General features: G+C 70.8%; 40 protein-coding genes and 1 pseudogene. 22 read left to right on the top strand and 19 right to left on the bottom strand.

Features of this window, described 5'->3' with window-relative positions; translation table 11 throughout:
- Positions 1-151: 151 nt before the first annotated feature.
- The gene (locus ACIBAF_RS42645; RefSeq protein WP_384317389.1) at positions 152-376 is read right to left on the bottom strand and encodes a DUF397 domain-containing protein; all 225 of its coding nucleotides are present in this window, start codon (positions 374-376) and stop codon (positions 152-154) included.
- An 801-nt stretch (positions 377-1,177) separates the two neighbouring features.
- On the opposite strand from ACIBAF_RS42645, the gene ACIBAF_RS42650 reads away from it, so the two are divergent.
- From ACIBAF_RS42650 to ACIBAF_RS42660, 3 genes are read left to right on the top strand one after another with little or no spacing between them, the layout of a single operon-like run.
- Complete coding sequence (locus ACIBAF_RS42650) at positions 1,178-1,432, top strand: hypothetical protein (RefSeq protein WP_399471044.1); 255 nt, start codon at positions 1,178-1,180, stop codon at positions 1,430-1,432.
- On the top strand, positions 1,404-1,919 hold the full coding sequence (locus ACIBAF_RS42655) for a DUF6879 family protein (protein ID WP_399471046.1): 516 nt from the start codon (positions 1,404-1,406) through the stop codon (positions 1,917-1,919). Before ACIBAF_RS42650 ends, ACIBAF_RS42655 begins: the two co-directional genes overlap by 29 nt.
- 14 nt (positions 1,920-1,933) lie before the next feature.
- Positions 1,934-2,782 carry a helix-turn-helix domain-containing protein gene (locus ACIBAF_RS42660; protein ID WP_399471048.1) on the top strand — a complete coding sequence of 283 codons (849 nt, stop codon included), beginning with the start codon at positions 1,934-1,936 and terminating at the stop codon, positions 2,780-2,782.
- Positions 2,783-3,051: 269 nt separating this feature from the next.
- On the opposite strand, the gene ACIBAF_RS42665 is transcribed toward ACIBAF_RS42660, so the two are convergent.
- Complete coding sequence (locus ACIBAF_RS42665) at positions 3,052-3,474, bottom strand: ATP-binding protein (RefSeq protein WP_399471049.1); 423 nt, start codon at positions 3,472-3,474, stop codon at positions 3,052-3,054.
- Positions 3,475-3,733: 259 nt separating this feature from the next.
- Between ACIBAF_RS42665 and ACIBAF_RS42670 the strand changes: the two genes are divergently transcribed.
- Together ACIBAF_RS42670 and ACIBAF_RS42675 are read left to right on the top strand one after the other, a co-directional pair.
- The gene (locus ACIBAF_RS42670) at positions 3,734-4,594 is read left to right on the top strand and encodes a helix-turn-helix domain-containing protein (RefSeq protein ID WP_399471051.1); all 861 of its coding nucleotides are present in this window, start codon (positions 3,734-3,736) and stop codon (positions 4,592-4,594) included.
- 2 nt (positions 4,595-4,596) lie between these two features.
- On the top strand, positions 4,597-4,803 hold the full coding sequence (locus ACIBAF_RS42675; protein WP_399471053.1) for a DUF397 domain-containing protein: 207 nt from the start codon (positions 4,597-4,599) through the stop codon (positions 4,801-4,803).
- Here the strand turns inward: ACIBAF_RS42675 and ACIBAF_RS42680 are convergent.
- The 4 genes and pseudogenes from ACIBAF_RS42680 to ACIBAF_RS42695 form a co-directional block, all read right to left on the bottom strand.
- A complete protein-coding gene (locus ACIBAF_RS42680) occupies positions 4,796-5,143 on the bottom strand; it encodes a hypothetical protein (RefSeq protein ID WP_399471109.1) in 348 nt (115 codons plus the stop codon). The two genes, ACIBAF_RS42675 and ACIBAF_RS42680, sit on opposite strands and share 8 nt — an antisense overlap.
- Before the next feature lie 60 nt (positions 5,144-5,203).
- Positions 5,204-5,425 (bottom strand): annotated as a pseudogene (locus tag ACIBAF_RS42685) (Scr1 family TA system antitoxin-like transcriptional regulator); the annotation flags it as partial.
- Positions 5,426-5,655: 230 nt separating this feature from the next.
- Positions 5,656-6,900 carry a M48 family metallopeptidase gene (locus ACIBAF_RS42690; protein WP_399471054.1) on the bottom strand — a complete coding sequence of 415 codons (1,245 nt, stop codon included), beginning with the start codon at positions 6,898-6,900 and terminating at the stop codon, positions 5,656-5,658.
- A 165-nt stretch (positions 6,901-7,065) separates the two neighbouring features.
- Complete coding sequence (locus tag ACIBAF_RS42695) at positions 7,066-7,626, bottom strand: acyl-CoA thioesterase (protein ID WP_099936727.1); 561 nt, start codon at positions 7,624-7,626, stop codon at positions 7,066-7,068.
- Between the two features lie 120 nt (positions 7,627-7,746).
- Between ACIBAF_RS42695 and ACIBAF_RS42700 the strand changes: the two genes are divergently transcribed.
- Complete coding sequence (locus ACIBAF_RS42700) at positions 7,747-9,033, top strand: LCP family protein (RefSeq protein WP_399471056.1); 1,287 nt, start codon at positions 7,747-7,749, stop codon at positions 9,031-9,033.
- Positions 9,034-9,109: 76 nt separating this feature from the next.
- On the opposite strand, the gene ACIBAF_RS42705 is transcribed toward ACIBAF_RS42700, so the two are convergent.
- Together ACIBAF_RS42705 and ACIBAF_RS42710 are read right to left on the bottom strand one after the other, a co-directional pair.
- Entirely contained in the window at positions 9,110-9,472 is a 363-nt protein-coding gene (locus ACIBAF_RS42705) for a four-helix bundle copper-binding protein (protein WP_399471058.1), read from the bottom strand.
- 239 nt (positions 9,473-9,711) lie between these two features.
- Entirely contained in the window at positions 9,712-11,181 is a 1,470-nt protein-coding gene (locus ACIBAF_RS42710) for an LCP family protein (RefSeq protein WP_399471060.1), read from the bottom strand.
- A gap of 133 nt (positions 11,182-11,314) precedes the next feature.
- On the opposite strand from ACIBAF_RS42710, the gene ACIBAF_RS42715 reads away from it, so the two are divergent.
- Positions 11,315-12,358, top strand: coding sequence for a glycosyltransferase family 2 protein (locus tag ACIBAF_RS42715; RefSeq protein WP_399471063.1), 1,044 nt, complete (start codon positions 11,315-11,317; stop codon positions 12,356-12,358).
- 46 nt (positions 12,359-12,404) lie between these two features.
- Here ACIBAF_RS42715 and ACIBAF_RS42720 read toward each other — a convergent pair whose 3' ends face one another.
- The 4 genes from ACIBAF_RS42720 to ACIBAF_RS42735 all read right to left on the bottom strand — a co-directional run bounded on the left by ACIBAF_RS42720 (position 12,405) and on the right by ACIBAF_RS42735 (position 18,688).
- Entirely contained in the window at positions 12,405-14,000 is a 1,596-nt protein-coding gene (locus ACIBAF_RS42720; protein ID WP_399471065.1) for an LCP family protein, read from the bottom strand.
- Between the two features lie 132 nt (positions 14,001-14,132).
- Positions 14,133-15,965 carry an LCP family protein gene (locus ACIBAF_RS42725; RefSeq protein ID WP_399471067.1) on the bottom strand — a complete coding sequence of 611 codons (1,833 nt, stop codon included), beginning with the start codon at positions 15,963-15,965 and terminating at the stop codon, positions 14,133-14,135.
- Positions 15,966-16,210: 245 nt separating this feature from the next.
- Positions 16,211-17,371 carry an LCP family protein gene (locus ACIBAF_RS42730; protein WP_399471111.1) on the bottom strand — a complete coding sequence of 387 codons (1,161 nt, stop codon included), beginning with the start codon at positions 17,369-17,371 and terminating at the stop codon, positions 16,211-16,213.
- A gap of 558 nt (positions 17,372-17,929) precedes the next feature.
- Positions 17,930-18,688, bottom strand: coding sequence for a TIGR03089 family protein (locus ACIBAF_RS42735; RefSeq protein WP_399471069.1), 759 nt, complete (start codon positions 18,686-18,688; stop codon positions 17,930-17,932).
- A 149-nt stretch (positions 18,689-18,837) separates the two neighbouring features.
- Between ACIBAF_RS42735 and ACIBAF_RS42740 the strand changes: the two genes are divergently transcribed.
- Together ACIBAF_RS42740 and ACIBAF_RS42745 are read left to right on the top strand one after the other, a co-directional pair.
- Complete coding sequence (locus ACIBAF_RS42740) at positions 18,838-20,574, top strand: N-acetylmuramoyl-L-alanine amidase (protein ID WP_399471071.1); 1,737 nt, start codon at positions 18,838-18,840, stop codon at positions 20,572-20,574.
- A 353-nt stretch (positions 20,575-20,927) separates the two neighbouring features.
- Positions 20,928-22,010 (top strand): sugar phosphate nucleotidyltransferase, encoded by a 1,083-nt coding sequence (locus ACIBAF_RS42745; protein WP_399471073.1) that lies wholly within the window; start codon positions 20,928-20,930, stop codon positions 22,008-22,010.
- Between the two features lie 125 nt (positions 22,011-22,135).
- Here ACIBAF_RS42745 and ACIBAF_RS42750 read toward each other — a convergent pair whose 3' ends face one another.
- The 4 genes from ACIBAF_RS42750 to ACIBAF_RS42765 form a co-directional block, all read right to left on the bottom strand.
- Positions 22,136-23,173, bottom strand: a complete 1,038-nt coding sequence (locus ACIBAF_RS42750) for a DNA-3-methyladenine glycosylase family protein (RefSeq protein ID WP_399471075.1) — start codon at positions 23,171-23,173, stop codon at positions 22,136-22,138.
- Between the two features lie 314 nt (positions 23,174-23,487).
- Positions 23,488-24,843 (bottom strand): coenzyme F420-0:L-glutamate ligase, encoded by a 1,356-nt coding sequence (locus ACIBAF_RS42755; protein WP_399471077.1) that lies wholly within the window; start codon positions 24,841-24,843, stop codon positions 23,488-23,490.
- Positions 24,840-25,799, bottom strand: coding sequence for a 2-phospho-L-lactate transferase (gene cofD, locus ACIBAF_RS42760; protein WP_399471079.1), 960 nt, complete (start codon positions 25,797-25,799; stop codon positions 24,840-24,842). The genes ACIBAF_RS42755 and cofD overlap by 4 nt, the downstream gene beginning before the upstream one ends.
- A gap of 174 nt (positions 25,800-25,973) precedes the next feature.
- Complete coding sequence (locus ACIBAF_RS42765; RefSeq protein ID WP_399471081.1) at positions 25,974-26,525, bottom strand: cysteine dioxygenase; 552 nt, start codon at positions 26,523-26,525, stop codon at positions 25,974-25,976.
- A gap of 733 nt (positions 26,526-27,258) precedes the next feature.
- Between ACIBAF_RS42765 and ACIBAF_RS42770 the strand changes: the two genes are divergently transcribed.
- The 3 genes from ACIBAF_RS42770 to ACIBAF_RS42780 all read left to right on the top strand — a co-directional run bounded on the left by ACIBAF_RS42770 (position 27,259) and on the right by ACIBAF_RS42780 (position 32,918).
- The gene (locus ACIBAF_RS42770) at positions 27,259-27,528 is read left to right on the top strand and encodes a WhiB family transcriptional regulator (protein WP_020128551.1); all 270 of its coding nucleotides are present in this window, start codon (positions 27,259-27,261) and stop codon (positions 27,526-27,528) included.
- A gap of 183 nt (positions 27,529-27,711) precedes the next feature.
- A complete protein-coding gene (locus ACIBAF_RS42775; RefSeq protein ID WP_399471084.1) occupies positions 27,712-31,398 on the top strand; it encodes a glycosyltransferase in 3,687 nt (1,228 codons plus the stop codon).
- On the top strand, positions 31,395-32,918 hold the full coding sequence (locus ACIBAF_RS42780; protein WP_399471086.1) for a DUF5719 family protein: 1,524 nt from the start codon (positions 31,395-31,397) through the stop codon (positions 32,916-32,918). Before ACIBAF_RS42775 ends, ACIBAF_RS42780 begins: the two co-directional genes overlap by 4 nt.
- Before the next feature lie 53 nt (positions 32,919-32,971).
- On the opposite strand, the gene ACIBAF_RS42785 is transcribed toward ACIBAF_RS42780, so the two are convergent.
- Entirely contained in the window at positions 32,972-33,421 is a 450-nt protein-coding gene (locus tag ACIBAF_RS42785) for a metallopeptidase family protein (RefSeq protein ID WP_399471088.1), read from the bottom strand.
- Between the two features lie 293 nt (positions 33,422-33,714).
- On the opposite strand from ACIBAF_RS42785, the gene ACIBAF_RS42790 reads away from it, so the two are divergent.
- The 9 genes from ACIBAF_RS42790 (at position 33,715) to ACIBAF_RS42830 (ending at position 42,697) form a co-directional block, all read left to right on the top strand.
- Positions 33,715-34,137, top strand: a complete 423-nt coding sequence (locus ACIBAF_RS42790) for a DUF3499 domain-containing protein (protein ID WP_079661865.1) — start codon at positions 33,715-33,717, stop codon at positions 34,135-34,137.
- 295 nt (positions 34,138-34,432) lie between these two features.
- Complete coding sequence (locus tag ACIBAF_RS42795; RefSeq protein ID WP_399471090.1) at positions 34,433-34,573, top strand: hypothetical protein; 141 nt, start codon at positions 34,433-34,435, stop codon at positions 34,571-34,573.
- A gap of 278 nt (positions 34,574-34,851) precedes the next feature.
- Positions 34,852-36,216, top strand: coding sequence for a phosphomannomutase/phosphoglucomutase (locus tag ACIBAF_RS42800; protein WP_399471092.1), 1,365 nt, complete (start codon positions 34,852-34,854; stop codon positions 36,214-36,216).
- A 160-nt stretch (positions 36,217-36,376) separates the two neighbouring features.
- On the top strand, positions 36,377-36,547 hold the full coding sequence (locus ACIBAF_RS42805; RefSeq protein WP_190149712.1) for a Trm112 family protein: 171 nt from the start codon (positions 36,377-36,379) through the stop codon (positions 36,545-36,547).
- A gap of 141 nt (positions 36,548-36,688) precedes the next feature.
- A complete protein-coding gene (locus ACIBAF_RS42810; RefSeq protein ID WP_399471094.1) occupies positions 36,689-37,822 on the top strand; it encodes an SIS domain-containing protein in 1,134 nt (377 codons plus the stop codon).
- Between the two features lie 85 nt (positions 37,823-37,907).
- Entirely contained in the window at positions 37,908-39,059 is a 1,152-nt protein-coding gene (manA, locus tag ACIBAF_RS42815; RefSeq protein WP_399471096.1) for a mannose-6-phosphate isomerase, class I, read from the top strand.
- Positions 39,060-39,222: 163 nt separating this feature from the next.
- Entirely contained in the window at positions 39,223-40,203 is a 981-nt protein-coding gene (locus tag ACIBAF_RS42820; protein ID WP_399471098.1) for a cation diffusion facilitator family transporter, read from the top strand.
- A 276-nt stretch (positions 40,204-40,479) separates the two neighbouring features.
- Entirely contained in the window at positions 40,480-41,937 is a 1,458-nt protein-coding gene (ahcY, locus tag ACIBAF_RS42825; protein WP_399471100.1) for an adenosylhomocysteinase, read from the top strand.
- Between the two features lie 145 nt (positions 41,938-42,082).
- Positions 42,083-42,697: a hypothetical protein gene (locus tag ACIBAF_RS42830; protein ID WP_399471102.1), complete on the top strand. Its 615-nt coding sequence runs from the start codon at positions 42,083-42,085 to the stop codon at positions 42,695-42,697.
- An 18-nt stretch (positions 42,698-42,715) separates the two neighbouring features.
- On the opposite strand, the gene ACIBAF_RS42835 is transcribed toward ACIBAF_RS42830, so the two are convergent.
- The gene (locus ACIBAF_RS42835; RefSeq protein ID WP_399471104.1) at positions 42,716-43,660 is read right to left on the bottom strand and encodes an RDD family protein; all 945 of its coding nucleotides are present in this window, start codon (positions 43,658-43,660) and stop codon (positions 42,716-42,718) included.
- Between the two features lie 130 nt (positions 43,661-43,790).
- Between ACIBAF_RS42835 and ACIBAF_RS42840 the strand changes: the two genes are divergently transcribed.
- Positions 43,791-44,798, top strand: a complete 1,008-nt coding sequence (locus ACIBAF_RS42840; RefSeq protein ID WP_399471106.1) for a stage II sporulation protein M — start codon at positions 43,791-43,793, stop codon at positions 44,796-44,798.
- A gap of 196 nt (positions 44,799-44,994) precedes the next feature.
- On the opposite strand, the gene ACIBAF_RS42845 is transcribed toward ACIBAF_RS42840, so the two are convergent.
- Positions 44,995-45,177 (bottom strand): hypothetical protein (locus ACIBAF_RS42845; protein ID WP_399471108.1); only part of this gene is annotated, 183 nt, incomplete at its 5' end.

Raw genomic sequence — 45,177 nt, forward strand, 5'->3', positions numbered from 1 at the left:
AGTACTTTCTGGGGGCGGCCATGGTCGATGTTCCTCTCATGAGAACCATCTGACCCTCTGTCAACACACTCCGCATCTCGGGGGAACCTCAGACCGACCGGCCCCGGTCCTGTGGAGGGGTGGGCCGGGGCCGGTCGGAGAGGGCGGAGGATCAGACGTTCAGGCCGAACCGCGCCGGGTCGATCCCGGCCGCGTCCAGCTCCTCCGTGGTGAACCGCAGCGGCTGCGCGTCCGGCCGCTTGCTGTCACCGAGGGCCCAGGCGTCGTCTCCGATGCGGGCCAGGGTCACGCACCCCTCGGTGCAGGGGCCGCCGCACGCCTGGACGAACGAGGCCCCGTTGATGTCGAGCGCGTACAGATCGGTTCCGTTCTGCATCACTGCACCTTCCTGCTCAACTGATCGCGGCCATGACTGACCGCCGCCGCCCGATTCGGGGCGGGAGTTCAGGGATTCCACTGTTGGAGTGGGGCTCTACTCGGCTCGAACGACCATGGCGAACGATGTCCGAATGCGGCGGAAACTGGCGTGCCCGGACCGGCCGGTGTGGCTCATGCACTCCACGTCGACGGACGACGACTCGGTGGAAGGTGTCGCCTTCCACTTGCAGTGCAAGCACTCAGCTTCGAATGTCACATCCGTATCCGGGTGCTCGGTGATCCGGTGCATCACGTACCGCATGGCCGCTCTGATGCTCACAGCCCACCCCTACGGCTCCGCGCGTTGGCCTCAGCGACTCTGCTGTTCAGTCCCTCGGATGGGCCATTCGGCGGGAGCCTGTAGTCCGGGCACTTCGGGCTCCCGCACTCGCACCGAGGCCAGTGCAGGGCAGAACTGGGGGCCATATCTGCACCCTCGGGGCCAGGGGCGCTCTTCTGCACCATGAGCAGGCCGCTGACGTCGAATGCTCCGGACAGACGGGAGAGGAACTGTCGGGCCTCACTGCTGCCCAGATGATCAGCCGCTCCGGTGTCCTGCGCCCTCTCGCCCATCGCACCGCACCCTCCCGATCGATTCCGCGTCGATGTACCGACGGTAGGAAGCGGCGAGTGTCGGGCTCTACAAACTTGCATGGGCTTGCACAGCAATTCGGGTGGCCAGTAGGGCTATTGACGCTATTTCCACAGTTCAAGGAAGCTGATGCAAGCCCGAGCAAGCGCCTAGACCTGGGAGCCAGCCATGGCCGTAGAGTTCATTGGAATCGACCCTGACACCGACCGGGATCACTGCCCCACCGTGTGGGCGGACGCGGAGGCTCAGGAGATCTTGTTGCAGGGGTGGAAGCCGAGCGCCGAGACTCAGGCGGAGTGCGAGGCGAGCAGCCCCGCGAACGGCTCGGTACCCGACAGCGAGGCCATCGTGAGGATTCCGGCCCGGATGATCCCGATGATCAGGGAGGCGTGTGATGCCGTCGAGCGTGCCCAGCTTCGCTGAGCTGCTTGGCCAGTGCGAGCGGTCCGCCGTTCACCTGGAACTGCGTGACTACTACGCCCCGACGGACCGGTTTGAGGCGTGGAGGAGGGGCGAGCGGATCGATTGGGAGGACCGCGCGTCCTGGTGGCACTCCTACGATCAGTTGATCACGGACACCGTGGCCCGGGGCGTGGCGATCCGCCGGGCCCGGGTGGTTTCCGAGCCTGTATCGGACTACATCCGCTGGGAGCACTACGTCACCCGCGCCAACGTCACGGCGGGCGAGGAAGTGCGGTGGTTGCCACGGCGACGGGCTACGACTATCGCCATGCCGGGCAACGACTTCTGGCTCTTCGATGGCACCCTGCTCCGGGTGCATCACTTCTCAGGTGATGGAGTGGTGGTGGAAGACGAGATCACGGCGGACCCCGAAGCCGTGAAGCTGTGCTCCGCCGCCTTCGAAGCGGTCTGGGAGCGAGCGATCCCGCACGACCTGTACGAGATCTGACGAAAGCCAGCTCCATGCCCCCACACCCCTCCTCACGCGTTCAGAAGGCCCGCGAAGAGCTGGCTGGCCGTCTGCGTGAGATCCGGAAGGATGCGGGGATCAGCGGGCGGGAGCTGGCCGTCAGGTGCGGTTGGTCAGAGTCGAAGTCATCCCGGATCGAGAACGCCAAGACACCGCCCTCTGACGCGGATATCAAAGCGTGGTGCCGAGCCTGCGCGGCTGAGGACCACGCTCTTGATCTGATCGCTGCCAACAGACAGTCCGCAGATGCTCATGTGCAGTGGAGGCGACTCCAGCGGAGCGGTCTTCGTCGCCTGCAAGAGTCCACAGGTGATCTGTACCAACAAACAAAGATGTTCAGGGTCTACGTTTCCGACGTGATCCCCGGATTCCTCCAGACACCCGGGTACGCCGCTGCCCTGCTGTCGTCCATCGCCGACTTCCGGGGAACACCGGACGACGTGAGTGATGCTGTGGCAGCCCGCATGAGGCGCAACGCGGTGCTGAATAACGGCGCACGCCGGTTCTCCTTCGTACTGGAGGAGTCGGTCTTGCGGTACAGGCTGTGCACTGCGGAGACCATGGCTGCACAGCTTGGCCACCTGCTCGGGGTTATGGATCTCCAGAACGTTGCCGTGGGGCTCATCCCGTTCTCAGTGCAACGGACCGTGTGGCCCATGCCAACGTTCACGATCTTCGACGACAGCAGGGTGCACGCGGACTCCCTGGACGCTGCTGCCACCCTTACGCAGCCCAGCCAGGTCGAGTTGTACGCCCGAGCCTTTGACCGGCTCTCGCAGGTGGCCGCAAGGGGTGCAGCGGCACGTTCCCTGATAGCGGATGCGGTGGCCTCCCTCGCATGACAAGCGATGTCGGCGCACCACTCGGGAGTGATCATGGGGAAATGCTGGGGGAGTACCCCTTGAAGGGTGTGTTCGTACAGGTCAACGCCATATCACCTGTGAAGCGCCCAGATTTTATGAGGGCACGAACCAAGTCCAGCGCATAGTGATGGCGCGGAACCTGCCGTAGGGACCCCTGGGCCCCTTGGGACCTTTGGGACCCGTGGGCTGCTTTGACGCCGCTGTCGCCCCCGCCCGCACTGTCGTCGGGCGGGGGCGACGTGCGTCAGTCACAGCCGCAACTCAAACCAGGTGACCTTGCCCGCCCCTGACTCGACAGCACGACTGCCCCAGGCCCGCGCACACCGGCTGACGATCAACAGCCCCCGCCCGCCGTCCAGCTCGACACCGCCACCGTCACCGCCCGGACAGGGCAGCACGTCACTGCCGTCCCGCACGCTGACGTGGAGGCTGCCGTCCGCCCACCGCACACCGACGGTCGCGGGACCGCCGGCATGCCGGTACGCGTTCCCGCACAGTTCACTGGTCAGCAACTCGGCGGTGTCGACGAGGCCGGGCAGCGAGTGGCGCGTGAGGATCGAGCGGACCGTACTGCGCGCGACGCCGGAGCCGAGGGCGTGGTGGGGGAGGGTGAGGCGGTACTCCCAGGGGGCGTCGGGGCCGTCCGAGGGTGGGGCCGGAGGTTTGCTCATCGTCGAACTTCCTTCCATGGAGCGGAGATTGGGGTCCGCACCCGTTCGCGCGGTGGCGTCGTCGCCACCCGCATGGGGTGCGGTGGCGGTGATCTTCCGGGGTTCGTGAGGGGTGGGAGGAGTACGAGGGGGAGCGCTCTGTCTCCGACGGTAGTGACGGGCAGTCCGAAAGGTGCAGCGTTCCTCCTTGGAATGACTCCTTCTAGTGAAGCGCCCCGTTTCGGTGACAGGTTGCGTCGTGCACTGCTAGGACGTTCGTATGCCGCCACGCAAGAACCCGACCATCCGTCAGAAACGGCTCGGCGCCGAGCTGCGCAGGCTGCGCGAGGGCGCGGGCCTGTCGATCGACACAGCCGCCCAGGTTCTCGAGTGTGGCAAAGCGAAGATCAGCCGCATCGAAACGGGGCTGAACGGGATCCGCGCCGCCGAACTCAAGGCGCTCCTGCACGCCTACGACGTGGACGACGACGCCCTTGCCCAGGCGCTGGCCGACATGGCACGCGAGGGCCGGCGACGCAACTGGTGGAACCGCTACGGCGACGTGCTCAGCAGCGGGTTCGCCGATCTGATCGAGCTGGAGTCGAAGGCGCTCAGCCTGCACTCATGGGAGACGATCCTCATCCCCGGTCTGCTTCAGACGCCCGACTACATGAGGGTCCTCTTCCAGCGGGGCCGCCTTGAGATGCCCGAGCATGAGTTGGAGGAGCACGTGCGGGGCCGGATGCACCGCCAACAGATCCTGGGCCACCACGCCGACCAGCCGCCGGAGCTGTGGGTCGTTCTCTACGAGGCCGTGCTGAACGCCAAGTTCGGCGGCGCGGAGGTCATGCGGGACCAGCTCACCCACCTCGCGCACATGGCGCAGCAGGAGCACGTGACGGTTCAGGTGCTGCCCTACACCACCGAATCCCACCGAGGCGTGAACGGCCCCTTCGGGATCGTCGGACTGCCGGATCCCGAGACGGACGTGGTGCGAACGGAGACCGCAGTGTCCACCCTCTACGTGGAGGACGACGTTCAAGTCGCGGCATATAAGCTTATGTTCGACCAGCTGAGGGCTGCAGCCCTCAGCCCGGGACCGTCGCTGAACCTCATCCGGAGTCTGGCTCAGCGGCTGTGAGCGTGAGCGAGGTGCCCGTGCGGGAAATCCAGTGGCAGAAGTCCAGCTTCTCCGGCGACGACGCGAACCGCGACTGCCTGGAACTCGCCGCAGCCTCCGGCGGGAAGTCGCTCCTGCTGCGCGAGTCCGACGAACCGAGCACCGTACTCCAGGTCGCCCCCGCATCCCTGAACTCCCTGCTGGACACCTGCAAGGCGTCGGCTACCTGAGCGGACATGCCGCCCGTTCGGGCGAGCAGGTCACGACGGCCAGGGACAGATACGAGGGGTGTTCCAGATAGAACCCGAGTGACACATCCCCGCCCCATGCCAGCCGCTCCGCCGCAGACTCGACAAGCCCCGCCAGTCGGCCGACGTCCCGCTCCGCCTCCATCGGTTCGTCCCAAGTTCCCCGCACCAGCGTGCGAGGCTTGATCAGCCAGTACGCCGTCTCGATCGGCGGCAGATCTACGACCCGGAATTCCGCACCCACCTCCCGGTATCGCTGGACCCGTTCAGGCCTGCCGCCGGCCGGCGGCGGCTCGGGATGCGGCGGACGCCGCAACGCCATGAACCGAAGCTGCCGCCCCGGCTCGTACCGAATGTGCTGCCTTGCCAGCCTCGCCCCGATGGCCCGTGACAGTTGTTCCTCGCTGAGTTGCTTCCGACCGAAGACCGCCTGCACGTATTCGGGCGTCTGCAAGAGGCCGGGGACGAGGGAGGACTGAAAGAGCCGCAGCAGTCTGGTCCGGGCCTCGATCGCCTGAATCTGCTGCTGTTTCCGGTGGTATCGGAGCCGTCGGTACAGTCGCCACGCCGTCGTCTCGGTTGCCGCCGCCCGGGCGACCGACATGTACTCGGTCTTCACCGCGTCGGAGACGCCTATGGCGGTGAGGATCTGCTCCACGTCGACGACACCTGGCAGCCTCCTCTAAATCAACTTCCGTCGGGTCTACGGCTCATCGTCCCGGCCCCTCCCGAACTCCCGGCAAGAGCCTGCGGTTTCCGCTTCCGGAAATCGTCAAGTTGCCTGTAGGCGCTCGGTGAACGGCACGGCTTGGATCAGTGCGACGTGTCTTCACTTCAGGCGCGGTGGGACGGTCCGTCCCGGATGATCCGTTGGCCCGTCAGGCGGCGTGCTCCGGCGAGTTCCACAGCGATGTGCCGTTCCCGTTCGTCGCCCGTCACCACGGCCGCGGGCTCGGGGGCGTGGGCGAGCAGGCCTGCCCGCCTGAGATGGGTCGGCGGGTGGGTGGCGTCCACGCTGTGCCCGCGCAGGGCACCGACCCGCCGCTGACGTTCGTACTCGGACTCGGGGATGGATGCCATGTGCGCGGCGAGCCGCTCCCAGAGTTCGTCCGCGTGGCCCTCGGTCGTCCGGGAGCCGCGCAGCCCGGTCAGCGCGGCCCGGTTCGCCTCGCGGAGCAGGACGCCGTAGGCCGAGTCCGCGACCAGGAGGCGGTCGAGGAGCCCAGCGGCCGCTTCGGTGGAGCCTGCCCGGGCGGCCACCCGGTCGGCGAGGTACTCGGCACGTTGGGCGCTGCGCAGCGTCAGCAGGTCGAGCGGGAGCAGGACGCACGTGACGAGCGAGCGGGGGAAGAAGAGGAGCAGGTTGATGAGGAATTCCATGGGCGAGGAAGGGTCCGCGTCGGGCGCGAAGTAGTGCCACCAGGTGGTCAGCGAGGCGTAGGCGCTCTCCAGGACCAGATGGTGGCGCACGTCGCCGTTGCCGTAGTGGCCGAGTTCGTGACCCAGCAGGGCGACCCGCTGCTGCGGGGTGAGGATCTCCCAGAGCGGTAGCCCCAGTACCAGCATGCGACGCCCGCGCAGACCGTACGTCAGGACGCCCGCGTTGACGGTGTCGTCGGCCACGACGGCGTCCACGCCCCGGGTGCCGACCACCTCGGCGACCTCGTCGACCAACGCGAACAGGGCAGGAGCGTCGGCGCGGTACAACACCGGCACGTTGTCGGGGAGCCGGGGCAGCCGGGGCCTGAGAGGCCAGGTCAGCAGCACCAGCAACAAGCCGGGCAGCATCAGCCAGCCGCCCCAACCGCGGACGATGCACCAGATCCCGCCGGCCGCCAGCGCCACCGTCACGCCGTGCACGGCCAGCGCGATCAGCGCGGCGACGAGGGCCGAAGCGTCCCGGCGCGCGCGCAGCACCCCGCCGGACGCGACCTCGGCGAGCAGCCTCTCGCCGTGCCTGCGGGCCAGCGCGCGGCGCATCCGTTCGAGCCGCCGCGGCCTCTCCTGCGGCCCTGCCGGGTCGACGTTCCAGTCGCAGTCGGCGCACCAGACGGTGAACCGGTCGTCCCCACGGATCACGGCCCCGCATTGAGGGCACGTCTGGCTCGTTTCCTGCATGTCGACGCTCATCGACGCGTGCTCCCCTCCCACGGCCCCTCCCCAGAGACCGCCTGTTCATGACAGGAGGAAGGTGATCATATGGCCGCGCGCGGGTAAAGCCTGAGTCCCCGATGCGGGATGGACTCAGTCCTCCAAGCCCTCCGCCACCCGCCGCTCCCGCAGTTCCCTGATCGCCCGGCGGCGGGCCAGGCGGTGGGTGCGGCGGATCTGGGCCTCCTGGTAGCGGCGTTCGTCGCGTTCCGTCTCCGGGAGGACCGGGGGGACCGCGCGGGGCTTGCCGTCGGCGTCGACGGCGGCGAAGACCAGGTAGGCGGAGCCGACCTGGGTGGCCGGGGCGGACTCGTTCCAGCGTTCGGCCAGGACGCGGACGCCGACCTCCATCGACGTCCGGCCGGTCCAGTTGACCTGGGCCTTCACATGGACGAGGTCGCCGACGCGGACCGGCTCCAGGAACGCCATCTCGTCCATGGACGCGGTGACGGCGGGCCCGCCGGAGTGCCGTCCGGCCACGGCGCCCGCCGCGTCGTCGACGAGCTTCATGATCACACCGCCGTGCACCGTGCCCAGCAGGTTGGTGTCGGCGTGGGTCATGATGTGGCTGAGGGTGGTGCGGGACGCTGACGTGGGCTTGCCCGGGATGTCCGGGGTGCTGCCCGAGTCCGCCGCGGTGACCTGGTCTGTCATGTCCTCCACCTTATGCCGAGGGGGACAACCCGGGATTTTGTGTCAGCTTGGCAACAGCGGGGCCCTGATTCTCCGACGGCCCTTGTACGGCACACAGCCCTGCCCTGCACACTGGTCCGCATGAACGATTGGCCCGAGGGATGGTCCGACAACGACCGCGGCAACCGGTACGGAAGCGGCAGCGCGAGCGCACAGCCCGAGAGCGCGCGCGTCATGCGGCAGGTCCGCCGCGGCCCGGCCGCCCCGCCGCAAGGCCCCGGCGTCCCGCCGCAGCCGTCGTACGTCAACGGTCAGGGATACGGCGACTACACCGACGCGCGGGGGTCCGGGTACGACAGCGGCTACAACACGGGCCAGGTCTACGGCGGCGGCGACCCCGGCGGCCCGGACGGGCCCGGCGGCACGGCCACCCGGGGTCCGCGGCCCGCGCCGAACTGGCGACGCCGTATCAAGTGGACCGCGATCACCGTCGTGACCGTGCTGGTCGTGACGTCGGCCGCCACCTATTTCTGGGCCGACTCCAAGCTGCGCCGCGAGGTCGACCTGTCCAAGGTCATCGACCGGCCGGAAGGGGGCGACGGCACCAACTACCTCATCGTCGGCTCCGACAGCCGTGAGGGCATGTCCGCCGAGGAGAAGAAGGAGCTGCACACCGGCTCCGCCGAGGGCAAGCGCACCGACTCGATGATGATCCTGCACGTCGGCTCCAACGGCGACACCCTGGTCTCGCTGCCCCGTGACTCGGACGTGGAGATCCCGACGTTCGTCGGCTCCGAGTCCGGCAAGACGTACAAGGGCACCGGCCGGCACGTGAAGCTGAACGCCGCGTACGCGATGGACGGCCCGGAGCTGCTGGTGCGCACCGTCGAGTTCAACACCGGCTTGCGCATCGACCACTACGTCGAGATCGGCTTCGCCGGCTTCGCGAAGATCGTGGACGCGGTCGGCGGCGTCGAGATCACCATCGACAAGGCGTTCAAGGACAAGTACTCGGGCGCCGACTTCCAGGCCGGCAAGCAGAAGCTGAACGGTGAGGAGGCGCTCGCCTTCGTCCGTACCCGGCACGCGTTCGCCGCGTCCGACCTGGAGCGTACGAAGAACCAGCAGAAGTTCCTCGCGGCCCTGGCCCACGAGGTGGCGACCCCGTCGACGGTCATGAACCCCTTCAAGCTGTACCCGACGCTGGGCGCGGGCCTGGACTCCCTGATCGTCGACAAGGACATGGGCCTGTACGACCTGGGATCGATGTTCTTCGCGATGAAGGGCGTCAACGGCGGCGACGGCACCTCGATGAACATGCCGATCTCCGGCTCCACCGGCGGCAACCTCGTCTGGGACAAGGCGAAGGTGAAGCAGCTGGTGAACGAGCTGAACAACGACGAGAAGGTCACCGTCTCGGGCAACTGAGCCGACGACGGACCGGCCTGGGAACGGGCCTGCTCAGGGGCGCCCACGAAGGGCGCCCCTGAGTTCGTTCAGACGCTCACATCCGGGCGCCCGACATCGCGCGGCACATCTCGGCGCAGCGGCGACAGGACTCGGCGCAGCGCATCATCTGCGGATCGTCCGGCATGGCCATACACGCTTCGACGCACATGTCGCACGCCTTGGCGCACAGCGCGCACATCTCGGCCGCCATGGGCGAGCGCCGCATCGTCATGTCGGCGCACATGCGGGTCATCTCGGAGCAGTCCATGAGCGCACGCATGATCTGCATCTGGGCCTGGCCGCCCATCTGCATGCAGGAGCTCATGGTCTCCTCGCACACGGTGTGGCAGGACATGCACGCCTCGACGCAGTCCTGCATCGGCTTGCTCATGGCGGTCATGGTTCCGGGCTGGGTCATGGCTCCTCCTGGGGGGTGAGGGGGCCCGGGCGGGCCCGCGCGTGCGTTTCCGTCCTACGCCCTTCAGGTCCCCCACGCCATTGGGCGGACGACGCCGATCCGCACCGGTTCGCACCAGAAACGCACATTCCCCCTGGCGTCTCACCGGCGTTCCGCCGGCGCCTCATCGACAGATCACGGGCAGCGCCGCAGGTCCATCAGGGTTACGGCCCGCCCCTTCGCCCCCTACGGCACACCCCTCAGGAACACCCCACCTCGTCGCCCCGAACCACCCCGAACGCCGCCTTCTCCACGTCTTCGTCCCCCCGTACCTTCCGTACGCCCCGGAAGTCCGCGCCCGCGATCACCTTCAGGGTCGGGCCGAGGCCGGGGACGGCGCGCAGTTCGCTGCCCGGCAGGGCCGACGCGAGGGACTTCGCGGAGCGGTCCCAGCGGGGGTCGTAGGCGACGACCGTGCGGCGGGCGGCGGGCGCGGTCGCGCTGACCGGGCGCCGGGTCGTGCGGAAGCCCGTCGCCGCCAGGGCCGTGTCCACGCGCTTGCCGAGCCCCGCCGTGCGGGTGCCGTTCTCGACCTGGACCCGGATCTGCTGCGGGGCCACGTCCACGCGCGTGACCCGGCGGTCGAGATGCCGGACGGCGAGGGGCTCGTCGTCGCGCAGGGACGCGAAGAGGCGCCGCGACTTCACCGGGTCCCACTTCAGCGTCGAGCCGATGCCCTTCACGACGTATCCCATCCGGCCGATGGGGACGGTGGTGAACTCGGAGGAGGAAGGGGAGAAGGTGCGCATCGCCCGGCCGAGGTCCAGGAGTTCGTCCGCGCCGAAGCCGCGGTCGGCGCGGACCGAGCCGAGGACGGCCCGGGTGACGTCGCGGAACTTCAGCGGGTTCAGCAGGATCCCGGAGGAGGTCGCCCGGTCCACCAGGGCCGCCAGGAAGCGCTGCTGGCGTTTCATCCTGCCCAGGTCGGAGGTGGCGTCCGCGTGCCGGGAGCGGACGTACTGCAGGGCTTCGCCGCCCAGCAGCGTGTGCGTGCCCGGCGCGAGGTCGAGGCCCGTGTACGAGTCCTTCAGGGGTGTGGCCGTGCAGATCTCCACACCGCCGAGCACGTCGACCGTCTTCATGAAGCTGACGAAGTCGACCTCCAGGTAGTGGTCGATCTTCACGTGGGTCATGTGCTCGACGGTGCGCACGGTGAGCTGCGGGCCGCCCTCCGCGTACGCCGCGTTGAGCTTGATCGGGTGGCCGTGGTGCTCCTTGCCGGTGACCTGGTCGGTGTGCGGGGGCGTCTCGGCGTAGGAGTCGCGCGGGAGGCTGACGACGCTGGCCCGCTCCCGGTCCGCCGAGATGTGCACGATCATGATCGTGTCGGTGCAGCGGCAGGGCGCCCCGCCCAGGCGGTAGCGGCGCCGCTCGGCCGGGGTGATCCGGTCGCGGCCGTCGGTGCCGACCAGCAGGACGTTCATGCCGTGACCGGCCCGAGGACGGTTCTTCATGTCCTTGAACGGGTCTACCCGGGCGATGTCCGCGTCGATGCTGCTGATCACCGAGTGGCCGATCCCGGCGGCGGCGAGCAGCACCACCGAGAGCGTCGTCGCCGCCCGCATGGCCCAGCGCGGACGACGACTGCGCCGGGCGGGCCGGACGGGCGAACGCGGCGCGTGGCGCTGCGGGTGGGGGCGGCGCGGGGACCGGGGCGAAGGGGTGGGCATACGGGGGCACCTCCGGGCGGCGGCGGTGGGCGGGGGAAGCCGTGAGAACCGTAGGCCCATACGATCTGCCGACCGGTGCAGCGCACCCGGCGGGGCGGGCCGTGTCCCCCGTTCGCGGTAACGTGAGCCCCCTATGAACGCCAATCCCGACGTGCAGCTCCCCGCCGTTTCCGTCATCATGCCCGTCCTCGACGAGGAGCGGCATCTGCGCGGAGCCGTCCAAGCGATCCTCGCGCAGGAGTACGCCGGCGAGATGGAGGTCGTGATCGCCATCGGTCCGTCCAAGGACCGCACGGACGAGATCGCGGCCCAGCTCGTGGCAGAAGACCCGCGCGTGCACACCGTCCCGAACCCGACCGGTCGGACGCCGGCCGCCCTCAACGCCGCGATCAAGGCCTCCCGCCATCCGATCGTCGTCCGCGTCGACGGGCACGGCATGCTCTCGCCGAACTACATCGCCACCGCCGTACGGCTCCTTGAGGAGACCGGCGCGCAGAACGTCGGCGGCCTCATGCACGCCGAGGGCGAGAACGACTGGGAGCACGCGGTCGCCGCCGCCATGACCTCGAAGATCGGGGTCGGCAACGCCGCCTTCCACACGGGAGGGCAGGCCGGGCCCGCCGAGACGGTGTACCTCGGGGTGTTCCGGCGCGAGGCGCTGGAGCAACAGGGCGGCTACAACGAGGAGTTCATCCGCGCCCAGGACTGGGAGCTGAACTTCCGCATCCGCGAGGCGGGCGGCCTGATCTGGTTCTCGCCCGAGCTGAAGGTGTCCTACCGGCCGCGGCCCAGCGCGCGGGCGCTCGCCAAGCAGTACAAGGACTACGGCCGGTGGCGGCACGTCGTCGCCCGCTACCACGAGGGCTCCATCAACCTGCGCTACCTCGCCCCGCCGACCGCGGTGTGCGCGATAGCGGCCGGGATCCTGGTCGGCGCCGTGCTCACCCCGCTGGGCTTCCTGATCCCCGGCGGCTACCTCGCGGCGATCGTCGCCGGGTCGCTGCCGGCCGGCAAGAGGCTGCCGGCGAAGGCGCGGCTGCAGATCCCCGTCGCCCTCGCCACCATGCACATGTCGTGGGGTTTCGGCTTCCTGACCAGCCCGAAGGCGCTGGCCAGGAAGGTCATCGCGTCACGACGCCCCGCGGTCCTCAGCGACACGCACAGCGACACCCACTGACTGGAGACGGCGCCGTGAGGCGCCGTCACAGTCCGCCGGACCCGGGCTACCAGGTGTAGTTCGGGTCCACGTGCATGCACTGGCTGGTGTCGGAGGCGTTCATCGCCCCGGCCGAGACGGGCGTCTTGTCGTTCTTCACCGGCGCCTTGAACGTCGTCCCCGACCGCCAGTCCGCGCCCACGATGAGCGTGACCCCGGAGACCTCGGTGGACTTCTTCACCTGGCTCACCGGGATGCCGAGGGCCTTCGCGACCGCCTGGGCGTCGCCCTGCAGGTCGGCGCTCGGGTACCGGACGACCGTCTTCACGAACGCCGTGGCCGCCGAGGTGTCCGCGACGGCCTCGGTGAAGCCCTTGCCCGTCAGCACCTGCGTCACCTCGGAGGCGCGTCCGCGGACCGCGCCCAGCTCGTCGGTGCGCGTGCCGTTGTGGACCTGCACCGCGATCTTGTCGTTCGGGGCGGCCGGGTCCGCGGGCGCCGTCGGCGACGGGCTCGCCGTGACCTTCTTGGCGTCCTTGCCGTCCAGGGCGATGTCCTCGCGCACCAGGCGGAACAGCTGCTTGGCGTCCTCCGTGGGCACCACCCGCTCGCCCTGGTAGCGGTTCGGCATCGTCGTCATCGTGATGCGGTCGGTGGGCACCTTCTGCAGCTCGCCCGCCAGGTCGTACATCTTCGTGATGGTGTCCAGGCCGTCGTCGACGGTGATCGCCTTCGTCGCCGCCTCGGCGAGCTTGCGCAGCTTGTTGGGGTTGGTCAGCTTGGCGTTGGCGCGCAGCTCGCGGACCATCGAGTTCATGTACATGTGCTGCGCCTTGGCGCGCGCGAGGTCGGTGTCGTCCTCGAAGCCGTAGCGGGTGCGCAGCCACTGCAGGGCCTGCTCGCCCTTGATGGGGCGCGTGCCCTCCTTCAGCTTCAGACCGGAGCCCTTGCCGGTGCTGGTGTGCGAGTAGACGTTGGCGTCCACGCAGACCGGGACGCCGCCTATCGCGTCCGCCATGGAGACGACGCCCGAGAAGTCGATCATCATGAAGTGGTCGATGTGGATGTCGGTGAGCTTCTCCCACGTGGCCACCGTGCAGCCCGGCCCGCCACGGCTGAGCGACGCGTTCGTCATCTCGTTGGTCAGCGCCTTGTACGTGGTCCCGTCGTCGGGGTTCGTGCACTTGGGGATGGACAGCAGGGTGTCGCGCGGCATGCTCACCACCGACATGTTGCTGCGGTCCGCCGACACGTGCAGCAGCATCTGGACGTCCGCGAGCGGCGGGCCGCCGAAGTCGTACTTGGCGCCGCCGAGCTTCTGGTTCGCCGCGGTGTCACGGGCGTCCGAGCCGATCAGCAGGATGTTCAACGCCGTCTGGCCGGCCGAGTTGGCCTTGGTGTCGGCCGCCCGGTCCTTGGCGTCGCCGATGTTCAGGTCGTCGTGCTTGATGTTCGCGTTGAGGTGCTCGTAGTAGAGGTATCCGGCCCCCGCGCCGCCGAGTATCACCACCGCGAGCACCGTCGCCGACCAGCGCAACGCGCGTCGACCCCGGCCCTTGCGCGCCGGCCCATGGCCGTTGCCCCCGCCCCTGCGCCCGCCGCCGTGTCTGCCGCTCTTCTCGGATGCGTCCTGGTCCTGCTGCTCCTGGGCGGTCAAGGACATCGTGTCCTCGACCGCGGGAACCTCACCTCGCACCCCACTGCTCCCCGCCAATTCCCCTGCCCCTCCCCGCCGTGCGCCTGACACGGGCCCGCCCCGCGTCAAGTCAGACGCTCGACGGGCCCGAAGGGTTACCTACTTGGCGCACTGGACCTTGTCCGCCGTGGACTTCTGGACCGAGTCCGGGACTTTCGCCGGCGCCGTGAGCGAGACGCCCGCGCCCTTGAAGTCCTTGCCCAGCGTCAGCGTCATCGTCGGCAGACCCTGGGAGTTCAGAACGCTCTTGCCCGGCTTCAGAGCGGTGCCGGGCAGCCCCATGACGGCGGCGAGCTTACGTGCCTGGTCCGCCTGGTCGGGCCCGTACTCGAGCGTCGTCCTGGCCAGTGCGGCCGGTGCGTTGCCCGCGTTCTCGGACTTCGTCACACCCTCATCATTCTGCAGCCAGTTAAGAGTCTCCTGTGCGCTGCCGGCGGGCGCACCGCCGTTCATGACCCGCACCCGCACCGCGGAGGCGGCGGACTGCGTGCCCTTCAGACGGGCCGCGGCCGCCGCGGCCGCCGCGTTCTTCGACGCCGCCGCCTTCTCCTTCACCTCGGTGAACGAGACATCGTCCTTGATCATCTGGAAGACGGTGGTTGCCGACGCCGGGTCGGGGATAACGGTCGCCTTGACCTTCTCCGCCGGGTTGTCGACGACCGGCACGGTGGTGAAGGTCAGGTTCTTGACGTTGAGCTTGCCCAGCTCCAGACCCAGGTCCTTCAGCTTGTTGATGCTGTCGAGCTGGGAGTCGACGGTCAGCGCCTTGGTGCCCGCCTCCGCCAGCTTGATCATCTTGGTGGGGCTGCTGAGCGTGTCGTTCGACTTCAGCTTCCGCATCAGCGCGCTGAGGAACTGCTGCTGGAGCTGGATCCGGCTCAGGTCGCCGCCGAAGCCCACCGAGTGCCGGGTGCGCACGAAGGCCAGCGCCTCCTCCCCCTGGATGAGGTGCGTGCCCTTGGCCAGCTTCAGCTTCGAGTCCTTGTCGTCGATGTCCTTGGCCAGACACACCTCGACGCCGCCGACCGCCGTGGTCAGCGTCTTCACCGCGTTGAAGTCGGCGACCATGAAATTGTCCGCCTGGATCCCCGTCAGCTCGGTGACCGTGCGCACGGTGCAGCTCGGCGTACGGCCGTCCTGCCCGAGGCTGGTGTTGAAGCGGACGCCGCTCGTGCCCGGGATGACCTTGGTGGTGCCGTCCGCCTGCGCGGTCTGGCAGTCCGGGACGTCCACAATCAGGTCGCGGGGGATGCTCAGCGCGGTCGCGTTCGTCCGGTCCTTGGAGACGTGCAGCAGGATCGTGGTGTCCGCGTGACCGACGCTGCCGGAGTCGCCGTAGCCCTCGTTGCCCGAACCGGTGCGCTTGTCGGTGCCGATCACCAGCAGGTTGATCGCCTTGTCCTTGCTGAAGCCACCGGTGCTCGCGCCGTCGTCGGAGACGGACGTGATGTTGTCGTTGAGGTGCTGGAGATAGAGGTAGGCCGCGCCGGCCGTACCCACCAGGACGAAGGCCATGATCCCGCCGGTCCACAGCAGTATCTTCTTCGCCTTCGACTTCTTCTTCACCGGCCGGCGCCCACGCCGGTTCGGCACCGGTTCCTCCGGCGCCCCGCGGCGCCGACGCTGGCCCGGCACCTCCGGGCTGAGCGCCGTCCCGGCCGACAAGGCCGACGACGCAGGTGACGACGAGGGCGACATCGCACCCTGTCCCACCCCCGCCCCCGTCGCACCCGCCGTACGACCGCGCGCGGAACCGCCGCCGCCGCGCCCGCCACCGCCGGGTCGGCCGGAGTCGGCTCTACGCGGCCCGGGCACCGCCGACTGCGGTCCGGAAGGACTCAGTCGCAGTTCGTATTCACCGGTGTTCGGATTGAGCACCCACTGGTCTGCGGGATCGATGTTGTCCGCCCGCCCACGGCCTTGCGCGTCCACGGTTGTCTCGAATCCTCCGTCGGGGCCACGCGGCGCCTTTCCCCCTTCAAAGGCGCTCGGGTCTCGGTCACACGGTGCGCGACCCCAGGAAGGACCTCGTGGCCGGGTGCACCGGATCGCTCACACTATCCGCCCAGTTCAGCGTCGGGCGACGGCCGTGACAAATTCCACGCCCCTACAAGCGGGCAATCCGCCCCATTTCCTTGAACTCCAGTTCTCCGGAAGGGCTGGGCTTGGTGAGCGCTTTACCCGCAGGCGTCCTCGGCGGCGGTGTTTCCGCGGAACGTCGGAGTGGGCGGAGTGGGCGAAACCGCCCCGTAAGCCGCACGGTTCGCACCCGAGGATCCGTACGGCCCGTAGCCGGGCGACTTCGAAGAGCTTGATTTCGTGGGAACTTCCTTAGAAACCACGATCGGCGCGTCGATGCGCAGCCGCTCGAAGAGTTTTTCCGCCTCGGGCTCCACGAGTTGGTCGCGATTGGCGTTGTAGACGTACGACTCCCGTGGAACGGTCAGGAATTGCACATGTTCGGTGGGAATGTCTCGCAAACCGCGCACGAGTTCGTACAGTCCGCGCAGACTCGCCAGATCCGGGTCGGTGGTGAGAGAGGACGTGGCCGCGTCCAGCACCGGATACAGCTTCACCGGGTTCAGCAGGACGTCATTGCTCTGCACCTTGTTGACGAGCGCCCCGAGGAACCGTTGCTGCCGTTCCATCCGGTCGGTGTCGCTCCCGTCCCCGAGCGACTTGCGGGCCCGCACGTACCCGAGCGCCTGCTCCCCGTCGAGCGTGACCTTCCCGGCGGGCAGCCGCAGCTTGGCGGCCTTGTCGTCGATGGGCTCGCTCAGACAGACCTCCACCCCGTCCACCGCGTCGACCACATCCTTGAACCCGCTGAAGTCGACGACCACGTGATGATCGATCCGCACCCCCGTCAACTTCTCCACCGTCCGGATCGTGCAGGCCGAACCCCCCGTCTGGAACGCGTAGTTGAACATCGCGAACGTCGGTTCGGTCCGCTTCCCGTCCGCCCGCAGACACGCCGGCACGTCCACCATCAGATCCCTGGGCAGCGACACGGCGGTGGCGCTGCGCCGCCCGGCGGCCAGATGCAGCAGGATCGTCGTGTCCGACCGCTCGGTCCCCGAGTCCCGCCCGTACTCCTCGTTCCCGTCCCCGGCCCGCGAGTCGGACCCGATGAGCAGGATGTTCTGCGCGTCCTTCACCAACGAGGTCGGCCGCTCCTTCGCATACCGCTCCAGCTCCGCCGCGGCCGCGTCATCGGGCGTGATGTTCCCGTCGAGCTTCGCGTAGACGACCCACCCGGCCACCCCGACCCCCAGGACGACCACGCCCACGGCCCCCACCCCGTACCGCACCCACCGCCGCCGACGCCGACGCCGCACCGGAGGCGACCGCCATCGCTCCCACTGCCGCGTCCGCAAGGAGTACCTCACGTCCGATCACCCCTCCCGCCACAAGAGCGCACAGGGCCCCACCGCAGCACCACACCACGGCCACCCTTACGACGATGGCGCGAAGCAGCAGCCGGGGGCGGGTGGGGGTGCGCCGAATGGGTGAGGGGGCGGGGCTTTGGGAGAGGGGGCGGGGATTTGGGGGAGGGGCCGGGCTTTGGGGGAGGCGGCGGGGCTTTGAGGGGGGCGGCGAGGCTTTGGGGGAGGCGGCGGGGCTTTGAGGGGGGCGGCGAGGCTTTGGGGGAGGTGGCGGGGCTTTGTGCGGGCGGGCGCATTGACCCGGCGGTGCCGTGTGGGGTGGGGGTGCGTCGCCCTGCCCTGCGGCGCCCAGAAGGCGGGGGCGCACATTTCAGCCCGTCCGGCGTTTGAGGACGAGGCCCCTTCAGGGCCGAAGCGGGGGCCTGGGGGCGGCAGCCCCCAGCGAGGCCGACACCAACGCACGGCGCCTCACCAACACCGGGCACCTCACCCCCCCGCCCCACAACGACTTCACCGAGCCGTAGCTGAAACCCTCTCGCTCTCGATCCGCTTGGCCAAAGCCTCTTCCCCCGCCTGCTCCAGATTCCGGCACAGCACCACGGACCCCCCACTCGCCAACGGCGCGTACAACCCCGCGCTCAGCCCCTCCCATGTGTCGTACGCCAGCCCGGACAGCAGCCGCGACCCGGGCCCCGTCAGCCCCAGCCCCGACGCCTCCGCCCGCGCCCGCTCCACCACCTCCGCGCCGGTGTACTCGCCCCCGGCCACGATCAACGCGGGCTCCTCGGGATCGACGGGGACGTACGGCGCGAAGCGGTCCCCGAAGCTCGGGACGCTCACGGCGTAGTCGTCGTACCCCTCCGGAGGACCCGGCACGAACCGCCGGCCGAGCGGCGCCAGCGACAGCGCGTACCGCTCGCCCCGGCACGCCAGCCCCGCCTCGAACTGCCCCGGCCCGGCGACGACGAAGTCCGCCCGTGCCGGATCCCCGGCCATGTCCGCGACGACGCCCACCGACGAACACGCCAGCAGCCACACCGCCGTCTGCCAGTGCGCGGGCAGCAGCAGCGCGACCCGGTCGCCGGGCTCGGCTGACAGCCCGTCCTGGAGGAGATTCGCGGTCTTGGCCACCCAGTTGGCGAAGGTGGCCACGGACAATTCGACCCGTTCGCCGGTGGCGTCGTCGTAGAAGGTCACCAGGGGCCGCGCGGGGTCCGCGGCCAGCGCGGAACGCAGCAGGTCGGCAGGGGTGCGATCGGTGGCAGTCACCCGCGCAAGCGTACGCGCCGCCCCGCCCCCGCACCCGTCACGGGCCCCTCCCGGAGCCCTTCTGGGGCCACCGGTTCGGCGGAACGCGCCCGATGGCCCGTCAACTCCCCGATGGACAGAAATGTATGACTATGTCCAGGATCGGAGGCATGCGTGGATTGCTTGCTTCCTCGATCGGTGTCACCTGCGTGGCGGCTCTCGCCCTCCCGCTGACGCCGCCCGCCACCGCGGCGACGGTGCGACCGGCGCCGGCCGCAGAGGCGGCGCCCACCGGGACGACCAGGGCCACAAACCCCGACACCCTCCCGACCCGTTCCCGCCCCGACCTACCTGCCCGCCCCGACCTACCTGACCTACCTGACCTACCTGCCCGCCTCGACCTACCTGACCTACCTGACCGAGCTGCCCGCCCGGACCTACCTGACCGATCCAACCGGCCTGATCTACCCGACCGGCCTGATCTACCCGACCTGCCCGAACTACCCGACCTCCCGGGCAGCACCCAGTCGCTGCCCCTCACACCCCTCACCGGCGACCGAGCCCTCGGCGGCGCCGTCGCCGACCGGGGCCTGCCCCGTCGGGACGTACGCCACTTCTCCCTCCTCGGCGTCGTCTGGGACGACCCGGCCACCGAACTCCACGGCCGCGTCCAGGTCCGTACCCGCCCGGCCGGCGCCGGCGCCTGGTCGAGCTGGCAGGACGTGGAGACGCACAACGCCGACCACGGCGCCGACCCCGGCACACCCGAGAGCGCCTCGGGACGGGTCCGCGGCGCGACGGCCCCGCTCTGGGTCGGTGACTCCGACGGCGTCGAGATCCGTGTCCACCCGGACACGGAACGCCGTACGGAGGAGACGGCCCGCGGCACCCGCATCCTCTCGACCGCCGCCCCCCTCCCCTCGGGTCTGCGCCTGGAACTGGTCGACCCCGGAACGACCGCCCCCGCCGCCCCGGCAGGCCCACCGTCCAGCCAGACGCCGCCCACCGGAACCGACCCGAAGGCCGACGGCCCCTCAAGCACCACAAGCCAGGCTGACACCACCTCGACCACCTCGACCACCTCGACCACCTCGACCGCCTCGACCGCCTCGACCGCCTCGACCACCACACCGGCCGACGCCCCCGAGATGACGCCCGAGGCGATCGAGGCCTCGGCCGTCAACACCCCCCTCGCCCCCCTCGGCGCCACGGAGATCCCCGCCCTGGACCGACTGGGCACCGAACGCGAGCTCTTCAGCCTGCGCGCGGCCGAGTTGACGTCGGCCCAGCGGGCGAAGCCGTACATCGGCCCGCGCCCCACCATCGTCACGCGCCGCGGCTGGGGCGCCGACGAGAGCCTGCGGGAGAGCGGCTTCCGCTACACCACGAAGGTCAAGGCGGCGTTCGTGCACCACACGGCGTCGGGCAACAGCTACAAGTGTTCACAGGCGCCGTCCGTCATCCGCGGTATCTACCGCTACCACGTCAAGAGCATGGGCTGGCGCGACATCGGCTACAACTTCCTCGTCGACAAGTGCGGGAAGATCTACGAGGGCCGCGCCGGGGGAGTGGCGAAGCCGGTCCTGGGCGCCCACACCCTCGGGTTCAACACCAACAGCATGGGGATCGCCGTCCTCGGCACGTTCTCCAGCGCCAAGCCGAACTCCGCGACGGTCACGGCCGTCGCCCGACTGACGGCGTGGAAGCTCGGTCTCTTCGGGGCGAATCCGAAAGGCAAGACATACCTGAAGTCCGGGGGTGGCAATCTCTACGCAAAGGGAAAGAACGTACGGCTGAATGTGATCTCCGGTCACCGGGACGGCTTCTCCACGGAATGCCCGGGCAAGCAGCTCTACGGCAAGCTCGGCTCGGCCCGTTCGACCGCGGCGCGCTTCCAGGGGCGCTGAGGCGGGCGGTCCGGTCCGGACGCTCCGGGGTCTGGGGAGGCCCCGGAGGCCGCATGCCCGGGAACGGCCGGAGCGCGCATCCAGAGGGAGACGGGGGCACATTCAGCAGCCGTCGGGGGGACAGCCTCCTGGGACAGGGACGGAACCGTTCCTGAGACCGGGACGGAACCGCTCCTGGGACCGGGACGGAACCGCTCCTGGGACCGGGACGGAACCGCTCCTGGGACAGGGACGGAACCGTTCCTGAGACCGGGACGGAACGCCAACGGCCTGGAAGTCGCCACACAACGGTCTGCATACACTGGCCGGTCGAAAAACAGTTCGGCCGGTCCCGGCAGGAAGCAGAGACGACGGTGACAGAAGCGATCCTCCTGGTCGGCGGCAAGGGCACCCGGCTGCGCCCGCTCACGGTGCACACACCCAAACCCATGGTCAGGGCGGCGGGGGTGCCGTTCCTCACGCACCAACTGGCGCGGGCGAGAGCGGCGGGCGTGGACCACATCGTCCTCGCGACGAGCTATCTCGCGGAGGTCTTCGAACCGTACTTCGGCGACGGCTCGGCACTGGGCCTGCACATCGAGTACGTGACGGAGGACGAACCCCTCGGCACCGGCGGCGCGATACGCAACGTGGCGTCCCGGCTGCACTCGGGCCCCGACGACCCGGTGCTGGTCTTCAACGGCGACATCCTCACCGGCCTGGACATCAGGCGACTGGTGGCCACGCACGAGACGACGGGAGCGGACGTCTCCCTCCACCTCACGAAGGTGACGGACCCCCGGGCCTACGGCCTGGTCCCCACGGACGAGTCGGGCAAGGTCCTGGCGTTCCTGGAGAAGCCGCAGACCCCCGAGGAGATAGTCACCGACCAGATCAACGCGGGCGCGTACGTGTTCCGCCGCTCGGTCATCGACACGATCCCGCCGGGCCGCCCGGTGTCGGTGGAGCGCGAGACGTTCCCCGACCTCCTCTCCGCCGGCGCCCACCTCCAGGGCATGGTCGACTCGACGTACTGGCTGGACCTGGGCACCCCGGCGGCCTTCGTCCGGGGCTCGGCGGACCTGGTCCTCGGCCGCGCCCCGTCGCCTGCAGTCCCCGGCCGCTGCGGAGACCGCCTGGTCCTGCCGACGGCCCGGGTCGCCCCCGACGCCAAGCTGACCGGCGGCACGGTGGTGGGCGAGGGCGCGTTCGTGGCGGAGGGCGCGCGGGTCTTCGGCTCCACGATCCTCCCCGGCGCCGTCATCGAACCCGGCGCTGTCATCACCGACTCCCTCATCGGCACCCGGGCCCGCGTGGGCGAACGCTCCGTCCTCACCGGCACGGTCATCGGCGACGGCGCGATCGTCGGCCCCGACAACGAGCTGAGGGACGGCATGCGGGTGTGGTGCGATGCGCGGATTCCGGCGGGGGCGGTGCGGTTCTCTTCGGACCAGTAGACGCGACATCTCGACGCCGGCCGGGAAGTCCAGCCCGTCCGGCGTTTGAGGACGAGGCGCCTTCAGGCCCGATCGGGGGTCTGGCACCGCAACCCCCAGGCACCGCAACCCCAACGGCGGCCCCCTTACAACCGGCCGATGTCCGTCTTCGGCATCTTCGGAGCCCGCCGCGCCGGCGTCCGTCCGCTCAGCAGAATCAACCGAGCCGCCCGATGCCGCTGCCCCGCATACGGCTCCAGCAACTCCAACATCGCGGCATCATCGGCGTCCCGGTCCCCGGCCAGCGCCCACCCCACGATCCTCGGCAGATGCAGATCCCCCACGGTCACCGCATCGGCGGCGCCATGACTCCGCTGCACCACCTCCGCAGACGTCCACGGCCCAATCCCCGGCACGACCTCCAACCGAGCCTGAGCAGCGGCAGGTTCCATACCCACCGCCTGCTCCAGCCGTGCAGCGACCCGCACCGCCCGCAGAATCGTCGACGCCCGCTTGTTGTCGACCCCCGCCCGATGCCACTCCCACGACGGAATCAACGCCCACGTCCGAGGCGCCGGCATCACCCACAGCCGCCCGCCCGCCGCAGGCCCCGGCGCCGGCTCCCCGAACTTGCGCACCAGCAACCGCCACGCCCGGTACGCCTCGTCGGTCGTGACCTTCTGCTCCAGCACGGACGGGATCAACGACTCCAGCACCAGCCCGGTGCGCGTCAGCCGCAACCCCGGCCGCCGATGCCGGGCCGTCGCCACCACCCGGTGCCGAGGCACGAAGACCTCCGGCGCATCCGCGGCCCCCAGCAGCTCCGGCAACTGCTCCAGCAGCCACTCGGCCCCCGGGCCCCAGGCCTCCCCGCGCACCACCCCGCCGCCGGCCACGGCCACCCGCAGGGTCCCCGGCCCGGCAGGCGTGAGGCTGGCCCGCCACACTGACCCGTCCGGCATCGCCCGGAACGTCGGATCCCCGGGCCCGCGCCGAAGCGGCCCGAGCACCAGCCCAAGATCGAGCACCCCCTCAGGAACGTACTCCCGCACCCGAGCCCGAACTCGCTCCGGCCCCGCCCCCGACGCCTGCCGCGGCACTTCGCCGGCCCCGGCACCAGGCACCCCGACATGCCCGCCGCGCACGGTCGTACGCGTGGGCCGAGGATCGAACCGTCCTGCCACGAATGAAGTCCCAGGTCGACGAAAGGGTTGCTTAGAGACTAGGCGCACACACGCCGATCACCGCACCGCACACATGACCGCGCATCTCACAGCCCCGTAGATGCCACACCTCCGCACATGCACGGCGCCTCGCGCATGTCACGGCGCCTCGCGCATGCACGGAGCCTCGCGCATGCACGGCGCCCCGCACATGCACGGCGCCCCGCACATGCACGGCGCCTCGCGCATGTCACCGCACCCCGTACGGCTCCGCGCACCTCACCGCACCCGTACGGCTCCGCACATGTCACCGCACCCGTCCAGCCCCGCGCATCTCACCGCACCTCGATGAACCCGTCCACCTCCCGCTCCCCCCGGGCCCGAGGCTCCTCGGCCGCGTGCCCGACCGCCACCGCGCCCATCGGATCCCAATCCTCCGGCAGCGCCAGCACCTCCCGCACCACGTCCCGGCAGAACATCGTCGACGACACCCACGCGGACCCCAGCCGCTCCCCGGCCAGCGCGACCAGGAAGTTCTGCACGCCGGCCCCGGTCGCGACCACGAACATCTCCCGCTCGGCCGCGTCCCGCCGTGCGTCCCCGTAGGTGTGCGAGCCGTCCATCACCAGACACGGCACCACCAGATAGGGCGCATTGCGCAGGACGTCGCCCCGCCGCACCCGCTTGGCGATCGACTCCTCGGACTTCCCGTCCCGCCGCAGATCCGCGATCCACGCGTCCCGCATGGCGTCCAGCAGCCGAACCCTCGACTCCTGCGACTCCAGCAGCACGAACCGCCACGGCGTCGTGTGATGCGGCGCCGGTGCGGTGACGGCGGCCGCGACGGCCCGCCGTACCGCCCCGGGATCGACCGGCTCGTCGGTGAAGGACCGCACCGTCCGCCGCTGGGTGACCGCCAGCCGCACCGCCTCGGACGTCCCGAGTCGGAACATGTCGTCGCGTGCCCCGCGCACCATGGCCCGCGCGCCCTCCACCTCCCCGTTGCCCCCGTCGTCCCCGCCGTTCTCGCCGTTGTGGCCGTCCCTGGCCACGACGACATGCCCCAGCCCCCGCACCACCGCCACGGGCAGCCCGGCCGCTTTTCCCTTCACGAGGTCCCCGGCGGCGGCCAGCTCGTCCGCCGTGGCGATGACCGTCGCGCTCAGCGGGTTGCCGTGGGCGTCCGTGCCCCCGCGCAGGTCGTCCAGCACCCGCACCCCCGCGGCGCCGATCGCCACGTCCGTGAGCCCCGCACGCCAGGGGCGCCCGAAGGTGTCGGTGACGACGACCCCGACGTCGGCCCCGAGCGCGTCCCGCAGCCCGTCCCGGATCGCCCGCGCGGACGCGTCCGGATCCTCGGGCAGCAACAGCACGGTCCCCGAAGGGGTGTTGGAGGCGTCCACGCCCGCCGCCGCCATCACCAGTCCCTGCCGGTTCTCGACGATCCGCAGCGGCCCGCGCCGCGCCACGACCCGTACGGTCTCGGCGTCGATGGCGGCCTCCCGGTCCTGTGCCCGGACGATCCGGCCCTCCGCCTTGGAGACGATCTTCGAGGTGACGAGCAGCACGTCCCCGTCGGCGAGGCCCGGCTCGGCGGCGGCGATCATCTTGGCGAGGTCGTCCCCGGCCTGCACCTCGGGCAGCCCGCCCACGGCCCAGACCCGGTAACCGCTCTCGACGGATCCGCTCATGCCCCCCGCACCTCCTCCGCCAGCTTCAACGCCTCCCGAGCCATCTGCGCGGTCGCGTCGAGGTCGCTCATCATCAGCGGCACGGCCCGGCAGCGGATCCCGGCCGCCTCGACCCGGTCCACGGCGCCCGCGTCCACGGTGTCGACGAGCCAGCCGTCGAGCAGCCCCGGCCCGTAGTGCTCGGCCACCGCCGCGGCCGTCGACTCCACGCCGACCGCCGCGAGCACCTTGTCGGCCATGCCGCGCACCGGAGCGTCCCCGACGATGGGGGAGAGGCCCACCACCGGCACCCCGGCCTCGGCGATCGCCTCGCGGATGCCGGGCACGGCGAGGATCGTGCCGACGGAGACGACCGGATTGGACGGCGGGAAGAGCACCACGTCCGCCCCCGCGATCGCCTCCAGCACCCCGGGCGCGGGCTTCGCCTGCTCGGCGCCGACGGGCACGACCGCCTCCGCCGGCACCGACGCGCGCAGCCGCACCCAGTACTCCTGGAAGTGGACGGCCTTGCGCTCCCCGTCGACCTCGACCGCGACGTGCGTCTCGACCCGGTCGTCGGTCATCGGGATCAGCCGCACCCCCGGCTTCCACCGGTCGCACAGCGCCTCGGTCACCGCGCTCAGCGGATACCCGGCGCCGATCATCTGCGTCCGCACGATGTGCGTGGCGAAGTCCCGGTCGCCCAGCCCGAACCACCCGGGCCCGGCGCCGTACGCCGCGAGCTCCTCCTTCAGATGGAAGGTCTCGTCGGAACGACCCCAGCCCTGCTCCTCGTTGATGCCGCCGCCGAGCGTGTACATCACCGTGTCGAGGTCCGGGCAGACCTTCAGCCCGAAGAGATGGATGTCGTCGCCGGTGTTGCCGATGACCGTGATGTCCGCGTCCGGCACGGCCTGCTTCAGACCGCGCAGGAACCGGGCACCGCCGATGCCGCCTGCCAGAACCACAATGCGCATGAGAGCAAGTCTTGCAGGCGGCTACGACAACGCGACGGCCGGTTGTGGACAACCGCCCACCTGTGGATAACCAGCTCACCCGTACGAGCCGACGCCGTCCGCCCACGCGCCGTCCGCCCACGCGCCGTCCGCCCACGCGCCGTCCGCGCCCGCCCACACGTCGGCAGCGCCCGGCTACGCGCCGACGGTGTCCACCTGTTCGGAGGACCCGAGGGCCGCGCACGCGATCGGGGTCGGGGTCCCCGCGGTCGAGCGCAGCGCGGAGTGGGGGAGCATCGGCATCTCCGTCAGACCCGGGAAGTACACGTGCAGGCTCACCGCCGGCGCCAGCGCGTCGTTGACGACCTCGTGCGCGTACCCCGGCGCGAACACCCGCTGTGCCCCCGCCTCCAGCACCCGCGTGCCGCGCTCGGTGTGCTCGGTCAGCTCGCCGTCCAGGACGGTGAGCACGCCGCAGGAGCGGCCGTGGTCGTGCAGCCCGCTGCCCTGACCGGGCACCCAGGACAGCAGCCACACCTCGTAGCCGGGGCCGGTGTGCAGTCGGTGGTACCAGCGGGTGGTGGCGTCGTACCGGACCAGGTGCTCCCACTGGGCGCGGTCGGCGGCGATGGAGCGGGCCAGGCCGACGAACTCGGCGACGGTGGCCGGGTGCTCGCGCGGCGCCTGCAGGAGGTGGAGGACTTCGAGGATGTCGCCGGCGATCTGGAGGTCGCTGTCGCTGTTCATGGGGTGCGGTGTTCCTCGGCGGGAGAGGCGGAAGGAGTGGGGGGCTTGCTGGGTGTCGCGTACCGTCCGCCCGGATCACGGGTGGGACAGGGGCGCCCTGGTGTGGGCCAAGGGGAACAGCAGCCGAGCCGCGATGGACTCAGGAGGAGCAGCCGGAGCGCGTTGGGCTCAACAGCTGGAACAACGACAACAGCGACAGCGAGCGCGGGCAGCACCGTGGGACCCGGCGGAGCCGGTCGAGGTGAGTGCCAAGTTCGCGAGCATGCCCACAAGCACAGCGGTTCACACCTTCACTGTCAACTCGACGCCCGGTATGTGGGACACGGTTCACCTCTTCCGGTCCATCTCCGAGGTGAAAGGTTTGTGCACACGCCGACCGGGACACATGGCGCACAAGCCGGGCGCGCAAGCCTCGTGGCGACCCCGTGATCCGACTGTGATCCGGTTCGCTTCCGCGCGCGTGCCGCAACGGGATCGAACCTCTGGGCGTCCTTCCTCGTACAAGCGCTGTGCGGGGCCGGTGGTCCTCCGGGGCTTCATCTGCTTGTCAAGGTTTATGGCGATTTGAACACTTACCGCACGGCCTTGGTTCCGCAGAGTGAATAAGGGGCCCAATAGCAGATCTCGGCTTGACTCGCCCGGAGCAGCACACTTGTAATTTCACTCGTGTCGTTCAGCCGAAATCGGTAACGGCCAGGTCACGGGGACGCGAAAGACAGAGCGAGGGGCGCACATGACCGAGCTGGTGCAGCAACTGCTGGTCGACGTCGACGACGCGGACGAGGAACTCGGCTGGCAGGAGCGCGCGCTGTGCGCCCAGACCGATCCCGAGTCCTTCTTCCCCGAGAAGGGCGGCTCCACCCGCGAGGCCAAGAAGGTCTGCCTCGCCTGCGAGGTCCGCTCAGAATGCCTTGAGTACGCCCTCGCCAACGACGAGAGATTCGGCATCTGGGGCGGCCTGTCCGAGCGGGAGCGCCGCCGGCTCAAGAAGGCGGCGGTCTGAGAGCCGCCCGCTCCACAGAGGTACGTCCGTACAGGCCCAACGGCCCGTCGCAGGTGGGTTGTCCACAGGCGGCGGGCCGTCGTCCTGCCCAGCCGATAGTGTGGGCGCTCGTCCGAGACACCCCGCCGCCCCCATGCGGCGCAGGCGTCCACCGCAGTCCATCGAACCGGGGCCCGTACCTCGATGTCCGTGCACAGCCACACGGCAGCCCATCACGACAGCGCTGCCACACCTGAGTTCCCGCGTCATGTAGTGACCGCGGTGATCGTCTCCCACGACGGTGCCCGCTGGCTGCCCGACGCGCTCGCCGGGCTGCTCGGCCAGGAGCGCCCCGTGCAGTCCGTCATGGCCGCCGACACCGGCAGCTCGGACGCCTCCGCGCAGCTGGTCACCGACGCCCTCGGTGACGACCGCGTCCTGCACCTCGCCCGGCGCACCGGGTTCGGCCAGGCCGTCGAGGAGGCCAACCGCACGGCCCCGGTCCTCACGCCCGAGGAACTGCCCTACCTGAAGCGCCCCAGCGGCTGGGACCCCGTCACGCGCACGTGGCGCGACGACGCCTACGACCTGCCGGAACTCCCGCACGGAGAGCCCGTCCAGTGGCTGTGGCTGCTGCACGACGACAGCGCCCCCGAACCGCACGCGCTGGCCGAAATGCTGCGCGTGGTGGAGAACGAACTCGAACTCGGCCGGGACGACGTGGCGATCGTCGGCCCCAAGCTCCGCGGCTGGTACGACCGCCGCCAGCTCCTCGAGGTCGGCGTCACCATCGCCCACTCCGGCCGCCGCTGGACCGGCCTGGACCGCCGCGAACAGGACCAGGGCCAGCACGACCACGTCCGGTCCGTGCTGTCCGTGTCCACCGCCGGCATGCTGATCCGCCGCGACGTCTTCGAGCAGCTCGGCGGCTTCGACCGCCGACTGCCCCTGATGCGCGACGACGTCGACCTGTGCTGGCGCGCGCAGGCCGCAGGCCACCGCGTCCTCATCGCCCCCGAGGCCGTCGTACGGCACGCCGAGGCCGCCTCCCGCGAGCGCCGCACCGTCGACTGCGCGGGCCGCACCAGCGCCTCCCCGCACAAGGTCGACAAGGCCGGCGCCGCCTACACCCTCCTCGTCAACAGCCGCACCGCCCTGCTGCCCTGGATCCTGGTGCGCCTGGTCCTCGGCACGCTGCTGCGCACGGTCGCCTACCTCGTCGGCAAGGTCCCCGGACAGGCCCTCGACGAGATCCGCGGCCTGCTGGGCACCCTGCTGCGCCCCGAGCGGATCATCGCCGGACGGCGCAGCCGCGGGAAGCCGACGGTCGACAAGGACGAACTGCGCCCCCTGTTCCCGCCGCCCGGCGCGACCGTGCGGGCCACCGTCGAACAGGTCGCCGGCGACCTCTTCGGCTCCTCCGACCCCGACGCCGTCTCCGGTGCGGGCCGGCACGGCGGCGCCGTCGAGTCCGGACCCGGCGGCGACGACGCCGACTTCCTGGAGATCGAGCAGTTCGCCCGCCTCAAGCGCATCGCCCGCAAACCCGGCCCGGTGCTCTTCCTGATCCTCCTGCTCGTCTCCCTGGTCGCCTGCCGCAACCTCCTCGGCGGCGGCGCGCTGGCGGGCGGCGCCCTGCTGCCCGCCCCGGCCGACGCCTCCGAGCTGTGGTCGCGCTACCTCGACGCCTGGCATCCGGTCGGCGCGGGCGGCACCCCGGCCGCCCCGCCCTACCTCGCGATCATCGCGACGCTGGCCACCCTGCTGTTCGGCTCGACCGGCCTCGCCCTCACCGTGCTCCTCGTCTGCTCGGTGTCCCTGGCCGGCTTCACCGCGTACTTCGCCTCCCGCCCGCTCGTCGAATCGCGCCTCCTGCGCGCGTGGGCGGCCGTCGTCTACGCCTTCCTGCCCGCCGCCACCGGCGCCCTCGCCGGCGGCCGCGTCGGCACCGCCGTCCTGGCCGTCCTGCTGCCGCTCATCGCCCGCGCGGGCGTCGCCGCGAGCGGCCTGACCCATGCCTCCGGCGCCCGCGGCAGCTGGCGCGCCACCTGGGCGTACGCGCTGCTGCTGACGATCACCACCGCGTTCACCCCGATCGTCTGGCCCGTCGCCCTCGTCCTCGGCCTGGCCGTCCTGGCCGTGCGCCGCCGCGACATCACCGCCTACGGCCTGCGCTTCCTGGCCCAGCTGGGCACCCCCCTGCTGGTCCTCGCGCCCTGGTCGCTGTCCCTGCTGCCGTTCGGCTTCTTCACCCAGGCCGGCCTCGACTACGGCCCGTCGACCGCCACCGCGCTCGACCTGCTCGGCGCCAGCCCCGGCGGCCCCGGCACCGTCGACGGCCTGATGCTCATCGGCATCGTGCTGGCCGCGCTGGCCGCCCTGCTGCGCTCCGAGCGCCACTTCGGCGTCTGGGCGGCCTGGGGGGTCGCCCTGCTGGGCCTCGTCTTCGCGGTCCTGTCCAACAGCTCCACCTGGGCCGGCCCCGCCACCCTCGTCTACGGCCTCGCCCTCCTCGCCGCCGCCGTCATCGGCGCCGACGGGGCACGCACGCGTGTCGCCGAGCAGAGCTTCGGCTGGCGCCAGCCGGTCGCCGTCCTCATCGCCTTCGCCTCGGCAGCGGGTCCGCTGCTCGTCGCCGTCGGCTGGATGATCGGCGGCGCCGACGGCCCCCTGGAGCGCCGCGACCCCGTGCAGGTGCCCGCGTTCGTCGCCGAGGAGGCCGGCAACCGCGACCAGGCCCGCACCCTCGTCCTCGACAGCGACTCCACCGCCCACGTCGGCTACATGCTGGTCCGCGGCTCGGGCGCCCGCCTCGGCGACGCCGAACTCGCCGCGGCCGACGGCGAGAACAATCAGCTCGACAAGGTCGTCGCCAACCTCGTCGCCGGCTCCGGCGCCGACCAGGCCGACCAGCTCGGCAAGTTCGCCGTGGGCTACCTCCTCGTCCACAAGGGCGCTCCCCGCGAGGTCACCCGCGTCCTGGACGCCACACCCGGCCTGAAACGGCTCAGTCAGCAGGACGGCAGCGCCCTGTGGCGGGTGAACCAGGAGGTCTCCCGCGCGGCGATCGTCGCCGACTCCGGCAAGGGCGCGGCGACCCCGGTCGCCGCGGGCCCCGTCGACATCCACACCACCGTCCCCGACGGCTCCGGCAACCGCGTCCTGCGCCTGGCCGACGCCGCCGCCGACGGCTGGACGGCCACCCTGGACGGCAAGGCCCTCACCCGCACCACCCTCGACGGCTGGGCCCAGGGCTTCGAACTCCCCGACTCCGGCGGGAAACTGGACGTCACCTACGACGACCCGTTCACCCACACCGCCTGGCTGTGGGCCCAGGGCTTCCTCGCCCTCGTCCTGGTCGTGCTCGCCCTCCCCGGCCGCCGCCGCGACGTCGACGACGACCTCCCCGAGGAAGAGCCCATCCCCGCCCAGGCCACGGACGGCGAGGGCCGCCGCGCCCGCCGCCTGCGCGCCCAGGCCGAAGCCGACACGGACACCGAAGAGCCCACCCGGCCCGAGGAGTTCCCCGCTCCTCCGCAGGAGACGCCGGCACCCGTCGCGGTCCCGCAGCAGCAGTCCTACGGAGACTGGGACCAGGCGAGCCACCAGGGCGCCGAATACGGCGGCTACACCGGCGAGCAGTACCAGAACCCCCAGCAGTACCCGGCGGGCGGCGGCTACGACCAGCAGTCCTACGACCCCTACCAGGCAGGCCAGTACGACCCGTACGCCTACGACGGCCAGGCCCAGCAGGCGCCGTACGACCCGACCTATCAGCAGCAGGGCTACGACCCGTCGGCCTACGGGCAGGGCGGCTACGACCCCGCCTACGACCCGGCCCAGCATCCCCAAGGCACCGGCAGTGAGCGCCCCGACGGGAGCCAGCAGTGAACCGCACCACCCTGTCCCTGATCGCCGGCACGGCCGCACTCGCCGCCGTCACCGGGTTCGCCACGCTCAACCAGCCGGACGCCCCCGCCCCGGACACCGCCAAGGCGGCCGCCGAACTCCCCGTGGAGCGCACCAGCCTGCTCTGCCCCTCGCCGAGCACCTCCGACCTCGCCGAGACGTCGTACACGTCGTTCACGCCCGTCACCAAGGGCACGGACAGCGACGGCACGGCCCAACTCAAGACCGCCGCCGAGGAGTCGGCGGACGCCGCGGGCAACGCGACGAGCGGCAAGGCGACCGGCAAGCCCGCCGCCAAGAAGAAGGCGGCGAAGCCCGTCCTCACGCCCAAGGCGCCCGGCGCCCCGGCCGTCGGCGACACCACCGGCGGCGCCGCGCCCGCGCTCCTGGGCACCGCCGAGGGGAAGTTCGCGCCCGGCTGGACCGTCCAGGAGACCACCGAGGTCGCCGCCGGCACCGGCCGCGGCCTCCAGGGCGTCACCTGCACCGCGCCGGACACGGAGTTCTGGTTCCCGGGCGCCAGCACGCTCGCCGACCGCACGGACTACGTCCACCTCACCAACCCGGACGACTCCGCCGCCGTCGTCGACATCGAGCTCTACGGCAAGACAGGCGCCCTCGCGACGACCGTGGGGGAGGACATCACGGTCCCGGCGCACTCCAGCGATCCGATCCTGCTGTCCACGCTCATCGCCGAGAAGCAGGAGGACCTCACGGTCCACGTCAACGTCCGCAGCGGCCGCGTGGGGGCCGCCGTCCAGGCCCTGGACGCGAAGCTCGGCGGCGACTGGCTGGCCGCCTCCACCGACCCGGCGGCCGCCCAGGTCATCCCGGGCATTCCCAAGGACGCCACGGCCGTCCGTCTCGTCGCCTTCGCGCCCGGCGAGGCCGACGCGGACCTGAAGGTCCAACTCGCCTCCCCCTCAGGGCTGATCACCCCTGCCGGACACGAGACGCTGCACGTCAAGGCAGGCATGACGACCTCGGTCGACCTGGGCGACGTCACGCGCGGGGAGGCCGGCTCCCTGATCCTGACCCCGACAGGCTCGTCCGTGCCGGTCGTCGCGGGCGTCCGCGTCCTGCGCGGCAAGGGCGCCAACCAGGAGTCGGCGTTCATCCCCGCCACCGCACCGGTCGGCACGCGCGCGTCCGTCGCCGACAACAACGCCAAGGGCTCCACCCTCTCCCTGACGGCCCCCAAGGGCACCGCCAAGGTCAAGGTCACCGCGTCCGCGGGCAGTGGCGGCGGCACGCCCGTGTCCAAGACGTACACGGTCAAGGCGGGCACCACACAGGACGTCGAACTCCCCGTCCCCACCGGCCTGAAGGGCGCCTACGCGCTGACCGTGGAACCCCTCACGGACACCCCGGTCTACGCCGCCCGCACCCTGGCGGCGACCGAGGACGGCGTCCCCGGCTTCACGATCCAGACCCTGCCGCACGACCGGGGCACGGTGGCCGTGCCGGACGCCGACGAGGACGTCGCGGTGCTGCAGAAGTAACCCGAAAAGGCGGCCCGGGTCCCTCGAACGAGGGGCGCCGGGGCGGGCGGTGATCAGTCCTCGCCGTAGCGCGGATCCACCGTCTCCGGAGTCTGCCCCAGCAGTTCCGCGACCTGCTCCACGACCACCTCGTGCACCAACGCGGCCCGCTCGTCACGCCCCTTGGTGCGGATCTCGACCGGCCGCCGGTAGACGACGACCCGCGCCCGCCGTCCCTCGCGCGCGGGAACCGTCCCGCCCAACGGGACGGCCTCGTCGTTCCACGGCTCCGAGGTCGCGTCCAGGCGCGGCACCTCCAGTACCACGAAGTCGATGTCGGCGAGCTGCGGCCACCGCCGCTCCAGTCGCTCCACGGAGTCCTGCACGAGATCCGCGAACACCTCGGCACGGCTGGCGGCCAACGGCACCTGGGGCGGTGCGATCGGCCCCCGCATGCCCCGGCCGTGGCGATCGCGACGACGGGGTCCGGGGCCTGCGGCGGGGGGCGGTACGGGGCTGTCCATCACTACTGAAGCGTAGTCCCCGCCGCGACCGGAGCCCGGCATCGCACGGCATCCGGGCCGCCGTCGGCCGCCGTGCACCGCATGTCGTGGGATGACCATTCCAGCCAAGGTTGGGCTCGATTCCGTATCTCTCCCAGACCGGCGAACTCATGGCAATTGATGCCGTTTGACCCGAGTGATGACCGCGGGCTGCCGTCTTCCTGCGTTTAATGACTGGTGTTCGCGCAGGTCAGCGGGGTATGACTGGAGTGGCGCGTGGGGCGTTTCACAACACGACACGGTGGAGTGACCTGGTGGAGAGTCGTCGCGGCCCGCTCAAGAGTGCGGTACCGTCCAACGTCGTGAGCCCTGTACGTCGCTGTTCGCGCACCGCCTGCGGCCGACCCGCCGTCGCGACGCTGACGTACGTCTACGCCGACTCGACCGCGGTCCTCGGCCCGCTCGCCACCTACGCCGAACCCCACTGCTACGACCTGTGCGCCGAGCACTCCGAGCGCCTCACAGCCCCGCGGGGCTGGGAGGTCGTCCGGCTCCTCGACGGTTCGGCTCCCGCGCGGCCCAGCGGTGACGATCTGGAAGCGCTTGCCAACGCGGTCCGTGAGGCGGCGCGTCCGCAGGAGCGCGCGGCCGGGGCCGGCGGCGGCGCGCGCACGGCGGACCCGATGGAGGTCGCCCGCCGCGGTCACCTGCGCGTACTCCGCTCGCCTGACAACTGAGCGGTTCCGGCCGCCCGCATCCCCTCCCGCCTCGCCGTGGGCTGACGCACACCCCTCGACGCGGGCTTGTCGCGGCCCCGACCCCGTCCATGGCCGAGCTACGAGAAACCGCTTTCCGGATTCCGCAAGCCACGCCGGAAAGGGAGACCGGAACCGTGATCGGGACCGGAACCGTGATCGGGACCGGGGCGCCCGCGTACCTCCAGGAACTCGAAAACCCCTCGCCGACTCGCACGTCCTGCCCGCCCTCGTCACGGCCCTGCCCCATGGGCGCCCCGCCCCGTGACCCCGCCCCGTGACCCCGGCCCAGGGCGCCGGCCCGCCGCTGGACACCGCGGCCTCCGTGGCGGGCCGTCAGACCCCGCTGCTCGCCCGCGTCGTACCGCTCCTCCTGGTCGGCCTCGTGGACGGCCGACCAGGCCTGCGCGCAACCTGAGTTCCGGCCCCGGCCTGCGGAACCGCGTCCGTCGCCGCCCAGTTCACCGTCGCCGACCACCCCCTCTGCGCAACTCGCCGACATCGGCACTGCCTTGGCGAACGCCTGTCACCCGGGCCGGCTGGTCCGGCATCGCCGTCCTCGCGTTCACCGGCCCTGGACCGGATGCTGCCGTAGCACCGGCCCGACCTCGGACGACGGCCCCACAGCGGACGGAGAACCGGCCCGGGTAGTTTGTGGTGACCCACAGGACTCCAGGGACTTCAGGAAGGTTGGCCGTGGCTGCTGATCTGTCACAGATCGTGAAGGCGTACGACGTACGCGGGGTGGTCCCGGACCAGTGGGACGAGTCACTGGCCGAGCTCTTCGGCGCGGCCTTCGCCCGGGTGACCGGCGCCGAGGCGATCGTCGTCGGCCACGACATGCGCCCCTCCTCGCCCGGCCTCACCGGCGCCTTCGCGCGCGGCGCGGCGGCACTCGGCGTGCACGTCACCGAGATCGGCCTGTGCTCCACGGACCAGCTGTACTACGCCTCAGGCGCACTGAACCTGCCCGGCGCCATGTTCACGGCCTCGCACAACCCGGCCCAGTACAACGGCATCAAGCTGTGCCGCGCGGGCGCCGCCCCCGTCGGCCAGGACACGGGCCTGACGGAGATCCGCGAGCTGGTGGAACGCTGGACGGACACCGGAGCCCCCGAACCCGCCGCCCGGCCGGGAACGATCACCCGGACCGACACGTTGAAGGACTACGCGGCCCACCTGCGCGCACTCGTCGACCTGACCTCCATCCGCCCCCTGAAGGTCGTGGTCGACGCGGGCAACGGCATGGGCGGCCACACCGTCCCCACGGTGTTCGAGGGCCTGCCCCTGACCGTCGTCCCCATGTACTTCGAGCTGGACGGCACCTTCCCCAACCACGAGGCCAACCCCCTGGACCCGGCGAACCTCGTGGACCTGCAGCAGCGCGTCCGCGAAGAGGGCGCCGACCTCGGTCTCGCCTTCGACGGCGACGCCGACCGCTGCTTCGTCGTCGACGAGCGGGGGGAGCCGGTCTCCCCGTCCGCGATCACGGCCCTGGTCGCCGCACGCGAACTCGCCCGCAACGGCGGCACGGGCACGATCATCCACAACCTGATCACTTCCTGGACCGTCCCCGAGGTGGTGAGCGAAAACGGCGGCACCCCCGTCCGCACCCGCGTGGGCCACTCCTTCATCAAGGCGGAGATGGCCCGCTCCGGCGCGATCTTCGGCGGCGAACACTCCGCCCACTACTACTTCAAGGACTTCTGGAACGCCGACACCGGCATGCTGGCGGCCCTCCACGTCCTCGCCGCCCTCGGCGCCCAGGAACGCCCCCTCTCCGCCCTGGTCTCCGCCTACGACCGCTACACCGGCTCCGGCGAGATCAACTCCACGGTCGCCGACCAGGCCGACCGCATCGCCGCGATCAAGGCCGCCTACGGCAACCGCGAGGACGTCACCCTCGACGAACTCGACGGCCTCACCGTCTGCTCCACCGACTGGTGGTTCAACGTGCGCCCCTCCAACACCGAACCCCTCCTGCGCCTCAACGCTGAAGCCCGCGACGAAGCGACCATGACCAAAATCCGCGACGAGGCCCTGACCATCATCCGCTCCTGAGCCCCTCCAGGACGGGGGCCGAAAGCGGAGCCCCTGGCGGGGTCCCACCCACCCCCACCGCGCCCCGTCCAACCCCCGCACCCCACCCTCACCAGCGGTACCCTGACCAGGCACATCCGCACACCGCCCCACACACCCGCACACCCCGAAGGGAAACCCCATGCCGCTCGAAGCCGGCCTCCTGGAGATCCTCGCCTGCCCCGCCTGCCACGCCCCTCTCAAGGAGCAGGACACAGAGCTGATCTGCACAGGTCAGGACTGCGGCCTGGCCTACCCCGTCCGCGACGGCATCCCCGTCCTCCTCGTCGACGAGGCCCGCCACCCCGCGTAACCGAACCCCCGGCGCCGGACACCGCGCAACCGCGCACCACCCGACGCCAGGACCATCCCCACCCGGGCGACCACGCCCGCAGGGCATCCCGCCCACGGCCCCGCAACCCGACGACGCCCCAGGCGATCGGAGACTGCCGCCATGCTCGACGACTCTCTGCTCGACACGCCGGAGGCCCTCACCGAGGCCGACCGCCGAGCCCTCCTGCGCGGCGCGGCCGAAGCCGGCGCCCGCGTCCGCACCGCCGCCCGGCACGCGGCCGAGGCCGGCGTCCACGACCTCGCACCGGACGGCCGCCCCCGCGCGATCCTCATCGCAGGCCCCGGCGCCGCCGCCACCTGCGTCGCCGACCTCCTCGGCACCCTCGCCGGCGCCGCCTGCCCCGTCATCCACCTGACACCCACCGGCGTCGCCCCCGCCGCAGGCGCCCTGCGCTGGGAACTCCCCGGCTGGGCCGGCTCCGTGGACCTCCTCCTCATCGCCACCCCCGACGGCAGCGAACCCGGCCTCTCCCTCCTCGCCGAGCAGGCCTACCGCCGAGGCTGCACCGCCGTCGCCGTGGCCCCCGCCCGCACCCCCCTCACCGAGGCGCTCAGCGCCGCGCACGGCCTCTTCATCCCGCTGGCGACCGCCCCGTACGAACAGGACGAGCAGTCCCCCGTCGCCGCCTCCGCCCCCGGCGTCCTCTGGGCCCTGCTCACGCCCCTCCTCGCGCTCCTCGACCGCATCGCCCTGCTCTCCGCCCCGCCCGAGGAGATCGAGAAGGTCGCCGACCGCCTCGATCAGATCGCCGAACGCTGCGGCCCCGCCATCGCCACCTACAGCAACCCGGCGAAGACCCTGGCCGCCGAGCTCGCCGACGCCCTCCCGGTGATCTGGACCGAAGGCACCTCGGCCGGCCCCGCGGGCCGCCGCTTCGCCGCCGCCCTCGCCGAGCTCGCCGGCCGCCCCGCCCTCGTGGCCGAACTCCCCGAGGCACTGGCCGAGCACAACGCCCTCCTCGCCGGCCCCCTCGCCGCCAGCGCCGACCCGGACGACTTCTTCCGCGACCGCGTCGAAGAACCCCCGGCCCTGCACGCGCGCGTGGTGCTGCTGCGCGACCGCCCCATCGGCGGCCTCACCGCCGCCCCGGCCGCCCGTGAGCTGGCCCTCAGCCACGACACGCCGATCAGCGAACTCGAACCGGAGGCAGGCGACGAACTCGTCACCCTCGCCGACCTGATCGCCACCACGGATTTCGCCGCCGTCTATCTGGCGCTCGCCTCACAGGGTTGACGCAAGCCACCCGCCCGTAACGCCCGGGCTCGATCCCCAGCCCGACGACACAGTCAGCCGGCCGGACAGACAGGCAGAGAACCCGATGGACCGCCTCGACAACACCATCCGCCCCTACGCCTGGGGCTCCCCCACCGCGATCCCGCACCTGCTCGGCGCCACGCCGAACGGGGAACCGCAGGCCGAGATGTGGATGGGCGCCCACCCGGGCGCACCCTCACGCACCGACCGGGGCACCCTCGTCGAGGTCATCGACGCCGACCCGCAACGCGAACTCGGCGAGCGCACCGTCACCAAGTTCGGCCCCCGTCTGCCCTTCCTCCTCAAGATCCTCGCCGCCGGCGCCCCCCTCTCCCTCCAGGTCCACCCCGACCTGGAACAGGCCAAGGAGGGATACGAGGACGAAGAGCGCCGCGGCATCCCCGTCGACGCCCCCCACCGCAACTACAAGGACGCCAACCACAAACCCGAACTCATCTGCGCCCTCACCGAGTTCGACGGCCTGTGCGGCTTCCGCGCCCCCGCACACGCAGCCGACCTCCTCGACGGCCTCGGCGTCGACTCCCTCAAGCCGTACGTGGACCTCCTGCACGCCCACCCCGAAGAGGCCGCCCTACGGGAGGTCCTCACCGCGATCCTCACCGCCGACCCCGAGGACATGGCCCACACCGTCGCCCAGGCCGCGGCCGCCTGCGACCGCCTCGGCGGCGACTACGCCCCCTACGCCGGCATCGCCCACCACTACCCCGGCGACCCCGGCGTCATCGCCGCCATGCTGCTGAACCACGTCCGACTCCAGCCCGGCGAAGCCCTGTTCCTGGGCGCCGGCATCCCGCACGCCTACCTCAACGGACTCGGCGTCGAGATCATGGCCAACTCCGACAACGTCCTGCGCTGCGGCCTCACCCCCAAACACGTCGACGTCCCCGAACTCCTGCGCATCGTTCGCTTCGAACCCGGCGACCCCGGCGTCCTGCGCCCCGAAGCCACCCCCGACGGCGAAGAGATCTACGACACCCCCATCGACGAGTTCCGGCTCTCGCGCCACGTCCTGCCCACCGGCGCCCCCACCCGCGACCTCACCCTCCCGACCCCGCAGATCCTGCTCTGCACCGCCGGCGCCGTACATGCCGGCGAACACCAACTGACCCCCGGGCACTCCGTCTTCGTCCCCGCGGGCGAAAAAGCCGAAGTCTCCGGAACCGGCACGGTCTTCCGCGCCACGGTCGTCGCCTGACACCCACCCACCCCACAGCGCACACAACGGCCCACCGCACAGCCGGGCGCGCCCCTGCCGGACGGGGCTGCAACAATGACCCACCGGCAAAGGACGGGCAAAGCCCACCACGGGCCCCGCCCTGCACGGCGTACGCACGAAGGCGAAGGGACAACCCGAACACATGAGCGCGTCAGGCGGCACCAAGGCGATCGTGGCGGCACTCGGCGCCAACCTCGCGATCGCGGCATCGAAGTTCGTGGCGTTCGCGTTCAGCGGCTCGTCGTCGATGCTCGCCGAAGGCGTGCACTCGCTCGCCGACTCCGGCAACCAGGCCCTGCTCCTCATCGGCGGCAAGAAGGCCCAGCGCGAAGCCACCCCGCAACACCCCTTCGGCTACGGCCGCGAACGCTACATCTACGCCTTCCTCGTCTCCATCGTCCTCTTCTCGGTCGGCGGCATGTTCGCCATCTACGAGGGCTACGAGAAGATCAAGCACCCGCACGACGTCGAACACTGGTACTGGCCCGTCGGCGTCCTCGTCTTCGCGATCATCGCCGAGGGCTTCTCCTTCCGCACCGCCATCAAGGAGTCCAACGAGCTGCGCGGCGCGCTCTCCTGGTCCCAGTTCGTCCGCCGCGCCAAGGCCCCCGAGCTGCCCGTCGTCCTTCTCGAGGACTTCGGCGCGCTCATCGGCCTGGTCCTCGCCCTCGGCGGCGTCGGCCTCGCCCTCCTCACCGGCGACGGCATCTGGGACGGCATCGGCACCGTCTGCATCGGCGTCCTCCTCGTCCTCATCGCCCTCGTCCTGGCCGCCGAGACCAAGTCCCTGCTCCTCGGCGAGGCCGCCGGCCTGCAAGAAGTCCAGAAGATCGAGGCCGCCATCGTCGACGGCGACACCGTCACCGGCGTCATCCACATGCGCACCCTCCACCTCGGCCCCGAAGAGCTCCTGGTCGCCGCCAAGATCGCCGTCCAGCACGACGACACCGCCACCCAGGTCGCCACCGCCATCAACGCCGCCGAGGCCCGCATCCGCGCCGCCGTCCCCATCGCCCGGGTCATCTACCTCGAGCCCGACATCTACAGCGAGGCCGAAGCCGCCAAGGGCCCGGACCGCGAAGCCACCCCCGGCGGCCCCAGCCAGCACCCAACCGAGCACTGACCCGACCCGTTCCTCGTCCCGTGAACGGCGCGATCCGATCGGAGGCGGACTGGGGCCGCCCACCCCACCGGTGTAGCTTGGAACGGAGCCAGACGTCGCTGCTGATGGCGGTCGGGCGGTCCCAGCACGGACCGACCGAGGGAGAGAGGGCCTCCGACGGACTGCGCTGCGCGTACTGCGGGCATGCCTGGGTCCCCTTCGGGTACCCCTGTGTCCGCCGCCGCGCAGACCAGCCGTACCCACTCTCTCGACCCAAACCCCGAGGAGCAGCACCCCATGACGACTGTCGACAGCCGACAGGACTTCAAGGTCGCCGACCTCTCCCTGGCCGCCTTCGGCCGCAAGGAGATCACCCTCGCCGAGCACGAGATGCCTGGCCTCATGGCGATCCGCAAGGAGTACGCCGAAGCCCAGCCCCTCGCCGGCGCCCGCGTCACCGGCTCCCTGCACATGACCGTGCAGACCGCCGTCCTCATCGAGACCCTGGTCGCCCTCGGCGCCCAGGTCCGCTGGGCCTCGTGCAACATCTTCTCCACCCAGGACCACGCGGCCGCCGCCATCGCCGTCGGCCCGGCCGGCACCTCCGAGAACCCCCAGGGCATCCCGGTCTTCGCCTGGAAGGGCGAGACGCTGGAGGAGTACTGGTGGTGCACCGAGCAGGCCCTGACCTGGCCGGACAGCCCCACCGGCGGCCCCAACATGATCCTCGACGACGGCGGCGACGCCACCCTCCTCGTCCACAAGGGCGTCGAGTACGAGAAGGACGGCAAGGTCCCCTCGGTCGACACCGCCGAGAACGACGAGCACCGCGTCATCCTCGAACTCCTCAACCGCACCATCACCGACGGCTCCCAGAAGTGGACCCAGCTCGCCTCGGAGATCCGCGGCGTCACCGAGGAGACCACCACCGGCGTCCACCGCCTGTACGAGATGCAGCGCGACGGCGTCCTCCTGTTCCCGGCGATCAACGTCAACGACGCCGTCACCAAGTCGAAGTTCGACAACAAGTACGGCTGCCGCCACTCCCTGATCGACGGCGTCAACCGCGCCACCGACGTCCTCATCGGCGGCAAGACCGCAGTCGTCTGCGGCTACGGCGACGTCGGCAAGGGCTGCGCCGAGTCCCTCCGCGGCCAGGGCGCCCGCGTCATCGTCACCGAGATCGACCCCATCTGCGCCCTGCAGGCCGCGATGGACGGCTACCAGGTCACGACCCTCGACGAGGTCATCGACAAGGCCGACATCTTCGTCACCACGACCGGCAACAAGGACATCATCATGGCCTCGGACATGGCCAAGATGAAGCACCAGGCCATCGTCGGCAACATCGGCCACTTCGACAACGAGATCGACATGGCCGGCCTCGCCAAGCTCCCCGGCATCGTCAAGGACGAGGTCAAGCCCCAGGTCCACACCTGGACCTTCCCCGACGGCAAGGTCCTCATCGTCCTGTCCGAGGGCCGCCTGCTGAACCTGGGCAACGCCACCGGCCACCCGTCGTTCGTGATGTCCAACTCCTTCGCGGACCAGACCCTGGCCCAGATCGAGCTGTTCACCAAGCCCGACGAGTACCCGACCGGCGTCTACACGCTGCCCAAGCACCTCGACGAGAAGGTCGCCCGCCTCCACCTGGACGCACTCGGCGTAAAGCTGACCACCCTCCGCCCCGACCAGGCCGCCTACATCGGCGTCGAGGTCGAGGGCCCCTACAAGTCGGACCACTACCGCTACTGAGCCACTGAGCCTGAAGGCCCCTGGCCCGTAGTCCGCAGCACCTCAGAGACAGGCCCCCGCACCCCCGTGTCGGGGGCCTGCCCCTTCGGTCCCCCCGGCCAGACCGCCGCGGCGCCCGACCAGCCCGTCACACCCCAGGACCCCGATGCCCCGCGGCCGATATTCGCTCCACGATCCGCACGATCACACCCCCTTCGCACACGAACACTTCCACTGCGCCCCCGGCCCCTCCGGCTGGCGCTACGTCTCCCAGCTCACCACTCCCACCGGCGACCCCACCGGCTCCGTCGACCTCACCCTCGACGAGCTCGGCCGCCCCCTGCGCCTCGAACTCCACGCAAGCAGCTGGCAGGTACGGGGCGCAGCCCTGGACGGCGTCACCTGGGTCCGCACCGACCTCACCGGCGCCCACGCCACCGAAGGCAACGCCCCCGCCCACGCCTTCACCGGCACATCCCCCGCGTTCCTCATCGCCACCACCCGACTCCTACGCCTCACCCCCTCCTCCCCGGCAACCCGGGTACGCCTCGTCGCCTTCACCGAACCGGTCCTCGCCCCGCGCACCGTGGACCAGTCCTGGGCCTTGCTGAGAAGCGAAGCACACACCACTGACAACGGCCCCCTGACCGTGGACGAATACCAGGTCACAGCCCTGGACACCGGCGAACAGCACACCGTCCACATCGCCGGCGACGTCGTCCTCGCAGCACCCGGCATCGAGCTCGAAGACCTCGAGACACCCCCGTCGACCTTCGACTGAACCCACCCCCTGACAGCCCTACGCCGGCGGCACGAACCCCGTACCCGACCCTTCGGACCGATCACCAGCCGACCCGTCCCCAGGCACCACCCCGGACGGAGCCGACGGACCGTACGACGCCGGCGGGCTGTACGACGTCGGCGGACCGTGGTTTCCCGCCGCGGCGCGCACCACCCCGCCACCACCCTCACCCACGGGCCACCCCGCGACCGGCCGGCTCCCGAAGGCCCGCCGCGCCTCCCGGACCTGCCGCTCCTGCACCACCGCAGCCAGATACGCGGCCGGTGGCACCCCCGGCGGCACCGGAGCCCCCGTACGCGCCGCGAGATCACCGGCCAGCCGCTCGGCCATCGCCCAACCGACCTGCGGATCCAGCTGACTCATCCGCCCCAGGTACTGCCGGATCGCCAGCCACAACCCGTCCGGCACCGCCGAAAGATCCAACCCCTGGAACCGACCCGCCAGCCAGGGCGGAGGCGGCGGCAGGAACCCGGACCGCCCAGCCGGCACCCGCTCCCGCACCACCAGCGTTCCGGCGAAGACATCACCGAGGCGTCGCCCCCGCGCCGACACCAGCGAGGCGATACAGGCCACCACCCCGATCGTCAGCAGAATCTCGACCACACCGATCGCGCCCCGCACCAGCGCGTGCCGGAACCGGATCGGGCCACCGTCGTCCCGCACCACCCGCAAGCCACACGCCATCTTGCCGAGCGAGCGACCGTGGCTGAGCGTCTCGACCGCGATCGGCCCACCCACCAGCACCAGCAGAAACGTGGCGATCGACAGCGCGATCCGCGCCGCCTCGTCCAAGGACGCGGTCGACGCCACCAGAGCGATGCTCACGACGATGTAGACCACGAACGCCACGACCAGATCCAGCAACGTCGCCAACGCCCGGCTGGGCAGCCTGGCAGGCCGCAGCTCCAGCGCCACCGCCTCACCCGTCACCAGCTCGCTCACGTCCGTCGTCCTTTCCCTGACCTGCCCCGGCAACGGCCAGTCTGCCAAGCTGAGAACACATCGCACCCTGGTACGACAAGCTGACTTCCACCACCGGCCGCCGACGAACAGCCGAGGAGCAGGCACACCCATGGACCTCGACGTCTTCGTCTCCGCCCACCGAGCCGAATGGGACCGCCTCGACGCCCTCCTGCGCCGCCGACGCAACCTCACCGGCGCCGAGACGGACGAACTCGTCACCCTCTACCAGCGCGCCGCCACCCACCTCTCCCTGATCCAGTCCAGCGCCCCCGACCCTCAGCTCACGGGCCGGCTCACCCAACTCGTGGCACGCGCGCGTAGCGCGGTGACAGGCACCAGACGTGCTTCTTGGCGCGACGTGACCCGCTTCCTCACCCAGGGATTTCCCGCCGCCGTCTACCGGTCGCGCCATTGGTGGGTACCGACCGCGCTCCTCTCCACAGCCGTCGCCGCCCTCCTGGGCTGGTGGATCGGCACCCACCCGGAGGTCCAGTCCTCCATAGCCGCCCCCGACGAGCTCCGCGCGCTCACCCGACCCGGCGGCCTGTACGAGACGTACTACTCGAGCCACCAGGCCGCCGCGTTCGCCGCCCAGGTCTGGACGAACAACGCCCAGGCAGCCGCGATGTGCCTGGTCCTCGGCGTCTTCCTCGGCCTGCCGGTCCTCTGGATCCTGTTCGAGAACATGCTCAACCTCGGCGTCGGAGCCGGCCTCATGTCCTCGGCCGGCCGACTCGACACGTTCCTCGGCCTCGTCCTCCCGCACGGCCTGCTCGAACTGACCGCGGTCTTCGTCGCAGCCGGAACCGGACTCCGCCTCGGCTGGACCGTCATCGACCCGGGGCCCCGCACCCGTCGAACCGCCCTCGCCGAAGAAGGCCGAGCTGCGGTCGGCATGGCCATCGGCCTCGCCCTGGTCCTCTTCGTCTCCGGCGCCATCGAAGGCTTCGTGACCCCGTCAGGCCTGCCCACCTGGGCCCGCATCACGATCGGCATCGCAGCCGAGCTGGCCTTCCTCACGTACGTCTACGTCCTCGGCGGCCGAGCCGCCCGCGCCGGAGACACGGGTGACGTCGAGGCGATTGAGCGCAGCGCCACGGTGCCGACGGCCGCCTGATGTGCGTACGGCCCCGCTGAGCTGCTAGTCTCCTCTTCGCCCCGCAAAAGCCGTTGACACGGAGTGCGCGGGGAGGTAGATTCGAACAGTTGCCTGGAACTGGACATGGTCCGGTCGGTAGCGGTTAGTATTTGTCAGCCTCTTGAATCCGTGATTCCACAGAGGCTCCCCCGATAAGTCGGAAATGAATGGCCGGTCAGACCGGCTCGAAACTTCTGATAAAGTCGGAACCGCCGGAAAGGAAACCGCGAAACAAAAGCGGGAACCTGGAAAGCGCCGAGGAAATCGGATCGAGAAAAAGATCTGATAGAGTCGGAAACGCAAGACCGAAGGGAAGCGCCCGGAGGAAAGCCTGAGAGAGTCTCTCGGGTGAGTACAA

Origin of the sequence: Streptomyces sp. NPDC051677, from assembly GCF_044453465.1 — a bacterium.
Classification (GTDB): Bacteria; Actinomycetota; Actinomycetes; order Streptomycetales; family Streptomycetaceae; genus Streptomyces.

Bases quoted from the DNA above. Each gene is read 5' to 3' on its own strand.
- ACIBAF_RS42765 (WP_399471081.1), bottom strand. From the start codon at position 26,525: ATGAACAGCGACAGCGACCTCCAGATCGCCGGCGACATCCTCGAAGTC.
- ACIBAF_RS42700 (WP_399471056.1), top strand. From the start codon at position 7,747: ATGAACGATTGGCCCGAGGGATGGTCCGACAACGACCGCGGCAACCGG.
- ACIBAF_RS42650 (WP_399471044.1), top strand. From the start codon at position 1,178: ATGGCCGTAGAGTTCATTGGAATCGACCCTGACACCGACCGGGATCAC.
- ahcY (WP_399471100.1), top strand. From the start codon at position 40,480: ATGACGACTGTCGACAGCCGACAGGACTTCAAGGTCGCCGACCTCTCC.
- ACIBAF_RS42680 (WP_399471109.1), bottom strand. From the start codon at position 5,143: ATGGCGTTGCGGCGTCCGCCGCATCCCGAGCCGCCGCCGGCCGGCGGC.
- ACIBAF_RS42740 (WP_399471071.1), top strand. From the start codon at position 18,838: ATGCGTGGATTGCTTGCTTCCTCGATCGGTGTCACCTGCGTGGCGGCT.
- ACIBAF_RS42755 (WP_399471077.1), bottom strand. From the start codon at position 24,843: ATGAGCGGATCCGTCGAGAGCGGTTACCGGGTCTGGGCCGTGGGCGGG.
- ACIBAF_RS42805 (WP_190149712.1), top strand. From the start codon at position 36,377: ATGCCGCTCGAAGCCGGCCTCCTGGAGATCCTCGCCTGCCCCGCCTGC.
- ACIBAF_RS42665 (WP_399471049.1), bottom strand. From the start codon at position 3,474: ATGAGCAAACCTCCGGCCCCACCCTCGGACGGCCCCGACGCCCCCTGG.
- ACIBAF_RS42840 (WP_399471106.1), top strand. From the start codon at position 43,791: ATGGACCTCGACGTCTTCGTCTCCGCCCACCGAGCCGAATGGGACCGC.
- ACIBAF_RS42670 (WP_399471051.1), top strand. From the start codon at position 3,734: ATGCCGCCACGCAAGAACCCGACCATCCGTCAGAAACGGCTCGGCGCC.
- ACIBAF_RS42660 (WP_399471048.1), top strand. From the start codon at position 1,934: ATGCCCCCACACCCCTCCTCACGCGTTCAGAAGGCCCGCGAAGAGCTG.
- ACIBAF_RS42820 (WP_399471098.1), top strand. From the start codon at position 39,223: ATGAGCGCGTCAGGCGGCACCAAGGCGATCGTGGCGGCACTCGGCGCC.
- ACIBAF_RS42705 (WP_399471058.1), bottom strand. From the start codon at position 9,472: ATGACCCAGCCCGGAACCATGACCGCCATGAGCAAGCCGATGCAGGAC.
- ACIBAF_RS42720 (WP_399471065.1), bottom strand. From the start codon at position 14,000: ATGTCCTTGACCGCCCAGGAGCAGCAGGACCAGGACGCATCCGAGAAG.
- ACIBAF_RS42830 (WP_399471102.1), top strand. From the start codon at position 42,083: ATGCCCCGCGGCCGATATTCGCTCCACGATCCGCACGATCACACCCCC.
- ACIBAF_RS42770 (WP_020128551.1), top strand. From the start codon at position 27,259: ATGACCGAGCTGGTGCAGCAACTGCTGGTCGACGTCGACGACGCGGAC.
- ACIBAF_RS42645 (WP_384317389.1), bottom strand. From the start codon at position 376: ATGCAGAACGGAACCGATCTGTACGCGCTCGACATCAACGGGGCCTCG.
- ACIBAF_RS42655 (WP_399471046.1), top strand. From the start codon at position 1,404: ATGCCGTCGAGCGTGCCCAGCTTCGCTGAGCTGCTTGGCCAGTGCGAG.
- ACIBAF_RS42810 (WP_399471094.1), top strand. From the start codon at position 36,689: ATGCTCGACGACTCTCTGCTCGACACGCCGGAGGCCCTCACCGAGGCC.
- manA (WP_399471096.1), top strand. From the start codon at position 37,908: ATGGACCGCCTCGACAACACCATCCGCCCCTACGCCTGGGGCTCCCCC.
- ACIBAF_RS42775 (WP_399471084.1), top strand. From the start codon at position 27,712: ATGTCCGTGCACAGCCACACGGCAGCCCATCACGACAGCGCTGCCACA.
- ACIBAF_RS42695 (WP_099936727.1), bottom strand. From the start codon at position 7,626: ATGACAGACCAGGTCACCGCGGCGGACTCGGGCAGCACCCCGGACATC.
- ACIBAF_RS42710 (WP_399471060.1), bottom strand. From the start codon at position 11,181: ATGCCCACCCCTTCGCCCCGGTCCCCGCGCCGCCCCCACCCGCAGCGC.
- ACIBAF_RS42785 (WP_399471088.1), bottom strand. From the start codon at position 33,421: ATGGACAGCCCCGTACCGCCCCCCGCCGCAGGCCCCGGACCCCGTCGT.
- ACIBAF_RS42715 (WP_399471063.1), top strand. From the start codon at position 11,315: ATGAACGCCAATCCCGACGTGCAGCTCCCCGCCGTTTCCGTCATCATG.
- cofD (WP_399471079.1), bottom strand. From the start codon at position 25,799: ATGCGCATTGTGGTTCTGGCAGGCGGCATCGGCGGTGCCCGGTTCCTG.